55 protein-coding genes and 1 pseudogene (1 of these 56 running past the window's edge) are annotated in these 57,671 nt (G+C 37.0%); 2 read left to right on the plus strand and 54 right to left on the minus strand.

Translation table 11 applies throughout. The features are described from left to right. Positions 1 to 200 precede the first annotated feature (200 nt). The 12 genes from BM350_RS20545 to BM350_RS20600 form a co-directional block, all read right to left on the minus strand. Positions 201 to 887 carry a YknW family membrane protein gene (locus BM350_RS20545; protein WP_090917897.1) on the minus strand — a complete coding sequence of 229 codons (687 nt, stop codon included), beginning with the start codon at positions 885 to 887 and terminating at the stop codon, positions 201 to 203. A gap of 215 nt (positions 888 to 1,102) precedes the next feature. Continuing rightward, complete coding sequence (locus BM350_RS20550; protein WP_090917895.1) at positions 1,103 to 2,302, minus strand: ABC transporter permease; 1,200 nt, start codon at positions 2,300 to 2,302, stop codon at positions 1,103 to 1,105. Beyond that, entirely contained in the window at positions 2,299 to 2,979 is a 681-nt protein-coding gene (locus BM350_RS20555) for an ABC transporter ATP-binding protein (RefSeq protein WP_090917893.1), read from the minus strand. Before BM350_RS20555 ends, BM350_RS20550 begins: the two co-directional genes overlap by 4 nt. Next, on the minus strand, positions 2,976 to 4,163 hold the full coding sequence (locus BM350_RS20560; protein ID WP_090917891.1) for an efflux RND transporter periplasmic adaptor subunit: 1,188 nt from the start codon (positions 4,161 to 4,163) through the stop codon (positions 2,976 to 2,978). Before BM350_RS20560 ends, BM350_RS20555 begins: the two co-directional genes overlap by 4 nt. A 464-nt stretch (positions 4,164 to 4,627) precedes the next feature. Beyond that, positions 4,628 to 5,020, minus strand: a complete 393-nt coding sequence (locus BM350_RS20565) for a hypothetical protein (RefSeq protein WP_090917888.1) — start codon at positions 5,018 to 5,020, stop codon at positions 4,628 to 4,630. A gap of 201 nt (positions 5,021 to 5,221) precedes the next feature. Continuing rightward, positions 5,222 to 6,562: an MFS transporter gene (locus BM350_RS20570; RefSeq protein ID WP_090917886.1), complete on the minus strand. Its 1,341-nt coding sequence runs from the start codon at positions 6,560 to 6,562 to the stop codon at positions 5,222 to 5,224. Between the two features lie 19 nt (positions 6,563 to 6,581). Then, positions 6,582 to 7,616 carry an ABC transporter substrate-binding protein gene (locus tag BM350_RS20575; RefSeq protein ID WP_090917884.1) on the minus strand — a complete coding sequence of 345 codons (1,035 nt, stop codon included), beginning with the start codon at positions 7,614 to 7,616 and terminating at the stop codon, positions 6,582 to 6,584. Further along, positions 7,613 to 8,395 carry a DUF3919 family protein gene (locus BM350_RS20580; RefSeq protein WP_090917882.1) on the minus strand — a complete coding sequence of 261 codons (783 nt, stop codon included), beginning with the start codon at positions 8,393 to 8,395 and terminating at the stop codon, positions 7,613 to 7,615. The genes BM350_RS20575 and BM350_RS20580 overlap by 4 nt, the downstream gene beginning before the upstream one ends. Before the next feature lie 66 nt (positions 8,396 to 8,461). Further along, the gene (locus tag BM350_RS20585; protein WP_090917880.1) at positions 8,462 to 9,892 is read right to left on the minus strand and encodes a sensor histidine kinase; all 1,431 of its coding nucleotides are present in this window, start codon (positions 9,890 to 9,892) and stop codon (positions 8,462 to 8,464) included. Between the two features lie 10 nt (positions 9,893 to 9,902). Then, the gene (locus BM350_RS20590; protein ID WP_090917877.1) at positions 9,903 to 10,574 is read right to left on the minus strand and encodes a response regulator transcription factor; all 672 of its coding nucleotides are present in this window, start codon (positions 10,572 to 10,574) and stop codon (positions 9,903 to 9,905) included. 393 nt (positions 10,575 to 10,967) lie between these two features. Continuing rightward, positions 10,968 to 11,762 (minus strand): SGNH/GDSL hydrolase family protein, encoded by a 795-nt coding sequence (locus BM350_RS20595; protein ID WP_090917876.1) that lies wholly within the window; start codon positions 11,760 to 11,762, stop codon positions 10,968 to 10,970. Positions 11,763 to 11,860: 98 nt separating this feature from the next. Continuing rightward, positions 11,861 to 12,778: a polyisoprenyl-teichoic acid--peptidoglycan teichoic acid transferase TagU gene (locus BM350_RS20600; protein ID WP_090917874.1), complete on the minus strand. Its 918-nt coding sequence runs from the start codon at positions 12,776 to 12,778 to the stop codon at positions 11,861 to 11,863. Positions 12,779 to 13,094: 316 nt separating this feature from the next. Here BM350_RS20600 and BM350_RS20605 point away from each other — a divergent pair, with 316 nt between their 5' ends. Continuing rightward, a complete protein-coding gene (locus BM350_RS20605; protein ID WP_090917872.1) occupies positions 13,095 to 14,078 on the plus strand; it encodes an LCP family protein in 984 nt (327 codons plus the stop codon). Between the two features lie 100 nt (positions 14,079 to 14,178). Here the strand turns inward: BM350_RS20605 and BM350_RS20610 are convergent, their stop codons facing one another. The 40 genes and pseudogenes from BM350_RS20610 to BM350_RS20805 all read right to left on the minus strand — a co-directional run bounded on the left by BM350_RS20610 (position 14,179) and on the right by BM350_RS20805 (position 55,771). Then, complete coding sequence (locus BM350_RS20610) at positions 14,179 to 15,552, minus strand: sugar phosphate nucleotidyltransferase (protein ID WP_090917870.1); 1,374 nt, start codon at positions 15,550 to 15,552, stop codon at positions 14,179 to 14,181. A gap of 54 nt (positions 15,553 to 15,606) precedes the next feature. Continuing rightward, positions 15,607 to 16,731 (minus strand): glycosyltransferase family 4 protein, encoded by a 1,125-nt coding sequence (locus BM350_RS20615; RefSeq protein WP_090917868.1) that lies wholly within the window; start codon positions 16,729 to 16,731, stop codon positions 15,607 to 15,609. Continuing rightward, positions 16,728 to 17,825, minus strand: coding sequence for a glycosyltransferase (locus BM350_RS20620; RefSeq protein ID WP_090917866.1), 1,098 nt, complete (start codon positions 17,823 to 17,825; stop codon positions 16,728 to 16,730). The genes BM350_RS20615 and BM350_RS20620 overlap by 4 nt, the downstream gene beginning before the upstream one ends. A 10-nt stretch (positions 17,826 to 17,835) precedes the next feature. Then, on the minus strand, positions 17,836 to 18,987 hold the full coding sequence (locus tag BM350_RS20625) for a GumK N-terminal domain-containing glycosyltransferase (protein WP_090917864.1): 1,152 nt from the start codon (positions 18,985 to 18,987) through the stop codon (positions 17,836 to 17,838). Then, positions 18,959 to 20,239: a polymerase gene (locus tag BM350_RS20630; RefSeq protein WP_090917863.1), complete on the minus strand. Its 1,281-nt coding sequence runs from the start codon at positions 20,237 to 20,239 to the stop codon at positions 18,959 to 18,961. The genes BM350_RS20625 and BM350_RS20630 overlap by 29 nt, the downstream gene beginning before the upstream one ends. Positions 20,240 to 20,564: 325 nt before the next feature. Next, positions 20,565 to 22,784, minus strand: a complete 2,220-nt coding sequence (locus BM350_RS20635) for an alginate lyase family protein (protein WP_090917862.1) — start codon at positions 22,782 to 22,784, stop codon at positions 20,565 to 20,567. A gap of 66 nt (positions 22,785 to 22,850) precedes the next feature. Further along, on the minus strand, positions 22,851 to 24,125 hold the full coding sequence (locus tag BM350_RS20640; protein ID WP_090917860.1) for a lipopolysaccharide biosynthesis protein: 1,275 nt from the start codon (positions 24,123 to 24,125) through the stop codon (positions 22,851 to 22,853). A 1-nt stretch (position 24,126) separates the two neighbouring features. Then, positions 24,127 to 25,113 (minus strand): glycosyltransferase family 4 protein, encoded by a 987-nt coding sequence (locus BM350_RS20645; RefSeq protein ID WP_090917858.1) that lies wholly within the window; start codon positions 25,111 to 25,113, stop codon positions 24,127 to 24,129. Then, on the minus strand, positions 25,110 to 26,351 hold the full coding sequence (gene wecC, locus BM350_RS20650) for a UDP-N-acetyl-D-mannosamine dehydrogenase (RefSeq protein ID WP_090917856.1): 1,242 nt from the start codon (positions 26,349 to 26,351) through the stop codon (positions 25,110 to 25,112). Before wecC ends, BM350_RS20645 begins: the two co-directional genes overlap by 4 nt. Positions 26,352 to 26,388: 37 nt before the next feature. Further along, the gene (locus tag BM350_RS20655) at positions 26,389 to 27,069 is read right to left on the minus strand and encodes a sugar transferase (RefSeq protein WP_090917853.1); all 681 of its coding nucleotides are present in this window, start codon (positions 27,067 to 27,069) and stop codon (positions 26,389 to 26,391) included. Positions 27,070 to 27,084: 15 nt separating this feature from the next. Then, complete coding sequence (galU, locus tag BM350_RS20660; RefSeq protein WP_090917851.1) at positions 27,085 to 27,966, minus strand: UTP--glucose-1-phosphate uridylyltransferase GalU; 882 nt, start codon at positions 27,964 to 27,966, stop codon at positions 27,085 to 27,087. 251 nt (positions 27,967 to 28,217) lie between these two features. Continuing rightward, positions 28,218 to 28,985: a tyrosine-protein phosphatase gene (locus BM350_RS20665; protein ID WP_090917849.1), complete on the minus strand. Its 768-nt coding sequence runs from the start codon at positions 28,983 to 28,985 to the stop codon at positions 28,218 to 28,220. A 64-nt stretch (positions 28,986 to 29,049) separates the two neighbouring features. Then, complete coding sequence (locus tag BM350_RS20670; protein ID WP_090917848.1) at positions 29,050 to 29,754, minus strand: CpsD/CapB family tyrosine-protein kinase; 705 nt, start codon at positions 29,752 to 29,754, stop codon at positions 29,050 to 29,052. Beyond that, complete coding sequence (locus BM350_RS20675) at positions 29,744 to 30,487, minus strand: YveK family protein (RefSeq protein ID WP_090917847.1); 744 nt, start codon at positions 30,485 to 30,487, stop codon at positions 29,744 to 29,746. Before BM350_RS20675 ends, BM350_RS20670 begins: the two co-directional genes overlap by 11 nt. Before the next feature lie 401 nt (positions 30,488 to 30,888). Next, complete coding sequence (locus BM350_RS20680) at positions 30,889 to 31,437, minus strand: GNAT family N-acetyltransferase (RefSeq protein WP_090917846.1); 549 nt, start codon at positions 31,435 to 31,437, stop codon at positions 30,889 to 30,891. A gap of 112 nt (positions 31,438 to 31,549) precedes the next feature. After that, complete coding sequence (locus BM350_RS20685) at positions 31,550 to 32,224, minus strand: CpsD/CapB family tyrosine-protein kinase (protein WP_090917844.1); 675 nt, start codon at positions 32,222 to 32,224, stop codon at positions 31,550 to 31,552. Between the two features lie 359 nt (positions 32,225 to 32,583). After that, complete coding sequence (gene fabZ, locus BM350_RS20690; RefSeq protein WP_035430592.1) at positions 32,584 to 33,018, minus strand: 3-hydroxyacyl-ACP dehydratase FabZ; 435 nt, start codon at positions 33,016 to 33,018, stop codon at positions 32,584 to 32,586. 485 nt (positions 33,019 to 33,503) lie between these two features. Then, positions 33,504 to 34,505 carry a rod shape-determining protein gene (locus BM350_RS20695; RefSeq protein WP_090917842.1) on the minus strand — a complete coding sequence of 334 codons (1,002 nt, stop codon included), beginning with the start codon at positions 34,503 to 34,505 and terminating at the stop codon, positions 33,504 to 33,506. Positions 34,506 to 34,663: 158 nt separating this feature from the next. After that, a complete protein-coding gene (gene spoIIID / locus BM350_RS20700) occupies positions 34,664 to 34,936 on the minus strand; it encodes a sporulation transcriptional regulator SpoIIID (protein ID WP_020061467.1) in 273 nt (90 codons plus the stop codon). Between the two features lie 320 nt (positions 34,937 to 35,256). Continuing rightward, positions 35,257 to 35,391 (minus strand): ABC transporter ATP-binding protein, encoded by a 135-nt coding sequence (locus tag BM350_RS20705; RefSeq protein WP_090917838.1) that lies wholly within the window; start codon positions 35,389 to 35,391, stop codon positions 35,257 to 35,259. A 142-nt stretch (positions 35,392 to 35,533) separates the two neighbouring features. Beyond that, positions 35,534 to 36,547 carry a stage II sporulation protein SpoIIQ gene (locus tag BM350_RS20710; RefSeq protein ID WP_090917836.1) on the minus strand — a complete coding sequence of 338 codons (1,014 nt, stop codon included), beginning with the start codon at positions 36,545 to 36,547 and terminating at the stop codon, positions 35,534 to 35,536. A gap of 162 nt (positions 36,548 to 36,709) precedes the next feature. Continuing rightward, complete coding sequence (locus BM350_RS20715) at positions 36,710 to 37,417, minus strand: ABC transporter permease (protein ID WP_090917834.1); 708 nt, start codon at positions 37,415 to 37,417, stop codon at positions 36,710 to 36,712. After that, complete coding sequence (locus BM350_RS20720) at positions 37,417 to 38,259, minus strand: ABC transporter ATP-binding protein (RefSeq protein WP_090917832.1); 843 nt, start codon at positions 38,257 to 38,259, stop codon at positions 37,417 to 37,419. Before BM350_RS20720 ends, BM350_RS20715 begins: the two co-directional genes overlap by 1 nt. A 222-nt stretch (positions 38,260 to 38,481) precedes the next feature. Continuing rightward, entirely contained in the window at positions 38,482 to 39,489 is a 1,008-nt protein-coding gene (locus tag BM350_RS20725) for a LytTR family transcriptional regulator DNA-binding domain-containing protein (protein WP_090917830.1), read from the minus strand. A 189-nt stretch (positions 39,490 to 39,678) separates the two neighbouring features. Further along, positions 39,679 to 41,288, minus strand: a pseudogene (locus BM350_RS20730) (long-chain fatty acid--CoA ligase). 397 nt (positions 41,289 to 41,685) lie between these two features. Then, positions 41,686 to 42,708, minus strand: coding sequence for a stage II sporulation protein D (gene spoIID / locus BM350_RS20735; protein WP_090917828.1), 1,023 nt, complete (start codon positions 42,706 to 42,708; stop codon positions 41,686 to 41,688). A 200-nt stretch (positions 42,709 to 42,908) separates the two neighbouring features. Continuing rightward, positions 42,909 to 44,213 (minus strand): UDP-N-acetylglucosamine 1-carboxyvinyltransferase, encoded by a 1,305-nt coding sequence (gene murA, locus BM350_RS20740; RefSeq protein ID WP_090917827.1) that lies wholly within the window; start codon positions 44,211 to 44,213, stop codon positions 42,909 to 42,911. A 34-nt stretch (positions 44,214 to 44,247) separates the two neighbouring features. Then, positions 44,248 to 44,946: a YwmB family TATA-box binding protein gene (locus tag BM350_RS20745; protein ID WP_244548056.1), complete on the minus strand. Its 699-nt coding sequence runs from the start codon at positions 44,944 to 44,946 to the stop codon at positions 44,248 to 44,250. A gap of 70 nt (positions 44,947 to 45,016) precedes the next feature. Continuing rightward, entirely contained in the window at positions 45,017 to 45,253 is a 237-nt protein-coding gene (locus BM350_RS20750) for a DUF1146 family protein (RefSeq protein WP_090917823.1), read from the minus strand. Between the two features lie 134 nt (positions 45,254 to 45,387). Further along, positions 45,388 to 46,908 (minus strand): NADH-quinone oxidoreductase subunit NuoN, encoded by a 1,521-nt coding sequence (gene nuoN, locus BM350_RS20755; protein WP_280141405.1) that lies wholly within the window; start codon positions 46,906 to 46,908, stop codon positions 45,388 to 45,390. Positions 46,909 to 46,917: 9 nt separating this feature from the next. Further along, a complete protein-coding gene (locus BM350_RS20760) occupies positions 46,918 to 48,420 on the minus strand; it encodes an NADH-quinone oxidoreductase subunit M (RefSeq protein ID WP_090917819.1) in 1,503 nt (500 codons plus the stop codon). Then, entirely contained in the window at positions 48,417 to 50,282 is a 1,866-nt protein-coding gene (nuoL, locus tag BM350_RS20765; protein ID WP_090917817.1) for an NADH-quinone oxidoreductase subunit L, read from the minus strand. The genes BM350_RS20760 and nuoL overlap by 4 nt, the downstream gene beginning before the upstream one ends. A gap of 29 nt (positions 50,283 to 50,311) precedes the next feature. Continuing rightward, positions 50,312 to 50,626, minus strand: a complete 315-nt coding sequence (gene nuoK, locus BM350_RS20770; protein WP_090917815.1) for an NADH-quinone oxidoreductase subunit NuoK — start codon at positions 50,624 to 50,626, stop codon at positions 50,312 to 50,314. Further along, a complete protein-coding gene (locus tag BM350_RS20775; protein WP_090917813.1) occupies positions 50,619 to 51,143 on the minus strand; it encodes an NADH-quinone oxidoreductase subunit J in 525 nt (174 codons plus the stop codon). Before BM350_RS20775 ends, nuoK begins: the two co-directional genes overlap by 8 nt. Further along, complete coding sequence (gene nuoI / locus BM350_RS20780) at positions 51,140 to 51,559, minus strand: NADH-quinone oxidoreductase subunit NuoI (RefSeq protein ID WP_090917811.1); 420 nt, start codon at positions 51,557 to 51,559, stop codon at positions 51,140 to 51,142. The genes BM350_RS20775 and nuoI overlap by 4 nt, the downstream gene beginning before the upstream one ends. 21 nt (positions 51,560 to 51,580) lie before the next feature. Beyond that, positions 51,581 to 52,582, minus strand: a complete 1,002-nt coding sequence (gene nuoH, locus BM350_RS20785) for an NADH-quinone oxidoreductase subunit NuoH (protein ID WP_090917807.1) — start codon at positions 52,580 to 52,582, stop codon at positions 51,581 to 51,583. Continuing rightward, positions 52,582 to 53,682 (minus strand): NADH-quinone oxidoreductase subunit NuoD, encoded by a 1,101-nt coding sequence (gene nuoD / locus BM350_RS20790; protein WP_090917804.1) that lies wholly within the window; start codon positions 53,680 to 53,682, stop codon positions 52,582 to 52,584. Before nuoD ends, nuoH begins: the two co-directional genes overlap by 1 nt. 3 nt (positions 53,683 to 53,685) lie before the next feature. Next, entirely contained in the window at positions 53,686 to 54,897 is a 1,212-nt protein-coding gene (locus BM350_RS20795) for an NADH-quinone oxidoreductase subunit C (RefSeq protein WP_090948302.1), read from the minus strand. After that, entirely contained in the window at positions 54,894 to 55,412 is a 519-nt protein-coding gene (gene nuoB, locus BM350_RS20800) for an NADH-quinone oxidoreductase subunit NuoB (protein WP_020061447.1), read from the minus strand. Before nuoB ends, BM350_RS20795 begins: the two co-directional genes overlap by 4 nt. Continuing rightward, positions 55,403 to 55,771, minus strand: coding sequence for an NADH-quinone oxidoreductase subunit A (locus BM350_RS20805; RefSeq protein ID WP_090917901.1), 369 nt, complete (start codon positions 55,769 to 55,771; stop codon positions 55,403 to 55,405). Before BM350_RS20805 ends, nuoB begins: the two co-directional genes overlap by 10 nt. Positions 55,772 to 56,093: 322 nt before the next feature. Here BM350_RS20805 and BM350_RS20810 point away from each other — a divergent pair, with 322 nt between their 5' ends. After that, a complete protein-coding gene (locus BM350_RS20810; protein WP_090917903.1) occupies positions 56,094 to 56,537 on the plus strand; it encodes a MarR family winged helix-turn-helix transcriptional regulator in 444 nt (147 codons plus the stop codon). A 46-nt stretch (positions 56,538 to 56,583) separates the two neighbouring features. On the opposite strand, the gene BM350_RS20815 is transcribed toward BM350_RS20810, so the two are convergent. Further along, positions 56,584 to 56,985, minus strand: coding sequence for a F0F1 ATP synthase subunit epsilon (locus BM350_RS20815; RefSeq protein WP_090917905.1), 402 nt, complete (start codon positions 56,983 to 56,985; stop codon positions 56,584 to 56,586). A 20-nt stretch (positions 56,986 to 57,005) separates the two neighbouring features. Next, positions 57,006 to 57,671, minus strand: partial view of a F0F1 ATP synthase subunit beta gene (gene atpD, locus BM350_RS20820; RefSeq protein ID WP_090917907.1) — the 3' portion only. Its footprint extends 729 nt past the window's final position; the window shows 666 of its 1,395 coding nt (coding positions 730–1,395); the start codon falls outside the window, past its right edge; the stop codon is at positions 57,006 to 57,008.

The raw sequence follows: 57,671 nt of genomic DNA on the forward strand, positions 1-57,671 counted from the left end.
ATAAAGTGAAACTTTAATCAGTGGGGGTTTTCTTCATCCCCCACTGATTATTAGTTGAACCAATCGGGCTTTTACGGGCAGTTTATCTCCCACCTAACTTCTTTGCTTTCGCCGAATTTTGAGGTGGGAGTATTACTGCCCGTTAATGCGGGATAAAAAAACGGCTCTACATGAGCCGTTTCGATAAACATAATCTTATATTACATTTTTGGGACTAAGCCACCAAGAAAGCCACCAATTGCGCCAAATGCCAATGATATGATAAAGAAAACTACAACAAGAATTGTCGCTTGTTTCTTGCTTAATCCTGCTGTAATGTGCAGCCCTAATCCCGTTACAAATAATCCCCAAATCGCAAAAACTTCAAATGCCTTTGCAATGCCATGTACAACACCGCCAGTAGAAGCAAATAGCATTCCTAATCCTGTATACATTTCTTGACCATTTCCGCCAAAAATCCATGCTAATACCATATTAATAATGCCACCAAGAACTGTAATAATACTAGAATAAACAATAATCGCTAATAACTTTTTATAAGACGTATCATTGCCCATAAACATCATAAGTACTTTATACAGAGCTGCACTAATAAAGAATGTGAACATAAAAATAATTGCTGCAAATACAAACCCACTACCTAATGTAAATGCCATAGGTACTTCTACGCCAAGCTCTTTATTTTTCGCGACAATTGCAGGGTCCATAGAATATAAATATGTACCAATAGCTCCCATAATACCGCCTAATACAACCATTAAGAAAAACGCGCCCCACACCGGTGCATTACTTCTCATTTTCTCAAACTGCAAGCTAGGTGAGGTAATCATTCCAAATAATGAGGGCTTCTCTCCGCTTACCTTCTGCGTGTTTACGTTCGCTTCCATATGTAAAACCTCCTTTATTTTATACCCGTTCTAACGGGTGGTGAATCCCCACTTTTTCAAACAGGGATTCACCACCCACAAGAACTGGGTGTTATCCCGCTATTCGTGGACAGTAAAGGCTGGATAAGAGCAGGGAAGAAAACTGCCCATAAAAGCCCGATTGGGTGGGCTTTCTCTCAGCGGGGAATAAAGCCCCCACTGAGAGAAGTTTCACTTTATTCATAGCGCAATGCTTCGATTGGATCTAATTTTGCTGCTTTGTTCGCTGGAATTAGTCCGAAAATAATGCCGAGCGTCATCGAGAATAGGACGCCGCCAAGCACAACTTCCCATGAAACGAGCGGTGGCCATTTCGCAAAGGTAGAAACGATATATGCGCCTCCGTATCCAAGGCCAATTCCAATCAAGCCACCAAGAAGTGTTAACATCACGGCCTCTATTAAGAATTGAAGCAAGATTTTCCCGCGCGTTGCACCGAGCGCTTTACGAACACCAATTTCACGCGTACGTTCCGTAACAGATACAAGCATAATATTCATAACGCCGATGCCGCCAACGACAAGAGAAATACCCGCAATACCACCGATAATCATCGTCATAATACTCGTTACCTTTGAAATGCTTGCTTGCATTTTCTCAAGGTCGAGAACTTCATACTTCCCCGGAACATCATTTGGTTTTCGATCGTTTAAAACGCCAACAGCTTTTTTCCCTGCCGCTTCCATTTGATCAACATTTTTCACTTGCACCGAAATATTTTGAATTTCACTTTTCCCATATAGTGTTGGCCAAAGAGAAATTGGAATTAACATTTCCGATATCCCCATGCCCATAAATTCATTATCAGATTTATATACCCCGATAATTTGCAATGGCTGGCCTTTTAACTCGATAATTTTTCCAACAGGATTTTCTTTCGGATAAAAAGTATCCTTTGCTTTCGTACTAATTATCGCAACGTTATTACCACGCTCAACATCTGATTCATTTAAAGAGCGGCCTTCAACCAATTTGATTTTATTCACCGCAAAATATTCACTGTCAAGTCCAATAATATTAGTCATGTCCTTTTTATCATTAATATCGAGTGGTTCCATACCCGCATTTGTCGTAACAACATGATTAATTTCTGGCAATTGTTTCAGTGCGAAAATATCTTCATCTGTTAATGCAGGACGTTCTCCTAGTCCCTGCGCAAATGGATCATCGATATCCGTATGAAACTGAATTGGAATAACATTATTACCCATACCTGCAAATTGGGACTTCAGCATTGCTTCTCCGCCTTGTCCAATCGCAACGACAGTAATAATAGAGCCAACACCGATAATAATTCCAAGCATTGTCAGTGCGGAGCGCAACTTATGAGCTAGAATAGAAGAAAGAGCAATTTTAATACTATCTAGTAAACTCATACAGCACACCTTCTATCTTCTGTAATTTTCCCATCTCTGAGCACAATGCGACGAGATGAATACGCTGCTACTTCCTCCTCATGCGTAACCATTACAATCGTTGTACCTTCTTTGTTCAGCTGGGTGAAAATATTCATAACTTGTTCACCTGATTTCGTATCAAGTGCACCTGTTGGTTCATCAGCCATAATAAAAGTTGGATTATTTGCAATCGCACGTGCAATTGCGACGCGCTGCTTTTGTCCACCTGATAATTCATTTGGTAAGTGATGTACGCGATCCGCGAGTCCTACCTTCCCTAATGCCTCTAATGCCCGCTCGCGGCGCTCTGCTTTCTTTATACCGCCGTAAACAAGCGGAAGCTCTACATTCTCCACCGCCGAAAGACGAGGCAGTAAGTTAAAATGCTGGAACACAAAACCGATGTATTCATTTCGAATGAGTGCCAATTTGGACTCATCTGCCGTTAAAATATTCACATCATTCAGCATATATTCACCTTCTGTTGGCCGATCGAGACAACCAATAATATTCATAAGCGTTGATTTCCCCGATCCAGACGGTCCCATAATCGAAACAAACTCACCGTTATCAATCTTTAAACTAATACCGTGTAAAATGGGTACAGCTAAACTCCCTTGATAATACGTTTTATGAATATTGCTTAAGGTAATCATTTTTTCTTCACTTCCATTCCGTCAAACACTTTATCGGAAGGATTTTCAACCACCTTTTTTCCTACTGTTACGCCTTCAAGTACTTCAACCCAATCTCCATCGCTTGAGCCTTTCTTCACAATTTGCTTGCGAAGCTTTCCTTTATCCTCTACATACACAAATGATTCACCTTTTTCCTCTACAATGCTTTTATGAGGAACAGCAACCATTTTCCTATTCTCTAAGTTTACTTGAATAGATACATGATATCCTGGCGATAATCCATCTTGGGAATCTAGTGATGCTTTATATGTATAATAAGACATATTTTGTCCTGCTTCTCCGCCTGCTGGAGCTTGTATATTTGCCTCCGCACTTGTCGGATATTCACTTACCTCTGTAACTTTCCCAGTCCACTTCTTCTTCGGCGCTGCCTTTGCCGTCACTGTAATCGCTTGATCTTTTTGGATTTGTGATTTTTGTAGTTCAGTTAATGTACCTTGAATTTGGAATGGATCTTTAGAGGCGATTTGTAAAAATGCTTTCCCTTGCCCACCCATTACTGGCGTAGAACCTTGCGAAGCATCTTTATCAAACTTTTGCACAACACCGGAAAAATTACTGTAAACCGTAAGCTCACCTTGTTTTTTCTTTAATTCTTCTATATGAAGATTCACTTTTTCTTTTTCAAGGTCAGCTGTTTTTTGTTGCATTTCCAATTCATTTAATTGGGATTCTAACGGATCGATCATCTCTTTCGTCGCTCCGCTATCCTTCGCTTTTTTAATATCTTGTTTCAATGAATCTATTTTTTTCTTCCCTTGATCATAGCGCATAGAAGTCATTTTTTGTTCTATTTCTGCTTGCTTTACTTGCAAATTAATTTCTTCATTATCATAAGAGAACAACTTGTCCCCTTTGTTCACTTCTTGTCCTTCTTTTACAGCAATATCTTTTACTTTTCCTTTAGTCGCATCCGCATAGAAACTCTCAATATTCCCTGGTTTCACTTGACCGGAAACAAGTTTTGTATTATTGAGCTGACGTTCTGTTACTTCCCTAAACTTCACATCTTCTGTGCTCCCTTTTTTCTTACTCTGCATCATAAAAATATTTGCAGCAGCAACGATAATAATAAGAGCAATAACTCCAATGATAATCCATTTTTTCTTTTTATTCGGAGTACGAACCGTATTTGGTAACATTGTCTCTCTCCTTTTACTTAAATCGTTAATATAATTAAATTATACAAACTTTTCCAAAATATCTCAACAAACATTCGACATTTACTACATTCATATTACATAGTTTGTATATTATAAATTGTATCAAACAATGGCATGTTTTGAAATTTAATACTTTCTAATATGCATATATGCATATTTTTCTTAAACAAACGTTTGATTAAGAAAAATGATTTATCCACTTTTAGAACCCCCGTTATTCAAAATAAAAAAAGGGCCTTAAACTACGCCCTTTTCTAATTATATGAACAAATCCATTTTGACTTTTCAACATATAAATTGCTGCTATGCAAAGCAAAACATAACCTGCACTGTTTTAACCTTTGCACGTGACAGAAACAGGCCCTGACCGCTTCTACGCATGGTCAGATGCTCTTGCCCGCCTAAAATACTGATGTCGTTTTTTCAGTTTATATTTCATTCTCTTATTGCCACATAATCGCTTGTTTCGGTGCAATCACTATCTCATCTGGTATATTTTCATTCACAAACTCGAACGCCCTGAGCTCGCCAGGTGTCATTGGTCGTTGATGCTCACTTCCAAAATCCTCACCGTACATTTGCAAAATCCAACCCGTTTCACTATTACATTCTACTCGAAATCGTTCCTTCGATTCTTCATCAGGAAAAGCAGATCCTGAAACATCTATAAATGTTTCGATACATAACGGTGACCATTCTTCTTTCTCTTCATCCAACAAGTGAACTACAACCCCCATTTCTGTACTGCGCAGTCTAAATTCATACATATCCTCACCTGTTACAACAATTGCCGTACAACGATAAATTCTTTCCACTTCAGTAGTAAACATTTGCATATCAACATCTCACCTTCCATATTATTAATTACCTAATTTTAACAATTGAAAGTTAAGATATTGTGAATGAATTGTAATTTTTCTATATTTCACAGAACAAAAACGACTTACATATGACCGAAAAAAGTAGTATTTCCTTTAAACAAACGTTTAATTAAAAAAGAGAATCTATCCATTGATAGATTCTCCTCTCCTAAATCATTAAGCAATTTGCTTCTTAGACTCTTTTCTCTCATGACCAAATTGAACGATGAATAAGAATACAGTAGATAAAATACCGCCTGCTAATAATAGAATGAAACAACCGTCCCAACCAGAGCGATCAACGATAATACCAATCGCTGCGTTTGCAACAAGGCTTCCTCCTAAATAACCGAACAGGCCACACATACCAACTGTTGTACCTACTGCGAATTTTGGTACTAATTCCATTGCACTTAAACCAATTAAAAATTGTGGTACGTAAATTAAGCAACCAATAATCGAAACTGCAGCACTCACAACAAGTATATTCGATGCTTGCCAGTATACTACCGTTCCGATAACAACACCAACCATACTAAACACACATAGTGGCATACGTTTTCCTTTGAATAACTTATCACTTAAAAAACCTACGATTAATGAACTTGGAATTGCCATAAATTCAAAAAATGAATATGCTGCATGCGCTTCTGTTTTTGTAAATCCTTTAACCGTTGTTAAATAAATCGGTACCCAGTTAATAACACCGAAACGAATTAAATATACAAATGCATTCGCAATACATAAATACCAAATAAATTTGTTTTTCACTACATATTTCATCAAAATTTCTTTTGGTGACATTTTGTTGGCATTGTCTGCCTTCTCCAGATCTTCATAATCATTGCGATATTCATCAATTGGTGGAAGACCGACAGATTCTGGTGTATCCTTCGCATTCACCCACATAAGAACGGAAATAACCATTGCAATGATTGCCGGGAAGATAAACACGCCGGTTTGCCAATGACTTTCACCGAAAATACCAACACCAATTCCAACAATCGGTGGTACAAGCATCGCACCAATATTATGTGAAATATTCCAAAGTCCTGTTTTTGTACCGCGCTCTTTCTTCGAGAACCACTTCGTCATTACGGTACTACAAGGCGGTGCCCCCATTCCTTGGAAAATATTATTGAACACTAATAATGTTAAAATCATTCCAAATGAAGATGCAAAACCGAAACAAATATTGATAATTGCTGATACGAATAAACCAATCGCAATAAAACGCTGCGCATACGCTTTATCTGATAAATTTCCCATAAAGAACTTACTTAGTCCATACACAATCGCCGTAACGGAACCTAATAAACCATATTCCGTTGTAGTAAAACCATATTCTTTTATTAAATACGTACTAGATAACGTAAAGTTACTGCGAACTAAATAATACGCTGCATACCCAACCGAAATTCCCAGTAACACACGAAGACGTAGTAGTTTGTATACTTTGTCAATCATATTCGCTGGCAAACGCTCGATTGCTGGTGCAGGCTTAAGCCAATTAAACATATTATCTCTTCTCCTTTTTTCACTTTTGAGAGAGACGTTGTCTATTCCATAACTCGATGATTCCACTATCTGATACTGATTGATTCGTTCTTCCAACTGGCTGACCTTGCACTTCTTGCTGACGCTTTGCAAGCATCGTCGGTACGCCAAACGAAACCTTTTCTAAAATATGCCCCGCTTCTTCCGATAAACAATAATCAATAAATAAATCCGCTATAATGCCACTCGGTGCATGTTGTATTTTAGAAATCGCATTAACAGATAACCCTGTTTGCTTCGGTACCTTACTTACAATTGGAAAGCCTTGCTTTTGCAGCATACGCTGGTCTCCGATGAAATTAATGCCGATAATCGATTCGCCGCTCGCAACATATTCCGCAGGCATATAACCATTAACCGTTACTTTTGCAACTTGTTTGGCAAGCCCTACCGCAAATTTGTTTGCTTCTTCTTCTCCAAACGTATCTATTAATGATTGAAATAACGTATACGCTGTTCCTGATACATTCGGATCAGGTATGACGATCTTCCCGGCATAAGCAGGATGTAATAAATCTATCCATTCTGTGGGATACGAAAGTCCAAGCGGTTCCATTTCCTGTTCCCATCGCTCCTTATTAATAGCAATTGCCAGCTGTTCTACTTCATAGCCATACCAATAACCATCCTGATCCTTTACGGCTTTTGAAATGTTATTAGCATGCTGACTTGTTACAGGAATCGAAATGTCCTTTCGCTTCATCATTTGATGAGCATCTAATGTGCCCCCAATAATAACATCTGCTTTTGGGTTATCAGCTTCCGCTTCTACTCTTCTTAACATTTCCTCTGTAGAAAGACGAATAAATTCATACGTACATCCGCGCGCCCTGCAAAAAGACGATAACAATGCCTCGCCTACTTCTTCACGCGCTGCAACATAAGCAACGAGATGACGGTCCTTTAAAATTGGAAGACCGCTCTTATCATATTTAATAGTGGTAGTATCTCGAGAGCAACTAGACATCGCTCCTCCAATTACTAGCAAAAAGAAGAAAAAGGCTATCTTTTTCATGAATGATTCTCCTTTACAAATAACGATGCTAGGGAGCCTTTCATATACATCACATTTCCATTATTATCGCCGAGATATTGGACAACAAAATAATCTCTATATACAGAGATTGTAAGAATATCCTCACGGTTATTCTTTATTTGTTTACCATTTTGATAGGCGGTTATATAAGCGATGGGTTTTTTCTGTGCATACAGCAAATTTTGAATTTCTGCATAATCCGTAATTTGTTTCGCTTGCCGGATTCGCGTAAGTATTGGATCCAAATCGGCCGCACGCACATCATCACCTTGCCGCACAACCACTTCCTTTGCATTCGCAAAGTAATCACTAATTCTCTCAGGCGTATAATACAAACTTAACAAATACGTTTGAAACGCAGAAATCATTGGATCTGTACCAATCTTTCCGTACACATCTGCCTCATACTGAAACAAATTCCCTACTGCAAACGTACGCTTATATCCGTTCAAATACGTTATTTCTCCAGTAAATACTTTCTCTAAGGCATCTGCATGATTCTTTTCCATTCGAATCCGATCAAAAAATGAGATAATCGCATGCAACCGAACTTCATCTGTTACAACTACTTCTCCCCACTTTTCATGCTTTACTCTTACTTCAGTAGGAACAGATTCATTTGCTCCTTTTAAAACTGCTTGCTTGTCATCTACGATTGTGACGCGGCCATATAACCGCTCTTCTATAAAATAAAACAAAAGAACAAAAAGCATCATACAACAGACAAACAAGAAAACTTGAAATGATAGCCTTTTCATTTCTGCCTACCTCCAAGATAAAAAAACGTTGTTTCGAAAATACTGCATAAATGTTTCATAAATGTATCATTTAATCGCTTTCAAATTTTTTATATCTTCCATATACCTTGGCAACAGAAATGTCATATATATCATCGTTCCCATATTCTCACTGCTTTCGATACGCATACTCCCTCCTTGCTTATTCATAATCTCCTTACAAATCAACAAACCGTATCCATTCCCATAACTAGAAGGTAACACCTTCTCCTTAGAAGAACGATTCCATTCTGCAAGTACCTCTTCATCCATTCCAATTCCATCATCATAAATTAACACCTTTACTTCATGTCCATTCACAACGGCACTAACTCTCATCTGCGAGGCATCACTATATTTAATCGTATTATCAAATACATTTAAGAAAATCTGCTTTGTCTTATCAAAATCAGCAACGACGTATGTAGAATATAATTCATTCACAACCTCGATCTCATACTGCCGCAAGCGCAGCTTTACAATTGAAATAGCCTCTTTTGCAAGCTCCTTTATATCCACAATCGTTGGCGATACTTCAAACGTACTCGTTCCATACTTAGAAGATTGCAATAACTCCTCCACTAAAGACAATAAACGTTGACTTTCTACCGAAACATAATGAAAGCTTTCCTTTATCTCTTGTTCTTGCTGTAACTTCGGAATTAAATCTACATAACCAAGAATGGCAGTAAGCGGTGTTTTTAACTCATGCGTAATACGGTCCAAGAAATCTTTTTGCTTCTCCTTCTCTTCCCGTAATTGCGACATATGTAGCTCAATTGCATCAGCCATCACATTAAAAGAAGCTGATAACTGAGCAATCTCCACATACTCTGTTAGCTCAATTTTATTTTTATAATCACCATTTGCGAGACGTTTTGCCATTTGCCTCAATTGATCAATTGGCTTATGCAGCGACTTCGCCAAACGAATCGCAAAGAAAATTCCGCCTGCCACTAAACAAATAGATGTCACTACAAATGTCCAGCTTACATTCATTAATACTTCCTTCTCATCACGTAGTTCATCCACAAACCGGATTGCCCCAATAACTTCATTCCCATAATAAACTGGACTTGAAAACAATAACAACGGAGCTGGATCACTATTTTCAACAACATAAGCCTTCTTTCCCTGCAGTGAATGCTCAATATCGACATTCCGATAAAGCAGTGCCCCTTTTTGCGTATCTGCCACAACTTCTCCGTTCTTCCCAATCATCTGGACACGGACATCCATCCGCTTTGCTAAATAAGAAGCAATTAACAATGAATTTGGCCCTAGTGTCTCCACTTCCGCCTCCTTCTCTAAATAATTCATTGTGTATATTTGTGCTTCTACACTTAATTTCTCTAACGAATCTGCAGCATTACGATACATATTCTTTTCAAGTACAATATAAATTACCATGTAAAGAAGGAACAAAATGGGGATCAATAATCCCACTATACCAAATACCATATTTCGTTTTAATGACATCAAATCACCTTTAACAATCTAACTTATAGCCAACGCCATAAATCGTTTTAATACTCTCTCCGCTACTTCCAAGCTTCTTCCGTAGACGCTGCACCATAATATCAACCGCTCTCGTATTTCCAATATATTCAAAACCCCATACTTTCTCTAACAGCTCATCTCTCATAAATACACGCTGAGGATTTGTCGCAAACAGCTGACATAAATTAAACTCTCGGTACGTTAAATGAATTTCTTGTCCATTCACATGTAGCTTGCGTTCCTTTGGACAAATCACAAACTCACCAACTTGAATAACATCATGATGATAAATCGTTTCCTTCTTCTGTACACGCCGTGCCATATTTTTCACACGCAACAGCAGCTCTGCATAATGAAAAGGCTTCGTCACATAATCATCAGCACCGAGCTGCAAACCAAGCAACTTATCATTCATCTGACTCTTCGCCGTTAACATTAACACGGGAATATCACGATCCCTCTCCCGAAACAGCCGAAGAAGTTCATAACCATCTATATCAGGAAGCATCACATCTAAAATCAACACATCAGGCTTCTCTTCCCACTTTTGCAGCGCCTCATTTCCATTTGCAGCTGTAAGTACTTCATAGCCTTCCATCTCTAACTGCATCCGAATTAAATTACAAATGCTAGCTTCATCATCAACTACAAGTATTTTCATGGAGTTCCTCCTTTCGAAGCTATATAAAAAACGATATAAAACCTTTTTCTTTTTAGAGTGGACGAGAGCATCTGACTGCGCGTAGAAGCGGTCAGGGCCTTTTCCTGCCACATGCATAGTTTAAAACAAAGAGAGAAAGCGAGTGCAGGCTCCTTTCTTTCTCCCTTGCTGCAATCTATATCCCGAAAAATTAAAATGAAATGGATTCATATATACAAATTGAAAAACCCTTTTCTTTCCACATACAGGGTTTAAAGTATTTCAGATACTAGCAACTTATTTGTGATTTATATAGTATAGCAAACATCAGAAATGAAAATAGAGGAAATTATCGACTATATATTGACGACAATTCCCTCTATTACATTCAATAATCATTCTGCTAAACTATCATTATTTTGCAACAAAATAATTCGTCACATGCTGCGCCCAAAGCTCATAACCCTTTGCACTTGGGAAGCCAAACTCATCTTGTAAATATGGCAAGATATTCTTCGTCGTTGGATCCGGCCATACTTCCCAATGATTAATATATGTATAACCGTTTTGCTCTGCAAACTGCTTCAATGCAGTAATAGCTTTCGGATAATTCTTTGCATTATACACTGGATTTGGCGGTTGGATCATAATCGTAGCATCCTTCGCACTACTTTGAAGTGCTTGTACAAACTTTTGCGTATTCGCTACAGAATTGCTGTTACCCATTTTACTATTATCTGTCACAAACGGCGGTTCAAATAAAATCACGTCCGGCTTTGCTTCTGCAATTTCTTTATCACGCTTCTTCGCAATTAAATCTTCTGTACTCTCATCCTTAAACTCTTTTACAGTAACGTTCCAAAGCGATTCACCATACGCCTCTTTTAAATTAGCAGTCACCTTCGCTGGCCAAGCACCAGCCCCCGAAGCTTGGTCCCCAACAATAACAAGATTCACAGCTTTCTTATCAGCTGCTGCTTTCTTTAACTTTTCCTTTACCGCATTAGGTAAATTCTTTGCATATGCTTCATTAAAAGAGCCTTTTGTTTCCGTTTTTTTCTTATCTGTCTGTGCACTTTGCTTTTGTGTACTTACTGCCGTTTGCTGCGTTGCATTGGCAACTTTCTTATTCCAATACAACTTACCACTCACAACAGAAGTAACAAACAACACAAAAATAAAAAGCACAAGAAATGCTTTTTTATTCATTCGTTCACCCCATCTGTTCATCTAATACAACATATATATTAGTATAAAAGCATACAAAAATAAACCAACTGCTGTAAGGGTAGTTGGTTTATGGAAAATTATTTCTTAGGCAACTCAAGATGTTCTCTTAACTTATTTGATAAATCTTTACGAGTTTGATCTGTTACAAAGTAGTACCAAATACCATCCTCAGCTTTGTGACCATCACCAGGAATTTGAATTTCTTCACTGTTTTTCATACAATCTTTATAATTCTTTTGAATATCAAACATTTGATCTTGCGTTAAGCTTGTCTTTACATTCTTTTGAATCGCTTGTAATACATCACCGTAGTTTGCAAGTGAAGAAACATTTGCTCCTTTTTTAATTACAGCTTGAATTACTTGACGTTGACGCATTTGACGTCCGAAATCGCCGCGAGGATCTTCATAGCGCATACGAGTATATAAAAGAGCCTTATCACCATTTAAATGTAAATCTCCCTTTGCATAATGAACCCCGTCAATTGTAAAGTCCATATCATTGTAAACATCTACACCACCAACAGCATCTACAATATCCTTGAATCCAGCCATATTCACTTCAATATAATGGTCAACAGGAACATCAAGAAAGTTTTCCACTGTTTTCACAGCCATATCAATTCCGCCAAATGCATACGCATGATTAATTTTATCTTTCTTACCTTTGCCAATGATTTCTGTATAAGAATCACGTGGAATACTTACAATTTTCATCGAATTTGTCTTTGAATTTAACGTAAATAACATTAAAGAATCCGAACGGCCAACTTCACCTTTTTGTTGGTCACTACCCATTAATAAAATCGAAATAGGCTTTTGATCTACAACATCTACTTTTTGTTCTCGCTTATCTGACTTATCACGGTCTAATGGTTTATGAACCGCATCTAATGTATTTGATACATTAGAATAAATATGATACGCATAAGCCCCTCCAGCAACTACGAGAAGACCTATAATGCCCAGAATCCAGAATAAAATTTTCTTTTTCATCTTTTATTCCTTCTTTCCTTTTAATTAATAGGGTATTAACAACATTTATCGCAAAACAAAGAACTTTACAGTTATTTTTCGAAATTATACGTAATAGAACTTTTTAGTAATATTCCTTATTGTCTGCCTAACAGATTTTATTATTCCACAAGAGTTTCCTTTCTTGCTGAATCTTCGATATTTATATTTATTACAAATTCAAAATACAAGAAAACGAGGTAGAAAAACGCACTCATTATATAGTAGAATTATTTCATGTGTATTCAACAAGTTTATTTATATATATCTAGATAACTAGAACACAGTGGAGGCTCCTATGAAAAAAAGAAAGAAAATATGGAAAATTATTGGTTTCAGCTTGCTAGCAATACTCATTATTGCTGTAGGGGGAGGCGCTTATGCCTATAAGCAACTGCAGCCTGAGAATCATTTCAAAAAGGTTCCTGTGGTAAATGCCAACCCTAATAAAAAGACAGATTCAAGTCAGGACACAAAAGTACAAAACGGTGTCTTTAATATTTTATTAATCGGTTCAGATGAGCGAAAGGGACAAAACGTCGGTCATTCCGATTCCATGATGATTGTTCATGTAGATTTGAATAAAAAAGAATATCACGCGATGAGTATTCCTCGTGATACACGCGTACATCTTGATGGCTACGGCTATACAAAATTGACAAGCGTACAATACATCAAGCAAGCGACAGATGGACAACAAAAGGGTATAGAAGCCGCAATACAAGCTATTACTGAATTAACTGGTGTAAATATTAACTACTACGTAGAAACAAACTATCAAGGATTGCAAGGAATGGTAGATGCAATTGGTGGCATTGAAATGAATGTACCGTTTGATGTAAAACTTACACATCCTTGGTACCCAGAAAATAAAAATAAAGTGATAAATGCCGGCACACATTCAGTGGATGGCAAAATGGTAACAGAAATTGTACATGAGCGCTATTCTCTTAAAAACGGGGAGTATGATCGTCAAAGATTACAGGAAGAAGCATTAGTAGGAATCGCAAAGAAAACACTGCAGCCTTCAAACGTAACGAAACTGCCAGCATTTGTTAAACAGATTCCAAACTTCTTAATCGCATCCAATATGACGACAGCAGATATGCTAAGTTTGGGAATGGCTGCAAAAGACTTTGATCCTACAAAACAATTAAAATATCATCAAATTAGCGGACAGTGGAAGTCCATGTATGATGATATTTTAAAGAATAATAACGATCAATTAATAATGGATAAGGAACAATTGAAGCAAGTTGTTTCACAGTACTTTATGAACTAAGCAATAAAAAAGAATACAAAAAAGGGCGTGGAGAAGGCTTTCTCCACAGCCTGAAAAACAGTGCTATAAGAATAGCACTGTTTTTCATATCCCTCTGTACTTACTTTATTGTATAACAAGATTTTTCAATCTCTTCCCATTGCATATAAACTCGAACAATATCTTCTTCAATCAGTTCACTGCCTGATTGTACTTCAATAAATTCTAAATCTGTTACTGCTTTAATGGCATGCTTTTCACCAGGTTTAATTTCTAATACATCACCTGGGCGAACAACTTTAAATTTATCATTTAACACAAACACACCTTCACCTTTTACAACTGTCCATACTTCACTACGATTATTATGATATTGATAGCTTAAATTTTTTCCAGCTGTAATGCCAATGCGTTTTGTTAACACTTCATTTCCATTTTCATATTTTGTATAATCCAATACACGGTACCAGCCCCAACGGCGTTCTTCATACATTGGACGTTGATCCCAATCTCCCACTAACTCTTTCACTCGTGGACTTGCTTCCTTATCAGAAACTAAAATACCATCTGGACTTGCTGCTATAATAATATTGGAAAGCCCTAATACAGAGACAGGAATATCTAATTCATTAATAATATGATTGTTCTCACATTCTTCACTCATATTTCCTTTTCCAATCATACTTGTTCCCATTTCTTCAGTAAGTGTATTCCAGGTCCCAAGATCTTTCCAAGATCCATTATAAGGAAGGGCAATAATATCTTTTGTTTTCTCAACTACTTCATAATCAAAACTTATTTTAGGCAAATCACTATATTGTTTTAATAATTGATCATATTGAACTGGAAATCCTTTTTGATCTAATAACGAAATAATTTTGTCTAATTTAAATGCAAAAACACCACAATTCCAAAGTGCTTCCAATTCAATAAGTTTAATCGCCTCTTCTTGTTTTGGTTTTTCTTTAAAATGACTCACTTGAATATAATTCGAATGACTTTCCTTTACATTAGGAACGATATAGCCATACTTTTCAGAAGGATATGTAGGAGTAACTCCCATTAAAGCCAAATCAGCTTCTGAAGATTGTAATGTTTTCTCTAAATCCAATAGTCTCTCGAAGAAATTATCCTCTACATATGGATCTACAGGCAACACCCCGATAATTTCATTTGTGTCCACATTTTGTTTTGAGTATAAGTAAGAAGCTGCTAAAGCAATAGCAGGAAACGTATCTCGACGTTCTGGTTCAATAATAATCGGTACATTTTGTCCTAATTGACTATTAATCATATCTACTTGAGATTTACTTGTTGCAATAACAGTATTTTTCTCCAATCTAAGTGCTGTTAATTGCCCCCAAACTCTCTGAACCATAGATTGTAGCTCATTATTATCTGCCTTAAGAACTTTTAAAAATTGTTTTGAACGTGAATCATTAGATAACGGCCATAAACGTTTCCCTGATCCACCTGATAATAATATTAATTTCATATAATACTTCTACCTCTTTTCATAAAAATTAAAAGAGTGAAGGATATGCTTCCTTCACTTAGAAAATCTTTCCTTATATCGTTCTTCTACCATATTTTTTAGCTCTTCTTTAAATCTCTCTGGAGAAAATCTAATAGAATTTTCTCTACAATTAGAAGAACTAAACTGATCATAGTTTCGTTCAAATTCATCTACTGCTTTTACAATACTTTCTACAGTTTGTTCTTTAAAGAACAATCCCGTTGGTTTTTCATGACTTAAATCTAATACAGTTTCCATTGCTCCACCCTTACCATAAGCAATAACAGGTGTTCCGCATGCTTGAGCCTCTACCGGTGTAATACCAAAATCTTCTTCCGCAGCAAATACAAAACCTTTTGCACGTTGCATATAATCTTTTAATACCTCAAAAGATTGATATCCTAAAAGTTCAACATTTCCTTTTGCCTTAGACTTTACCTTTTCAAAATCAGGTCCATCACCAATTACCACTAACTTTTTATCTGGCATAGATGCAAAAGCTTCTACAATTAAATCAATTTTTTTATAAGGAACCATACGGGATGCAGTTACATAAAACTCTTCCTTTTGTTCATGTAGTGTAAATGCAGTAATATCAACAGGCGGATAAATAACCGTTGACTCTCTTCGGTATACTTTCCATATTCTGCGTCCAATAAATTTAGAGTTACCTACAAAATGATCAACACCATTGGCAGTACGGTAATCCCAATTTCTTATTTTATGAAGGATAGTCTTTGTAATGAATCCCTTAATTCCTTTTTCTAAATTTGCTTCTTTTAAATATTGATGTTGTAAATCCCATGCATAACGAATAGGTGAATGAACATAAGAGATATGCAACTGATCTGGTCCGGTTAAAACCCCTTTTGCTACAGCATGGGAACTAGAAAGAATAACATCATATTTAGATAAATCTAACTGTTCAATTGCCAAAGGCATTAAAGGTAGATAGTTTCTATATTTCTTCTTCGAGAAAGGTAACTTTTGAATAAAAGTGGTTTTCACTTCTTTGTTCTTTATAAATTCTCTATTATCTCCTAAGTGATCTACAACACTAAATAAATCCGCTTCTGGAAAAACTTCTAACATTTGCTCTACAACTTTTTCAGCTCCTGCATATGTCACAAACCAATCATGTACTATTGCTATTTTCATTTAGATACACCACTAATCTTAAAATATATTTGTTTTGTACACTTTACCATTTGTTGCACGCTATATTTATTAACAACCTTTTCCCTAGATCCATTTGACATGTTTATCCACTTTTCTTTCTCGTGCAGCTCAATAATCCCATCAACCGCTCCATTTACATCTTCTAAATCGTATAAATATCCTTCTTTACCGTGATCCACAATATCTCTATTACCAACTACATTAGATAAGACAGCTGGCAATCCTAATGACATAGCTTCCAACACAGCTAATGGCATCCCTTCCCATTTAGCAGATGACAAATAAATATTATGATTTTTCATTTCTTTTATTACATACTGAGTTGGACCGAAAAATAAAATGTTATTATTTATATTTTTTTTATTTACATACTCTTGCAGTTCCTTCATTTGAGAACCTTGTCCTATAAAAGTTAGCGTTGCATTCTCAAAACCGGTCTTTTTAATTAACTCTTCCATTATTTCTATAGAATGCTTAGAATTTTTCTGATTATCAAATCTTGTAACAGATACAACCTTTAAAGTTTTATTTTCATTAATCACTCTATCTTCGGGAATTTCTACACCGTTCACAATAACATTCAGTTTATTACTTTGTACCAACTTTACCGTATTTACCTTATCTTGTTCCCCGTCTGATACGCAAATAAACTCATTCGTAAAGCGAGATAGAATTCGTTCAATTAATATATAAACTTTATTGATTACATTTTTATAATCCAAGTGTATACCATGAAAAGTATGCACTATTTTTACTCTCTTAAGAGAAAGAACCTTTAATAAGCGACTGTAAATGCCAGCGCCTTTACCGTGCGAATGAATAATATCGATATTATTGTCCTTTATAAATTTCAATATTTCTAAATGGGATTTTAAAACGAACTTTCTATGAGGAATTTTTATTAACTTCTCCTCACCTAATAATTGTTTATATTTATCCCAATATGGTTCTTCTTGTGGACAAGCGACATAGAATTCTATATCATTATCCATATTCTTCATTAAGCGATATACATGTTCAGGTCCCCCGCCATAATCTGCTCTAACTGTTATTAATAACACCTTTTTTTTCACAATTAATCACCTATTCTAAGACTTCTTTTAGCAGATTATCCACTCTACTAGTCCAGCTATTTTTTTTAGCAAAACTAATATATTTCTCTTTATCAGTATCTTTTACCGTTTCCCTGACTGCTTCTACAAATCCCTCTAGGTTTTCAGCTAATTTAGCTGGACTATTTATATATTCCAATTCTCTCCACTTTGTACTAACAACTGGAATTCCACAAACCATATATTCATACAACTTTAAAGGATTCACATAGTCCAATAAGTGTGCATAGTCTTTAACATTAAATGGTATAATCCCTACATTAGCATGTTGAAGATAAGCTGGCAGTTGATCATAGCTTCTTCTACCTAAAATATGAACATTTTCATGATCATCAATATGTTCTTTCGCTAATTGATCAGGTCCAATAACTACAAACGCAATATCTGGCATCATTTTCGCCATTTCATTAAATAAATGAAAATCAAACCATTCTTCTATAGCACCTACATAAACAACAATTGGTTTATCAATTAATTTATATTCAATCGGTTGTTCCTGCTTTTTTAAGAAATGATCTAGATTAACACCATTTGGAAAATATAATGTATCTTTAGGCCCTAAGCTATTTACATGCTCTTCTAATGTATGGGCCGTATATAAAACACGATCTACACTTTGAGATAACTTAGCTTCCGCATTCCCTAATGCGTTCGTATGATTAGAAAAACCAGAGTTTTTATCTGCCATTCTAAAAACCGATTTTTTACAATCAATAAAGTCTAACAAGTAATTTTGAAGACCATTATCGAAATAAAGTAAATCCACTTTTCTAAACCCTTTGGACTCTATTAATTTATTAATATTGGGGTAAGTAAGCTTATTCCAGTTATTATATATAAACTCACTGCTTAAGATTGGTTTATTATTAGGTGTTAATAATGCTCCCGGCACATACGACCAAACTTGTCCATCTCCATGCATCTCTCCACCCTTTTTATACACTTCATATCGATCATAAAACTCCTTAGTAGGTGAAAATACTCTATGAACCGGTGAAATAGGGGCCGAAACATACGCAATCTCCCAGCCCTTTTTCACTAATTCTTTAGCGATGTGATGTGTTCCTACTTGGAATGGAGAATTCCAATAGTTACTAGTTGCAAACAATGCTTTCTTTTTCATTTAAATTTCTCCTTGGTAACTCTATATTATTAACTTTATTCTCGTTCGTTTGAATATTTAAACTAAGTAGAATCCCACCAAAGAATATTAACCAATATCCTAATGAGAAATCAAAAGGTCTTTGGTATATGGACATAAAATAAAATAATGCAAAAACCATCGCTGTTTTGTTTTTTTCTTTAAGGCATATATAAAGAAAGAATAGCAAGTGTAATATTAATAGAAAATACCCATTAATAATTGTGAAAGTTTTCCACGACAAAGCATCTGATTTATAATTCAAAGCTTTATCAAAATACTTTTTCTCACCCATCCCAAAAAGCTGTTCTCTTATACCACTATTTTTAAAATCATTATATACATAAGTAAAACCGTCATTGGTTCGATTATTCCCAGCTAAACCATTATCGGTAATTTCAAATCGATAGAGAATCCTATTATATAAATACGAATCTTTAGGAGTAAGAGAGAAAATAAGAATATATGCAATAATAAATAAAAAGAAATATTTTTTACTTCTTAGTAGAAGATATAAGCCAATTAACATATAAAAGGCCATAGATAAAGATAAAATTCCCGCTATAAGAATTATCTTTTCGTACAATCTATTTAATTTAAATCTTTTTGAAATCAAAATTAAAGCACTCACGGTTCCTACTACACCAGGTTCATTGAACATGGCACACATTCTATCAATACTTCCTCCATACGAAAAGAAATACTGCTCAGAAATGTTATGATACACTGCGTAATTCGCACTCCATAAATACTGACGATAATATGATTTACTCGTAGAATAAGCAACTAAATTATCCCAATTCAAATCAATACCTATCAGCAATAACAGAGCAACAATTATTGCAGGAATATACGAAATAGCTATTATTTTAATGAAATTATCATATATCTTTAACTTCATTTCATTGGTTAATAGTACAAAAGGAACTAGTACAGCACATAAAAATAAAAGACTATATAAAATTTTGTATACTTCTTCATATCTAAAGCTATATAGTAATACTAAAAAAATTACACCAAATGCCAATTTTATATTTTTTTTAGAAATAATATTACATTTAATGGAAATTAAGGAAAAACAGGAAATATAAACAACACCTACTACTTCTTTTAATTTATTTCCCCATACAAAAAAAGGCTCTAGTGTTAAAAAAGCTAAAAAAGCTGCTATGAGTATAAATATTTTGATGACCAAGCTGTTCGTAATAGCGTTATGATTTTGCAAATTAATCATCCTAACTACAATTAAAATATTTAAATTGATACTGTATTAAAAAAATCCCCCTATAATTAGGACGTTATTTTCAATAAAATATTGACCTATGGGTGCGATGAATAATGTTTCATTTATAAAAATTCCATAAATTAAAATATGCTATGAGTAACACTTCAAAAAAACAATTTGTAATAACAAATAAAAAACATTTTAGACACACAAAAATTAACAAGCATATAAAAATCATCCAAAAGAAGAATATCCTTTCTATTCAACAGCCTGTTAATTCTATAAATGTTCTACTTTTCTATCCATATCATTTCATTTCATCTCAAAACATATATTAAATTAAACTCATTATTCTTCCATAACCATTTGAATAATAATTAAAATGAGCAATTCTTTGGTTAGATCCATAATCAGAGATAACTATTCTATCACTCATAATATCTATTACCCTATATACTTTCGTACCAAAACCATTATGGCATCCCACAAATCTTATTGAACTTAACTCTAAACACTCACTTTTTGTATTTTCTTTTAACATAAACAACCCAGGTAATCCTTGATAATATTCATTTTGCTCTTTGTTATCAATTTGAATAGTAAAGTGAGCATTCGTAGATCTAAATACATTTCGTTTCTCTGGAATTGCTGTATATAGATATGTTCCAGGATCTTTTATAATTTCTTCCCCATTAATTACTAATTCAAGGCTAAGCTGATCATTATGATCATGACTACCCTTTCCGTTACTTCCAAGAGGCCCACATTTAATAGCTAAATACAAATTTTTTGAAGAGTAAATGTATACTCCAAAATTAGGGTAAGAAACTACTTTTAAATTTTCTACTAAATTTGAATTTGATAGATATACATATTCAACAAATTGTGATTGTTTTCTTAATGACTGTATTCTTTTCTCATCTTCTTTATTTAATGATTTTATCAATGCATTATTAATCATTACTTGTTGATTACTTTTATCCTTTTTATTAAAATTCCCTTTTAGTAGGCTTTTAATAATCTTATTCTCTATAGAAGGAACCTCTACATACCGATCAAAATCGTCTCTCTCAAAAAAAGCATTAATTCCAGCTACTAAATAACGGTGATCTAAGAAATTTTCATCCCAATAATTTTCATCGTCACGTGCACTATAATTTTGTAAATTTAAATATACTTCTTTTGCTTTTTTTACAGACAATAACTGATATATCGGTTGTATTTTGAAGAATCTCCCACTATCATTATCACCAAATTGTATAATTTCCTTATTTGGTTTCGTTATAGCCACAGTAAATTCTGCGATTTTTTCTAATCTATCTATATACCAATCAGGGAAAATTTTTCTATCTGTTATTTTCCAAAAATAACTTGCATTAAGGTTAAAACCTTTTTTCTTACAAATTACATTATGCTGCTCCACATTATAATTCTTTAGTATCTTCTTTTTATGTTCTGGTAATGCATATCCTAAGGTGGTAACATATAGTGCTAATTCTCCTGATAGTCGATGATATGCAGTGGAATGTTCAAAATTTGCACCTTCATCATAGAATTGTGCATGCATTTCTTGAATACTTTCTTGGAATGCGAAACATAACCATTCCTTCGTTTCCTCTGTAATAGGAAGATATGCGGCAATAAAAAATAGACCTACAATATTAGAATAGTAGTGGTTATTACGCACTTCACCATTACGTTCTAAGTGATTATAAATAAAATTCCCATGATCATATATAGAAAGACTAAATACTCTTTCGAACTCTTCGGTAAACGTTACCCCTTGCGCTCTGAATAAATCATATACTAACAACCAATTAGCGGCTCTAATTGCAACATCCATTGCACAAACCCAGTTCACTCCAAACTTAGGTGGATTCATGGATATAAAATCTAACACTTCATCTTGAAACTCAGCCACATATATTTCTGGCTCTTTGAAATCTTCTTTTCCTTGATTCGCTAACATATATGCCCATACATATTGAACTAAATGTTGCATACGCGATAATTCCCACGGAACTTTAATGTCTGCACCTAAGTCCTGACCGTAACGAATTTGAGAATAGTGTAATTTTGAATCCCAGCAGTAACCCGATTTGAAGTCTAAACGCCAGTCAATTGGACTATAGTTGCTAGTTATCATATTTCTTATTTTTTTACTATATAGCTTATTTTCCTTATTAATGAGACATGAAATATCCTCATTGATATCTACTATAGGTGCTTTATATTTGAATTCTTCTATGCCATTACAAATCATATTATATTTTATATTTATCCAACCAGATCCTAACAAATCAAAAGAATGGTTCAAATACAATGTTGATAACTCTTTAATTTGTAAAATTTCCATTTGGGAAAAATCATGTACTATAGATTCTGATAATATACGCTCTATCTCGTATTTATTTAATGTTTGCGAGTATGTAGAAGTTCCACTATCTTTTAAAGCTTCCGTTCTTTTTAATACTTTTTGCTTTATTTTTCTGGTAATTTTACCTACTATTTCTTTAGGAGTTAATTCCTTAACTTTTTTCACATAATAAGACATAAAAAGACTCTTCTCCTATTTGGATAATATATTTCTGTAACAATTCAAAGAAAGATTTTTGTGTCATTATTGTTTTTTAAATTTATTAAACACACGAAATACGATTGCATATTGTAAACATAACATTATAAAACCGTTAAATATTTGCGCCCATGCAATTCCTATAACACCAAAATTTTGCGAAGTCACATAATTAACTATTAAAGCAATAGGTGCCGAAACAGCAGTTACATAAAAATTTTCTTTCATTCTACCTAATGCCAGTAGCGTGACACCCATAATCGCATACGATGAATACAATACATATTTAATCATTAATATACCAGTGTATGTGATTGTGCTTTTATATGCATCTCCATAAAAGAGAGGAACAAATACTAAGGAAACCATATATACTGCTAATCCTGCAAATATACTTAAAAATATTGCCTTTTTCTGAACATTAAAGGCCATTTTCTTTAAATCTTTATAGTTATTACTTTTTTCTGTTAAGTAAGGTGTGTATATACTTTGCAGCGTGGCTGTAATTTGAGTAGCACCTAACAGAAATATCGTAGCAATCGAGTAATACCCCATCTCAACACGATCGGTTACAAAGTTATCCATAATAATAATATCCGCATAGTTCCCTATATTGTTTACGAAATTAGCCAAGAAACTAAAAAAAGCAATTCCCCAAAATTGCTTAGGTATATCTATGCTCATGTCATTTAATCTCTTAGCAGGCTTTGCTTCTTTAAATAAAGGATATAATCCGATAGCTAACCCTAAAACAGTGGCGATAATAAAACCTTTTACACCAAATAACCAAGTACCAACGATTATAAATAACGCACTCTGTATTTTTATAATCGCTTGCATGCTTGCCATCTTATTAACCCTTTTTAAAGCTAGTAAATAATTCATTAATATATTCGTTAAAGCTAATATAGGTACACATAAAGTATATATGCTCCAATGAATCGAATATTGTTTAGAAATAAAAATTAAGAATACATTAAATAGTAAAATAGATAGAGTAGAAAACAACAAGCTATTTCGCACGGAATAAGCAAGAATTTTATCTTTCTGGCTATCGTCTCGCTTTTCTGCACCAAATTTTAATATGGCCGTATCTAAACCAAAAGTTCCGAGTATGACCGCTAGTGTTAAATACGTTTGTAAACTTCTGATTTGTGCCATACTTTCGGGAGTGATAAATTTAGCAACTAATATAATACTTCCAAATCCTAAAAACTGAACCAAGAATTTAGTAAGTAATAAACTAAAAAAACCCTTCTTTCCTAGTTGAACCAAACTATTACGGACTTTATTGCCAAGGGCTATTAAACGATCATTCATTTTATACTTTCTCCTTCAATGCCTCATTCATCTTACTTATACAATCATCTACTTTAGCTGCAAAATCATCTAAATCTCTATTTTTAAATAATACCGTTCCTTCTGGTCTCTTACATACATCACTTGCAACTGCTGGGCAGCCTAAGTATATAGCCTCTTCTATGCTAATCCCATATCCATCACTATATGTTGGACGTATCATTAAGTCTGCATGTTTAAAAAGTGGCCATAATTCTTTTTGTCCAGTAATAAAGTGAATATTATTTTCAAGTCCACTTAACTTTATTGTTTCTTTCATTTCGTTAAAGTAATTCTCATCACCAATTTTTGCAATTGCAAAAACCAATCCAATATCTTCATACGTTTCTTTCAACTTAGCAACCATCTTAATACTTATATCTAAACCATATAAGTCAAATCCATCATGAAATGTAATTACAGAAGCATTCCCCACCATAAGAGGTCTTGCTTTTGTTATAAACTCTTTCGTTTCATATGAATAAGTATTCATAATTCTTTCTTCATCTTCCATTGGAGGAGGTACGAAAGGAGATTGTATCGTTATCTTCTTTGGTAATGGCAAATTGTTTTTCACATAGCCATCCTTCAAATGCTCCCCTACCATAATACATTCATCTATTTTTTTTACGAATAGGCTAGCAATCCATCTTTGAATCTTCCCAAGATTGTCTAATCTTCTTATTGAATGATGATGTAAAATAATTTGAGCTTTAAAAGGCCTAAATATCAACATTAGCATTAAAGGGAATTTAAAACCGTCTAAATGAAATGTATGATGAGAAGGCGATAAAAAGCTTGTAATAAATAAAAATTTTAATTTCTCATAAAAAGACAATCTTGAAAAATCTATTACTTCAACCTGAATCCCCATTGATTCTAACCTTTTTTTAGAACGGTAAATATAGACACTTACTCCCCCTAAAGGAGGGGGATAAGGCCCTATCAAAAAATATTTCTTTTGATTCATCTCCAAATTCCTCTTGTATCAATAACAACTTTTTCATTTAATGTTAAACGATCAATATCCTTAAATGAGTCATGGTCTACCAGTAATACAATAATATCCGCTTTAGATATAGTAGCTGCTGTAGAATCTAGTTCAATGCCTAACTCGCTTAGTTTATCAGGTAATTTTTGGATGTTCGGTTCAGAAACTATAATTTCCCCCAATTGTTGCTTAGCTAAATACTCTACTATTTCAACTGCCGGACTCTCACGCAAATCATCAATATTAGCCTTAAATGCTAAACCTAAACAAGCAATAACAGGATTTTTAAATTTATCTGCTTTTTCACGTATTTTATCTACTACGTAACCTGGTTTATAATCATTCACTATTCTCGCTGTATGAATAAGTTTTGCTTGCTCTGGTGCTGCATCTACAATAAACCAAGGATCAACTGCGATACAATGTCCCCCTACTCCTGGTCCTGGTTGTAGAATATTTACACGTGGATGTCGATTTGCTAAATTAATTAGTTCCCAAACATTAATATTTAGCTCATCACAAATCATAGATAACTCATTAGCAAACGCGATATTTACATCTCTGAATGAGTTTTCTGTTAGTTTTGCCATTTCCGCTGTTCTAGCATTTGTTTCAAGTATTTTACCTTTTACAAACTTCTTATAGAAGTTTACCGTTTTCTTTGTAGACTCAGAATTAATACCACCGATAATACGATCGTTTTCTACTAACTCCCTTAAAATATGTCCTGGAAGTACTCTTTCAGGACAGTGTGATACGTAGAAAACACCTTTATTTGAATTTAATTCTTCAGTTATAGTTAAGTCTTCACGTTCTTCTAAAATCCATTTTGTAACTTTTTCTGTCGTTCCCACTGGACTTGTAGACTCTAAAATTACTAGGTCTCCTTGTTTTACATATGGTGCTATTGTTTTTGTCGCTTGCTCGACATATGTTAAATCTGGTTTATGATTATCTTTAAAAGGTGTCGGAACAGCTAGTATAAATACATCAGCTACTTCTGGTTCTATTCCAGCCTTTAGATTCCCACTTTGTACAGCGGCTTTTACCATAATATCTAAATCTGGTTCATAAATATGTACTTTTCCGCTATTAATCATTTCTACAGCATCTGTATTAACATCTATTCCATATACTTGAAACCCTTTGGTTGCTAATAAACTAGCTGTTGGTAATCCAATGTAACCCAATCCTACTACACAAACTTTTTCGTTCATATCTGACATCCTTTCCGTGTTAAACCAATAAAACTAATTAATAAGCCCCTTTTCTTAATACCACATTTACTACTGTTAAAAATAGAATCTTTATATCAAAAAATAGAGAAGCATTATATACATAATGTAATTCTAAATCTACTCGTTCTGGATATCCTACATTACTCCTACCACTTACCTGCCAATAACCCGTTAACCCAGGACTTACAGATAAGAAATCTGCTGTCTTGGATCCGTATTCTTTAAGTTCTTCTTGCACTACTGGTCTTGGGCCAACTAAACTCATTTCCCCCTTAAGCACATTAATGAATTGTGGCAATTCATCGAGACTTGTTTTTCTTAAGAAGCGACCGAGATTGGTAATACGTGGATCTTCTTCTGGCTCAAGTTTATAATTGTTGTCTATATATTTTTTATATAATACCTCATTCTGTCTTAATTTTTGTTCAGCATTTACAACCATCGAACGAAATTTATAAATATGAAATACCTTCCCGTTTTTTCCTATGCGAACTTGTTTAAAGAATACTGGTCCTTTATTATCTCCTCGCATGTATAGGATTGGAATAAGAATAAATACAGGGGAAAAAATAAGCAAACCTATAACTCCACCGACAATATCTATTATTCTTTTTAAGAATAAATACACAATACTAGGTTTGCTTACTACAGTAGCACTTTGTTGTACAGACTCACTTAGCGCACCTTGATTTTCCAAGTTTATCTACCTCCCTTATACATGCACATTCTCTTTCTGCACCAATTCATTCAAATACTTCATCAATTCTTCTTTTAGTTCATCATGCTGAAGTGCCATTTCAATTGTCGTTTTAATAAAGCCAAATTTCTCTCCAACATCATAGCGGGTTCCTTCAAAGTCGTAAGCAAACACTCTTTGAATTTCATTTAAGCGTTCAATGGCATCTGTTAATTGAATTTCTCCGCCCGCACCTGTTTGCTGGTCTTCTAAGAACATAAAGATTTCTGGTGTTAAAATGTAACGACCCATAATCGCTAAGTTAGATGGCGCTGTTCCTTGTGCTGGCTTTTCTACAAATTGACGTACTTGGTAGCGGCGACCCTTTGGCATAATTGGATCGATAATACCGTAGCGATGTGTTTCGTTGTCTGGTACTGTTTGAACACCAATGACAGAAGCACTTGTTGCTTCATACTCATTTATTAACTGACGTAAGCATGGTGTTTCCGCTTGCACAATGTCGTCGCCAAGTAATACTGCAAATGGTTCGTTTCCGATAAATTTACGAGCACACCATACTGCGTGTCCTAATCCTTTCGGTTCTTTTTGACGCATGTAATGAATATTAATCTTTGAAGATTCCTGTACTTTTCCTAAAATTTCATATTTACCTTTTGCTAATAAGTTTTCTTCCAGTTCAAAGGAATGATCGAAATGATCTTCAATTGCACGTTTTCCTTTTCCTGTTACAATAATGATGTCTTCAATGCCAGATTCAATTGCTTCTTCAACGATATATTGAATTGTCGGTTTATCGACAATTGGTAACATTTCTTTCGGCATTGCTTTCGTTGCTGGTAAGAATCTTGTTCCCATTCCAGCTGCTGGAATAATTGCTTTTTTTACTTGTTTCAAAATTAGTCCCCCTAATCACAATCTTTTTATATCCGCTTATAGTAATATCAAAACAATAAAAACCCTAGCTACAGTGTCCTTATACACAACTCCATAGCTAGAGTTTTTATAAATCATATTGGGCATCTAACCCATCCTCACGCCATGCTCCCGACGACAAGCGTCTAAGGTAGGTTGAAATAAAATTTCTACCCACAGCACAACCGAGTGCCTCCGTTGATAATGGTTAGGAGACATCACCATTGTTTACTTTAAAAAATACCAAATAATTTTTTACGACGAATTTGTTGTGGATCTTCCTTATAGATACTTTTACCACTTATTAACAAATGAGGATTTTCTTTGAAATCGATAAGCGTATTTGTGCCAAATTCATTTTCAATTACATCATATCCGGCTTGTAAATAAAATGCTCTTGTCGTTGTGTTATGCGCATCCGATGCTATCATATGTGTTAAGTTATGTTCAACGAGCTGCAGTGAGAATTTTTTAATTTTTTTACCGAAGTTTCCAAGTAAACTCCCTGCTGTTACTTGTGTTAACGCTCCTTTATTTACGAGGTTATATAACTTATCTGGCTGTTCGATTAACTCGGCATTACGTTCGGGGTGAACAATAATGGGAATCATACCCTTTACTCGTAATTCGTATAACATTTGTTCAGCATAACGTGGTACGTGATTGGATGGAAATTCAATTAATATATATTTATTCGTTTCATTTAATGTGAGAATTTTACCAGCTTCATAATCTGCTAATAAATCCCCGTATAAACGAACTTCTTGACCTGGTAACACAGTTAGAGGAATATCATGTTCTTGGAGCGCTTCATTTAATTGTTTTACTTGGTAAAGAATCTCTGCGCGCTCATTAATATATTTGCCGTTTTGATGATGCGGAGTTGCAACAATTGTATGGATGCCTTCTGCCGCTGCTTTTTGTGCCATCGCTAGACTATCCGTTAACGTCCCGGCCCCGTCATCGATACTAGGCAAAATATGACAATGTAAATCGATCATTGTCCTCACCCTTTCTTCTTATATTTTTCAAGATGAAAGAGAAGTGCGCCGCGCGCACGTCCCTTTAGTTTGCACCGTAGTAATAATATAAGCTCTGTTCACGTTCACGATCGTTCAGAACAACACCTAGCAATTTACCTTTTGCAGATTCTAATAATGTTTTTGCTTTTAAGGCTGCTTCTTTTTCTGTTTGTTCACTACGTACAACAAGTACAGATGCATCACATTGGCTTGCCATAATTTGTGCGTCCGTTACCGGTAAGATTGGCGGCAAGTCGAAGATTACTAGATCATATAAGCTGAAAGTTTGACTAAGCAGTTCTTTCATCGCATTTGATCCAAGTAGTTCTGCAGGATTTGGCGGAATCGGACCAGATGGAAGAAAATCTAATTTATCTACTGCTGTTTTTTGAATGCATTTTTCTAATTGTTCACCAGCTGTTAATACATTTGTTAAACCAAAAATGTTTTCAATTTGAAACATTTGGTGCGTTGCTGGTTTTCGTAAGTCTGCGTCGACAAGTAATACGCGCTTTCCTTGCTGGGCAAATACAACGGCAATATTTGATGTTGTCGTCGTTTTCCCTTCACTTGGATTCGCAGACGTCACCATTAAAGAATGAATTTTCATATCTACTGAGGCAAATTCAATATTTGTACGAATGTTGCGATATTGCTCAGAGATTGGTGATTTTGGCTGATGGTATGCAATTAATTGACGACGTTGACGATGATTTTTCTTTTTCTTAAATAAACTTTTAAGAACCAATTGTTTGCCCCCTCACTTTCTTCGTTGACGCTGCATGTGATTTCTTCCCTACTTCTTCCTCATCCATACGTGCAACAATACCGAGAACTGGTAATCCTAGTAATTTCTCTACGTCTTCTTCTTTCTTTACAGTGTTGTCTAAATATTCTAGTAAGAATGTTAGTCCAACAGATGCCATTAATCCTACGACAAGCGCAATTGCAATATTTATCATCGGACGCGGCTTGATCGGAGATTGATTTTCTGCCACTTCTGCTTTCGATAAAACAGTTACGTTATCTACCCTCATAATTTTAGCAACTTCAACTTTAAATATTTCCGCTGTTGTGTTTGCGATATCACGTGCTACTTTTGGATCTTTATCTTGTGTTGTTACTGTTACTACTTGTGAATCTTTCTCATTAGCAACTTCAATCTTTTCATTTAATTCTTGCGTTGTTATATGTAAACCTAGCTTTTCTTTCACTTGATCTAAAATAACAGGGCTTTTAATAATAACCTTATATGTATTGGTCAATTGAACATTCGTCTGAACTTCATTAAATTGAATCGCTGCTCCTTCTTGTTTCTTTTGGTTAACAAGAATTTGCGTTGAAGATTGATAGATTGGTGTCATAAAGAAAAAGCTCACAATCGCACTAATGATTGCTGCTCCAAATGTAATAGAAAGGATCATCGCGAAGCGCTTTCGTAAAACTTGAAATAACTCTTTTAAACTAATCGTTTCTTCCATAAGCTCCCCCAGCTCTCATAAATTTACATAACAAAGAGTATAACATAAAAAAAACATAAGATTTTTATAAAAACATAAGATTTTTATAAAAACCTTTATGTCATTGTCTACTCATGGTACTTGTATCCATTTTGCAATTTTAAACAAACCTAATTTAATATTACAAAATCCGATTAAATCTGACAATATCCTCTCGTGAATTTGTCAATAAACGTCCAATAAAATATCGTATATTTTATATATCTAAAATATTTATATATACAAAAAACCTAGGAGTCAATGGATTTCACCTAGGTTTCTTATTTTTTAATTGGCTCTTAAAAATTACAATGTTAATTTTTAAGAGATACAAAGGGAATTCCAGTTCTGAATGGCTTTCCTTTGTCATCACATTGTCAATTTTATTTGCAAGTTATAGCGTTGTATTCTGTCTTTAAAAGTCCATAAACATCAACGTCTTCATATGTATCTAATAAAAGTCTATTCTGCCTCAAAGTTCCTTCTTTGCGTAAGCCAGACTTCTCTAACACCCTTATTGATGATTTGTTTCTGGAGATAGCAGATGCCCAAATTCTGTTTAAACCCAGTTCGATAAAACCAAAATTAATCATTCTGGTTACAGCTTCGGTTGCAAAACCTTTTCTCCAATAGTCCTGACCAATCCAATAGCCAAGCTCTCCTCTATTGTTAACCTTATCAATTCTTAAAGTAATCGTACCTACAATTTCTCCTGATTCTTTAGAAATGATTCCTAAAGGATATTCGACTCCTTGCCTTATAAGTTCTGGTTGAATATCAATCCAATCTTGTGCGAACTTCAATTCATATGGGTGTGGAAGCCCAAGAATATCTGCTAACTCCTTGTCATTAGCCAATTCTTTGATCCTACATGCATCATTCTTGGTAAAGGGTTCTATACATAGACGCTCAGATTTTAATTTTATAGCCATATTTGCTCCCCCTTGTACTAAAATCGATTAGTTTCCCTTGTTTTCAATTTTATATCAAAACCGCAGAAAGGCTTCAAAAATCAACAATATCCTTTAACAGAGCCTTTTATTACTAATATCCATATGTATGTTCGGATTGAGGTTTCGCATTAAGCACAACGCCGAGCAATGTTGTATTTGCATGGTGTAATACATTTTTCGCTCTTAGCGCTTGCTCTTTTTCAGTTTTTTCGCTGCGTAGTACAAGTATTGTACCTTCACATTGATTTGCAATAATTTGAGCATCTGTAACGGCAAGAACAGGTGGTGTATCGAACAGAATGAGGTCATAATATTCCTTTGCTTCTTGTAATAATTCACCCATCATCGTTGATCCTAATAATTCTGCTGGATTTGGCGGGATAGGTCCGCATGCTAACAAATGTACATTTTCTATATCTGTTTTTGCAATGCACTCCTGTAACGTTCGTTGTTTCGATAATACACTCGTTAATCCAAAAACAGTATCAACTCGAAATAGTTGATGAAGAACGGGTTTTCGCAAGTCCGCGTCTATAAGTAATATTTTTTCTCCTTGCTGTGCAAAAGCGATAGCAAGGTTGGCAGCCGTCGTTGTTTTTCCTTCTCCTTGATTTGCCGATGTAACGACAAGAGAACGAATCTTTTGATCAATAGAAGCAAATTGTATATTTGTTCGGATATTACGATATTGTTCAGCAAGAACAGATTGCGGCTTTTCATATGCAATAAGTTTCCGCTTCGATTGCAGACGTTTACGAAAAAACATATACGACATCCTCCTCATATAAAGTGAAACCTTCATCAGCACATACTAGAAGTTCTTTCTATTCTCAAGGTGACAATAGCGAAATATACATTTCCCTAGCATAAGAAATCGCAAGCTGCTCAACAATTTCTTCCTAAGAAAACACCGCACACCAAATCATACAATATTTTACTTATATTAACAATAATATTTTTGAATATAGTTTAAATTTAAAAAATTAAAATAAAGTGAAACTTTCATCAGTGGGGGTTTTCTTCATCCCCCACTTATCTTCTTTACTTCCCTCTCAATCTTGAGGTAGGGGTCTTACTGCCCATGAATAGCGGGATAAATAAAAAACCGTCATCGTTATGACGGTTTTACTCTTTCTTATCTCCAAGCGCAAATGTAATTTCCGCTTCACATGCTACTTCACCATTTACAGTTGCAACTGCTTTTCCTTTGCCAATCGGACCGCGTACACGTGTCATTTCTACTTCTAAGCGAAGCTGATCACCTGGGCGTACTTGTCTTTTAAAGCGGCAGTTATCAATGCCAGCAAAGAAGGCAAGACGGCCGCGATTTTCTTCTTTCTTTAAAACAGCAATTGCGCCAACTTGTGCTAATGCTTCTACAATGAGTACACCAGGCATTACTGCGTAGTCAGGGAAATGACCGTTAAAGTATTCTTCATTTGCAGATACGTTTTTAATACCGACCGCACGTTTTCCTTCTTCTACTTCAAGAACTTGATCAACAAGTAGAAATGGATAGCGATGCGGGATAATTTCTTTAATTTGCTCTATGTTTAACATCACATCTCGCTCCTTTTTTAGTTACTAGTCTTAGTACTAGGTTATATATATTATCCCATTTTGTTTATTATTTGTCATTACAAAAAAACGAAGCAGACTTTTCTGCTTCGTATCATTTCAAAAAAATGCATACACTCTTTCTTCTCACAACTTTTGGTATAACAAGCATAATTACAGTTCACACGGAGATAGAAAAAGCATATGCCCAAGTTAGGAGAAGTCAATATACCAAAGGCATATTCACCTCATTTGTCGTATTTGAATTCATTATAGTATAATTATTTACAATCTAAAAACGACAGAATTCTACATTTTTTTCAATTTAGGTCGCCTTTTCTCTTTTTTTCTTTATCTTTCTTTATTTTTCATAAAAGTAATATATTTTTAAAAACAGATAAATAAATATATAAATTTCAAAAAAACGTTAGGATGTATACCTAACGTTTTTCATTCTTTCAATTGGTTCCACTGATTAAATTACGTTCTTATCGCAAAGCGTGGCGTGGTAATTTGTCGATATTCTCAAGCATGATACCTGTTCCAACCGCTACGCAGTGCATTGGATTTTCCGCAATTAATACAGGTACTTTTAACTCTTCTGCAAGAAGCATGTCAATACCGTGTAATAATGCACCGCCGCCTGTTAAAATAACGCCGCGGTCAATAATATCAGCAGATAATTCAGGTGGTGTACGTTCTAATACACCTTTTGCAGCTTGTACAATAACAGCTGCGTTTTCTTTCAATGCTTCTGTGATTTCTTCAGAGCATACTGTAATTGTGCGAGGCAAGCCTGTTACCATGTCACGACCGCGAATTTCAAGTTCTTCACTACGTGCACCTGGGAACACTGTACCTACTTTAATCTTAATATCTTCTGATGTACGTTCCCCAATTAATAGCTTATACTTACGTTTAATATAGCTTAAGATTTCCATATCAAACTTATCGCCCGCCATTTTAATGGAAGAGGAGGTAACGATATCGCCCATAGAAAGTACTGCAATATCCGTTGTACCTCCGCCAATATCTACAACCATGTTTCCACTTGGTTGGAAGATTTCCATACCAGCACCAACAGCAGCTACTTTTGGTTCTTCTTCTAAGTATACTTTCTTACCACCAGATCTCTCAGCAGCTTCACGAATTGCTTTTTGTTCTACAGATGTAATGTTTGTTGGACAGCAAATTAAAATGCGCGGTTTTGATAAAAAGCCTTTTACGTCAAGTTTGTTGATGAAATGTTTTAACATCGCTTCTGTAATTTCGAAGTCAGCAATTACACCATCTTTAAGCGGACGAATCGCTACAATGTTTCCAGGTGTACGCCCTACCATACGTCTTGCTTCTTCACCTACCGCTAATACTTTTCCTGTATTGCGGTCAATTGCCACAACAGACGGTTCATTTAATACAATTCCTTTACCCTTTACATGAATTAATACATTGGCCGTGCCAAGGTCAATTCCGATATCTCTTGCAAACATCCCTATGTTTTCCTCCTCAATATCTAGATCAGGTTAACCCCGTATTCTTTTGCACCTAATTCCTAATTTTATCATATTCTTTTCTGAAACGTAATATTGAAGAATTGAATTATATTAAAAAAGTTCTCTTTTCTTAGGAATGTTTGCTAAGTGTCAGATTATTGACGCACGATTTTTTCTGTATCCTCTTTTTGATACTTTTGCTTCGTTGCTTCGCCGCCTCGAAGGTGACGAATTGACTTATGGTAATCAAGAATTTCCTTCACTTCATTTGCGAGCTCTGGATTAATTTCTGGTAAGCGTTCTGTTAAATCTTTATGCACAGTACTTTTTGACACACCAAACTCCTTCGCAATAACACGAACTGTTTTTCTTGTCTCCACGATATACTTACCAATCTTGATTGTTCTCTCTTTGATGTAATCGTGCACACCACTCGCCTCCCTAAATTGGATGTGAGAAGGGTGAAATGAGACTCGCTGCATGTGACTAGGCTGTAAGTTCGAGTGCTGTTTGTAAGCGCTACACTTTCTGGGATTTATAATGAAATGATCCACGATTTCTCACCTCAAACACTCTCTTTGCTTTGGTTTATACCATTGTATTGCCCGCACTGTATTTATATGCTACAAGTTCTCCATTTTTGCGGACTACAGTGACAAAAATTACATTTTTTTTTGAGAAATCGGTGAAAAATGAAAGTTTTCCTTTTTGTACACAGGCAACAAAAAATGACGCCTTCTAAAAAGCGTCATTCCTCTTGATCAAATTCTTCTTCCAAAAGGCTTTGATGGGGGACTTCTCTCTTACTTGCAATTAAATAATATAAGGAAAATAAAACAAATAATAAAATAAGTGCAATTGACACAACAAATAATAACGACAACACAATCCCCTCCTTTTAGTAATATATATTCGAGAATTCTGTCCAATTTCCTTGCCGTTACAAGGTTTTTTAGAGATACATTTTATTTTTATATAAAAATAAAACCATCAACTCTCGCATAAAGAGTTGATGGTTTTGTATATTACTCTGCTTGCTCAGGAGAAGATGTATTTTCGTTCTCTGTTGAGCTATTTGTTGATTTTTCTTCTTTTTTCTTGTCATCAGCTGAGCCGCTTGTTGATTTTTCTTCTTTTTGCTTATCTTCAGCTGAACCGTTTGTTGATTTCTCTTCTTTTTGTTTATCTTCAGCTGAACCGCTTGTTGATTTCTCTTCTTTTTGTTTATCTTCAGCTGAGCCGCTTGTTGATTTTTCTTCTTTTTGCTTATCTTCGGCTGAGCCGTTTGTTGATTTCTCTTCTTTTTGCTTATCTTCAGCTGAGCCGCTTGTTGATTTCTCTTCTTTTTTCTTTTCTTGTTTTTCAACTTTAATATCCGCAACAGATTTGTCAAAGTAACGCTCTGGGTTTACAGCAACATTATCTTTACGAACTTCGAAATGAACATGATAACCTGCATCTTTATTCACTTCACTTAATCCTGCTTTCCCTAACACTTCACCTTGATTAATTTTCGCGCCTTTTTCCACTTTTACATTTCCTAAGCTTTGGTAAAACGTTGTAATACCATTGCCGTTGTCAACTGCTACAACATAGCCAAGAAGTGGATCTTTTTCCGCTTTTGTAACTGTTCCGCTTAATGCTGCTGTTACATCAAATTCTTTACCATTTTTCGCTGCGATATCGATTCCTGTATTCGCAGAGTATGTGTTGTTATAAAAAACAAGTGCTTGTTCTTGCTCCGCAGCTGCTGCCTTATCTTCGTAAAACTTCTTCTTTACAACAACTTCTGTACCATTTGCAGTTGGCATCTTCACGACTTCTGAAGATTTGATTACTGGCATTGTTGGATTTTCACCTTGACTTTGCTGCGTTGCTTCATTTTTCTCAGGCATCTTTTTCGTATTCGTTGCCTGATACCATAATGCAACTGTTAAAATGACTGCTGCACACACAATGTATAGTGTCGGGAATACCCAACGCTTTTGAAATAAATGTACTACTTTTCGAGAAGACTTCTTGTTTTCCCTCTCTCTCATTCTATCATCACCTCAGCAATCATTTTGAACAAGATTCACGCATCCTATACAACCTACAACCAATTACTTTTCGACAAAGTTTGTAAAATTATGCATAAAAAACGAAAAATTTCCGAGGAAATGATGAAAAAAGAAAAAACTGAGCGTTTTCAGCTCAGTTTTTTAGTCTAGTTGTTTCTTTTTATAGACAAAGAGAAACAGAATAAACGTAATCAAAATCCAAACGGAGATATTTATTACATTTTCACTCAATGCAGAAAAGCCTTTTCCCTCTAATGCACCTGTAATTGCATTAAAAATATGATTTGTCGGGATATGATAGAGAATTTTTTTTACAATTTCATTCTTCACAAAGAGATGCAATAAAGGCCCTGCAAAAAAAATCATCATAATTGGTGTGCCAAGCACAGAAACTTGCACTAGGTTTTTAGCTAAAAGACCAATCATTGTCCCTATTATAATAAATAGCAGTACTCCCAATAAAATAATGATCATTAATAAAAAGACATTTCCCTTTAACGTATCTAACAAAAATAAACTTATTATACTTAAAAAGAACGATAAAACCATAATTGGCAAAGACTTCCCTAAAATGACTTCTATAGGAGAAGCTGGTGATAGCATCATAACACGAAGAGTATGTTTTTCTTTTTCTTCTGCAATCAGAGTCGCTTGTGTAATTGTTGTCACCATACTCAATACCATAATAACTACAATTCCCGCTAGAAGCTCTTTCTCGCCCCTCATTTGTTGATAAAATAACGCTAAACCAAGTGGTAAAATTGCCATTAATAATACTTGTGCATTCGTTTTTAAATCTTGCATCTCTTTCCGTAAAATCGCCGAAAACCTCTTCATAGAAAATGTCATCATAATCCCCTCCCAGTTACTTCAATGAAAATATCCCCGAGCGTCGGTTCATAAGAATGAATCGATAGTAATTCACCTTTTTTCATCCATTCTGAAATACGTTTTGCTCCTAATTCATCTTTTTGCACTGTTTCTTTTTTCTTATCTTTTAACACAACTTCAATTTTATCTTTCGCGTATTGTAAACGGAGGTTTTCTGGCGTATCAAGCGCGACAATTTCCCCGCCGCATAAGAATGCGATGCGCTCGCAAAGTGTTTCTGCTTCATCCATATTGTGTGTTGTTAAGAAGATTGTTGTCCCTTCTTTATTTAAATCTCTTAAGATGTTATGAATGTTTTGAACATTTGCTGGGTCAAGCGCGGAAGTTGGTTCATCTAAGAAAAGGATATCCGGCTTATGAAGAATCGCCCTTGCTAGTGTCACACGCTGCTTCATTCCTTTTGACAGCTTTTTCACTTGTGTTTTTTTATCATCTAATAAGTTCACTTGTGCTAACACTTCATCGATTCGCTCTTTTGGACAATTGTACAAGTCACAAAATAATAGTAAGTTATCATAAATGCTAAGTCTTTCATATAAGCCGCTGTTATCTGTTAAAATGCCAATTCGTTTATAATCAATGCTTCCTGGTCCTGTAAGATCTTGCCCTAACACTTTTACCGTTCCTACACTATGAAGTAACTGAGCGGTTAAGATTTTTACAGTTGTTGTTTTTCCAGACCCACTTGGCCCAAGAAACCCGAAGATTTCTCCTTGTTTCACTTCAATATTTACATTGCGAAGCGCTGTTTTACTATCGAAGGTTTTCATCACGTCTTTCATTTCAATTGCCAACGTCATTACGTCATCCCCTTTGCTTTTCATTTATAGATGAAACTCGCTTCAGCGAATTTCGTTTGTTCGTTTCGTTTTTCTTGACTCAATCATATGAAAAACAAAGGGGCCTTGCAGTAAAATACCGGTAAAAGGAGTATTTTTACCGGTGAATGGAGCATAGTTTTAGCTCATTGAAACACCATAAGAGGCGAGTGAAATAATTATTGGGGTTAACGCAGCATACGTTTACAATCCAATTACATCTTTCAATTCATCCATTCTTCCTTTTGACAGCGGAATCGATGTTTTTCGTTCATCATCAAGAATTAAACTGTAGCTGTTTCGCGTCCATGTAATCACTTCTCGTACACGTTGTAAGTTCACGAGGTAAGAGCGGTGACACCTGAAGAATCCGAATCCTTTTAGACGCTCTTCTAATTCACTTAACGTAAGCGCGCAAATATAATCTCCATCACGCACATGAATATGTGTAATCCCATTTTGTGTTTCAATAAATTGAATTTCCATTGGATCCAATAAAATAATTTTATCGTTTACTTTTGCTGGGATACGTTCTAATTTCATTTGCGGAATCATTTCGATTACCTTTTCGTCTTCCACTTCCCCCTGTTCCTCTTGCTCGATTTCCACTTTTTTCACACCATCTTGATGTAACACATACACGTCCTCCGTTAAAGATAAAGCATCCGAAAGAAAGGCAGAAGTAATAAAAATCGCTTTTCCTGTCTCTTTTAATTTTGTAATGACATTTCGAATAATGATTGTACTTTCAATATCTAAGTTTTGTTCCGGTTCTTCCAAAATAACAAGGTCTGGATTATGTATCATACTCCTTCCAATATGAAGGCGGCGTTTCTCAGAAAAGGTTAATTCCTTTATCTTTACCTCTTTTTTATCTAGAAGACCCACAAGCTGGACAACTTCATCTACCGATAATCCATTACCATATAATCCTCGCAAAAAAGTAAAGTAATCTTTTACCGTTAAGCGTTCGTACGCCTCATCATCTAAAAAACAAAAGCCGATTCGAGAAAAAGAATGTTTCCCAAGCGGCTGTCCATCAAATAACACAGTCCCCGTCGATGCTTCTTCTTCTCCCATAATAATGCGGTGCAACGTTTTACCAATATGATTATTGCATTGCAGTACAACACACTGTCCATTCTCGATTTCTAACTGAATAGATGGCAAAACATTCGTCTTTGCCAATTGGTTCAGTTCTAATAACGCCATCCTCTCACCCCTATGTTGGTTTTTTGTTCCATTATATCAGACGTTATATGGAAATCCGTGATAAAATTCCCAATATTATAAGATTACGATTCATACGTAATGCGAGGGGAACAGATTTGCAAAACCACATCATCTATTCCTTTCACAGAAATAGGCTACCTCACATCGAGGTAGCCTGCTTTTACCTTTTTACTTCACCATATAACTCTTCAGCTGATCGCGAAGCGCTCGCTTCAAGAACTTCCCGACAGATGTTTTCGGGATTTCTTCTACAAATAAAATGTCGTCTGGCATCCACCATTTTGGAAATTGACTTTCTAATAAATCGTAGAGCTCTTCTTGATTGACCATTTCTCCTTCTTTTAAAACGACACATGCAACAGGACGCTCTTGCCATTTTTCATGTGGAACAGCAACAACAGATGCTTCTAATACTTTTTCGTGTGTCATTAAAGCGTTTTCTAAATCGACGGAAGAAATCCATTCGCCGCCGCTTTTAATCAAATCTTTTGTGCGATCAGCAATTTTAATAAAGCCTTCCGGGTCCACTGTTACGATATCGCCTGTGTGCAGCCAGCCATCTTTCATCGCTTCTTCAGTGCGTTCATCATTATAATAGCTGCCGGCAATCCATGGTCCGCGAAGGCAAAGCTCTCCCATTTCTTCACCGTCCCACTTAATCTCACCGTTTTGACCAATTACCTTCATTTCAAGGCCTGGGAATAAATAACCTTGGCGAGAACGAAGCTCATAATATTCTTCTTTCGGTAAATCACGTTGATACGATTTCGGACAGTTAATGACAACAGCCGGACTTGTTTCCGTCATTCCGTAGATTTGTCTGAACGCAATTTCATATTTTTCTTCATATGTGCGAATCATACCTTTTGGTGCTGCCGATCCGCCTGACCATATCGTACGAATGCTGCTAATATCATACGGATACTTTTCAAGCTCTTGCAGTAAACCAATCCAAATGGTCGGGACGCCAGCAGTAATCGTTACTTTCTCACGTTCAATTAACTCTGCTAAAATTTCCGAAGTAAAGTGCGGTCCTGGTAAGACAAGCTTTGTACCGAACCATGTACTTGCAAATGGAAGTCCCCACGCATTTACATGGAACATCGGAACAACAGGCATACACGTATCTGCTTCTGATATGCCCCCTCCGTCTACAAGTCCAAGCGTATACTATGGAGTGCAATACTACGATGCGTGTACACGACGCCTTTCGGTTTTCCTGTCGTCGCGGAAGTATAGCACATGCCAGCAGGTGCTTTCTCGTCTAAATCTGTTACAAATTGAAATGTTTCATCGCCTTCTTCGAGGAGTTTATCATAGTGATATGCTGGTGATAGTGTTGTATGAGGTAGTGCATCGTCATCCGTCATAATAATAAATGCTTTCACATGAGGAATTTCGTTTCGAATACTTTCTAATATAGAAACCATATCTTCATCTACGAAAATAATTTTATCGTCGGCGTGGTTAATAATGTAGGAAATGTGTTCTGCAGAAAGGCGTAAATTAATTGTATGTAATACAGCTCCGATTCCTGGAATCGCAAAATATGCTTCTAAATGGCGGTGATGATTCCAGGCAATTGTTCCTACTTTATCTCCTGTCTCAATTCCCATTTTCCTTAATACACCTGCAAGCTTTCTTGTCCGCTTTGCAATTTCTCCGTACGTTAATGTTTGAATGCGCGATGCCGTACGCGAGACAACTTCCTTTTTTGGAAAGTACTTCTCTGCCCGTTCCATCATTGCCGGAATGAGAAGCGGTACATCCATCATCATCTTACATGCCCCCTGTTATCATTGTATATATTTAAAGATACAACTGTATTATAACATGACAAACATGTGCAAAAATCAACAATCTTTCTTACCTTTTCTACAAAGTCTGACACAGAATTACAACAATTCTATTTATCCCGCATTAACGGGCAGTAATACTCCCGCCTCAAAATTCAGCGAAAGCAAAGAAGTTAGGCGGGAGATAAACTGCCCGTAAAAGCCCGATTGGTGAGGGCTGATAATCAGTGGGGGATGAAGAAAACCCCCACTGATTAAAGTTTCACTTTATTTAAGGCAATGTATTCGTATCAGGGCTACCGTTCGACACACTGTAAAGATTGTTCGATAAAACGAAACATCCATATATGAAAAAGCATAGCGCCGCCGCACTATGCTTTCACTTCTTCGCCGTCAATTTCCCCTCATACTGATTCAGCGGTGAAATTGCCACACCTTTATAATAATGCGCAACAATATCTGTATATACCTTCCCTTCCTTCGCCATTCCGTTTGCACCGTACTGGCTCATTCCAACGCCGTGACCATATCCTTTCGTTGTGATAACAATTTGATTCCCTTGCTGCTTCCACGTAAAATCAGAGGAACGTAAGCCTAATTTGTCCCTCACATCTTTTCCTGTTAATGTCTTTCCTTGAAAGTCAACTTCCTTAACGCGCTTTCCTTCTGTGCGTTCTTTAATGTTGCCAATATTTCCATTTGCTAACACTTTTACGCCAAGGCGCTTTTGAAAGTCAGCAACAGTAAAAGTTTGTTCACTCGTAAATTTTGGTGCTTGTTGATCCCAAGGACTATTTACACTTTTTAAATACGGATAGTCACTGCCCCAATAATCGGCGGCATTTTCTGTATAGCCATTGCTTGTCGAGAAAAATGACGCTGTAATCGGGCTGCCTTCATACGTTAAAACTTGTCCGGCTGTTTTTGATACCGCTTCTTCAATACGCTTCATTTTGCCTTCGTACTCTTTGCCCCACTGTTCTTTTAGCTCCGCTTTACTTTTGTACACTTGATTGTCTACCGTATCTGTTACGTCCGCTTTATTTTGAAGCCTTTGTTCACTTAACATACGCTTCACAACGAATGTACGTGCCGTTAATGCCTGTGCCTTTAATGCTTCCATTTCAAAGTTTGCCGGCATTTCTGCAGCAACAACGCCAGCAACATAGTCTTCAATTGAAACAGTTTCGGTCTTTTTTTGCTGACTGCGATACACAGATACTTGCACATCAGTTTTTGTAGGAGAGGGAGCTGGCATGTCTTGTGTGGACTTAGGAGCAGAAGGTGAATGATTCTTGCCTTCTTTAACTTTTCCAAACGGAAAAACAAGCGCGCTTGGTACAATAATCACTAACGCTACTAACAGCACTATGATGACGATAATGGGCTTTGTCGTTTTCATTATCTTCCTCCACTATGAAATTAGACTCATTTCATTCTTATGGAGTAAGACAAGCATTTAGAACACGTTCTTTTTCACCTGATTCTTATTTAAATTTTTAGAATTTTTAATGAAACAGGCATAAATATTATGTTTCTTGACTATAACAATAAGAGTACATAAAAAATAGCTTCCATGCCTTTGCATAGAAGCTATCCTTATTAAGCGTGAAGATCAGATACTTGTTGTTCTACTACTTCTTCCACTTGTTCAGTTACACGTTCAATATCTGCACCTAGTGCAGCTAACTTGCCATGGAAGTTTACATATCCGCGGTCAAGATGTTTTAATTCTGTTACGCGCGTATGACCTTCAGATACTAAACCGGCTAAGATTAACGCTGCTGCAGCACGTAAATCTGTTGCTGCTACTTCAGCGCCTTGCAGGTTACCTGGCCCATTCATAATTACAGAACGGCCTTCGATTTTAATATCTGCATTCATACGGCGGAATTCTTCCACATGCATGAAACGGTTTTCGAATACTGTTTCTGTAATCATGCTTGTGCCGTTTGCTTTCAATAATAATGCCATCATTTGTGATTGCATATCTGTTGGGAATCCTGGGTGTGGCATCGTTTTAATATCAGCCGCTTTTAACTTCTCAGGGCCGATAACGCGTACACCTTCGTTTTCCTCAATAATTGTAACACCCATTTCTTCCATTTTTGCTGTAATAGAACGTAAATGTTCTGGTACAGCATTTTCAATTAACACGTTTCCGCCTGTAATTGCTGCTGCAACCATAAATGTTCCTGCTTCAACACGATCAGGAATAATCGAATGGTTTGCACCATATAATTTATCGACACCTTCAATACGAATTGTGCCAGTTCCAGCACCGCGTACTTTTGCTCCCATTGCATTTAAGAAGTTCGCTAAGTCTACGATTTCTGGTTCTTTTGCTGCGTTTTCAAGAACTGTTGTCCCTTCTGCTAATACAGCGGCAGACATAATGTTTTCTGTTGCCCCTACACTTGGGAAATCTAAGTAAATTTTCGCACCAGTTAACTTACCGTCTACATATGCTTCAACAAATCCATTACCAACCTTTACTTTTGCTCCCATTGCTTCAAAGCCTTTTAAATGTTGGTCAATTGGACGTGAACCGATTGCACATCCGCCAGGAAGTGCAATACGTGCACGACCATTACGTGCTAAAAGCGGCCCCATTACAAGAACGGACGCGCGCATTTTACGTACATATTCAAACGGTGCTTCGATGTTTAATTCTTTTGATGCATCAATTGTTACTTCATTGTTTGCAAAAGATACTTCTGCATTCAAATGACGTAATACCTCATTAATTGTGTATACATCTGATAATTCTGGTACTTCAGATAGTACATTCTTTCCATCACTCGCTAATAGGGCTGCAGCGATTATAGGTAATACAGCGTTTTTTGCGCCCTCTACGCGCACTGTGCCGTTTAACCGCTTTCCGCCACGGACGATGATCTTTTCCAAGTTATTCCCCTCCGTGTCCTTTTTTCACATCTATTCAATACTCAGAAGTTATGATCGGTGTGCCAACCACAATTGTATTCTTGTTGTTTGTAGAACGTATTGCTATTTGCACATTGATTTTCTCTTTATTTGTTGAAAGAGCGTCATTCCATTTTTTATTATATGCGGAGACTGACACAAATGCTCTTTCTTCTACTTTTTCAATCATTTTTACTGAAAGATCTTTCAAAACTTCATTTACTTTATCTTGCAAAACACCTTCAATCTTATCATTGAGCGCCCCTTGAATACAAGTATAAATTTTTGGTTTTTTATCAAAAATTTGATTCATTTTATTAATATATTTAGGATTCCATTTTGCTCCGCTCACTTCATATATAATGAAAGTGTTTTCTTTAGTATTTTCCATTGTCCACGTAACTACCAGTCTTTCTTCATAAGAAGAAGATTTTTTTTGTGCAGTTGCTTTGTAGCCATCTTTAGATTGCTCAATTTCCCATTCTTCTACATTTGCACGTTCCTTCAGTTGCTTTAGTAACTCTTCAAACGTATGTATATTTGAAATTGTCTTCGTTTCCCTTGCTAACCAAGACCAACGCTGAACATCAGCACCGTTCTTCTCTAAAACAGCTATCATGCTCTCCATTTTTTCCTGGTCGCTCACAGGTTTCATCTCTCTATATCCAGCTAAAAATACAACCACACTCACGATAATCAACATCATGGCTTGCATTTTTTTCACGTTCATCCCCTCCTAGTCCCCATTGTTGACGGAGAAGGATGGTTCTATACGTTGTACTTTTTTACTTTACAAGGTACGTTAAACTCTTTGAATAGCCTAAATAATCAAGGAGAAAATTACTTACAGATGCACCGATGGCAATCGTTACAAAAATAAGAAGCACCTTCATTTGCAGTACTTTTCCCGGCTTCATTAAGCGTTCTAGGTGAAGACCTTGCAGTGCCCACCACGTAATGGTAATAAACAGTAAATGCGACACAATTGCAATGAGTGCTTGTTGCCCTAAAATTTGTGCCATAACAAATCGACCCCTTTTATCCTGCTCTAACGGGCAACTCCCCGTATGAACCAGACTGCTTACTACTTATGTAGTAAAAGAAAATTCACCAAAATAAAAAGTGCAGAGTTTATGCTCTACACTTTCAATTTGTACTATTGTACCATATTCCCAAGAAAGAAGAAATCTTTCATAAGCGGAAAATAATTATAAAAGAAATTGTAACCGCCGGCTGGTAATATCCCGAGCACAACTGTTGCAATTGCGCAAAGGCTTACAACGATTTTCAAGTTAACCGGAAGAACGATACGCTCGTCACTTTCTGCCCGGCGAAAAAACATTTGCTGCAAGATGCGAAAATAGTAGATGAATGAGATAACCGTTGTTCCCATCATTATCGATGCTAGCACGTAATGAGCTGGCTGGGCGATAAAGGCCCCTAAAAAGATGTTAATTTTCCCGATAAATCCAGCTGTCCCAGGAATACCAGCAAGTGACAAAATAAAAATTGTCATCATGATTGCAGCAAACGGTGATCGTTTATATAAACCAGCAAAAGCAGATATATTTTCTTGCCCCGTTCGTAAAATTATTCCGTGGATAATTGCAAATGCTCCGATATTCATCAGTACATAAGCAAACATATAAAACCACATACTATCCAGAAGAAATGGCGACATCGCAACAAGCGGTACGAGTAAATAACCAGCATGTGCCACTCCTGAATACGCAAGCATTCGTTTTATACTATGCTGCTTTAAAGCAACGCTATTCCCAACAATCATCGTTACACTTGCAAGAACGGCAATATAGATGCTCATATTGCTAAATAGTGATGCCGCCCCATTTTGCACAGGAATAGCTGCGAAAATGACTAAAAAAATGCGAACAATCATTACAAATCCAGCAATTTTCGATACGGTTCCTAACAATGCCGTAACAGGCGTTACTGCTCCTTCATACACATCAGGTGCCCACATATGAAATGGGACAGTCGCAATTTTAAAAGACAAACCGATAAAAAGCAGGATAAACGCAAGTGACAACAACAGTTGTATATCGCCGCTCACACCTTGCATAAATAAACGCTGCATATCCAAAATATTTGTTGAACCTGTCAGTCCGTACAGATAACTCATTCCAAACAACGTAATTGCCGTAGAAATACCACCGTTTATTACATACTTCATTGCCGCTTCATTCGAAGCTTTATTCTTCTTACGAATACCGACTAAAATGTACGAAGACAATGACAATAATTCAAGACCGATAAACAGTGTAATAAGATCACTGCTAGATGCCATAAACATCGCACCAAGAAGTGCTGTTAAAAATAAGTAATAATACTCTCCCAGGTCTTCAATCGGCTGCTTATCATCATCTTCTACCGCAAGAAGTAATACAAGAATGCCGCCGAGCAATAAGAGCGTTTTAAATGCTTTTGAAAATCCGTCTAATACAAAAGATCCATCTAAAATCTCTCCAGCCGGTGCACCGTACAATGTAACAAGCGCCACAAGTGCGAGTATGACCACACCAATTGCCCCGTACGATAAATTCCGGCGCTCAAACGTTTGTTTTGCAAACAAATCAAGAAGTGATAGAAGAATAGCCCCGCCAAGCAGGATGAATTCCGGCGTCATTAGATGCCATGATAAGTCTAGTAATGTTTTCATATCCATCTTCTACCTACCTCCTAACGATTGTAATGTGTCACGAAGCGGTTCACCTAGTACATCTGGCAGAATACCAATGATTAGAATACATGCCAGCAAGATCACCACCGGAATATATTCCCACCCGTGTATATCGTCCTTCGCTTCGCATTCACTTTTTCCAAATATAACTTGCATAGCTGCCCGGAGTACATACACTGCTGTTAAAATAATCCCGATTGCTCCGATTGCCGCTAATACCCGGTTCTCCTGAAACAAGCCAAGAAATGCGAGAAATTCACTCACAAAGCCGGACATTCCAGGAAGTCCGAGCGAAGCCATACTTCCCGCTAACAAGAATCCGCTAAGCACCGGCACTTGCTTCGCTAAGCCGCCAAGTTTTGTAATATCAGAAGTATGAAAGCGCTGCTCGATTATACCAAGCAGGAAAAACAACAGCGCCGCAATTAAACCGTGGGAAACGACTTGGAACAATGCCCCCTTCATTCCCGCCGTGTTCAGCGCAGCTAAACCGATTAATACGATTCCCATATGCGAAATACTTGAATATGCGAGCACCTTTCGGAAATCGGTTTGAACAAGTGCTAAGAGTGCCCCGTACAGCAAGTTGATAACTCCTAAAACTCCTAAGAACACCGCGAATTTTTCAAACTGCTCCGGGAAAAGTCCCATTCCAAAACGGACAATTCCGTATGCTCCAATCTTTAAAAGAACACCTGCATGCAGCATGACTACCGCTGGGTGCGCCTCCACGTGGACATTCACCATCCAGCGGTGCAGCGGAAAGACTGGAAGTTTAATCATGAATGCAATCATAATGGCTAGAAATAAACCGAACTGCAAGGAGTTAGACAGTTCACCAACCGTTGTCATTTCTTTTCCTGCTAAAACGGTTTGTAGCTCTGCAATATTTGTTGTACCTGCTCTTGCAAATAAAATGGAAAAAGCAATAAGTAAAATCGCTGACCCGATGCCGTTATAAATTAAATAGCTATACGCCGCTTTTTCACTGCTAAATTTGCCCCATTTCCCAACAAGTAAAAACATAGCTGGCAGTGTAATTTCAAAGAACACGAAGAACAGCAGCAAGTTTTCCGCAGCGAAGACGCCAAGCATGCCGACTTCAAGCATAAGCAGCAACATGTAGAAACCCTTTACGTGCTTTGTAACGGAAAAGGCCGTAATAGCAGCCAATGTCACCAATAATGCTGTAAGAAACATCATAACGAGCGAGAAGCCATCAATGCCGAGTTCGTAATAAATTGTGAACAGTTCTTTCTCTATACTTGGAAAGTTTCCAAATTGAATCCACTTTACCTTTTCTGCAAACATCGTTAAACTTTTTCCCGATGCATATGTACTTACGATAAAGAGCGCGGCCCCAAGCGGAAGTAATGTTCCAAGCAAACCAACAAGCTTCGCTGCTCTTTCCTCTTTCTTCGGTACAAATGCCAGCAGGATGATACAAAGCAGCGGGGAGAAAATAAAGAAAGATAATAAAAAGGAACTCATTTTCCATACCCCCCTGTCAATAACAGAATCATTACGAGTGCAGCTAAGCAAACCGCTGTCACTGTGCCGTACATTTGCACTTGCCCGTTTTGTAATTTCGAGCCAATCGTACTTACACCTTTTACGATGCCACTAATAAACTGCATGGTTCCTTCCACAATATACGTTTCAAAGAAATATAGAACATATGCAATTCCTTTAACGAGCGGAAGCACCGTTTTGCTATACAATTCATCAATATAATATTTCTCCTGGAGCAAGCTATACATGGCAGTATTCTTCCCGCCAAGCCAATCATGTGAAATGGTACGTTTTCCATATATCAAATATGCTAAACCAATCCCAGCCACTGAAACGAGCGTTGCCACGATCATAATCCAGGCCGGGCCATGAACCTCTCTCACTTGAAACGCTGCGTCTTTTGTAAGCCAATCCCCAAGAAAAGTTCCGAACCAAGGTGTATTCACATAACCAGCCACAATCGCTAGGACGCCAAGAACCATCATTGGCACTGTCATTATCTTTGGAGACTCATGCACATGTTTCTGCTCCCCGCGCGCCTCTCCCGTGAAGACAAGGAAGTACAAGCGGAACATATAGAAAGCAGTGAAGAAAGCTGCGATTACCGCAAGGACGAATAAACCGTAATTGCCGCGTTCCCACGTCACTGCTAAGATTTCATCCTTACTAAAAAACCCAGAAAATAACGGAACGCCGCTAATCGCAAACGTACCAATTAAAAACAATGAGCCGGTCACTTTCATCTTCTTAAACAGACCGCCCATTTCCTCGATGTTTTGCGTATGCACCGCATGAATGACGCTGCCGGCAGCTAAGAATAATAATGCCTTGAAGAAAGCGTGCGTCGTTAAATGAAAAACCCCCGCCACGTACCCAGCAGAACCGAGCGCAAGCATCATATAACCAAGCTGACTCACCGTGGAGTAGGCTAATACACGCTTAATGTCCGTTTGCACGATACCAATAGATGCTGCAAAGATTGCCGTAATACCGCCAACAACTGCAACAGTTTGCATCGCTGCTTCGCTCGCTGCGAAAAGCGGGAACATAGTAGCAACTAAATATACCCCAGCAGCAACCATCGTCGCTGCGTGGATTAGCGCCGATACTGGTGTTGGGCCTTCCATCGCATCTGGAAGCCACGTATGCAGCGGAAACTGACCTGATTTCCCAATTGCACCGACAAAGATTAAAATCGCCGTTAATGTAATCATCGTCCCCGAAATTTCTCCAGTTTGTACGGCCTGAAAGATTACCTCATAATCAAAGCTACCAACTTGCCAGAATAATAGAATCATTCCAATAAACAAGCCGACGTCCCCGATACGCGTCATAATAAACGCCTTTTTTGCAGCTGCCTTTGCCTCTTCTTTAAAGAAATAAAACCCAATTAATAAAAAGGAGCCGAGTCCTACTAACTCCCAGAATATATAAAGCTGTAATAAGTTAGTAGAGATGACAAGTCCAAGCATCGCAAATGTAAACAGCCCTAAGTATGCATAAAAAATATGGAGTCTTTCATCGCCATGCATATACCCTTTTGAATACATATGAACGAGCAAACTCACAAGTGTGACAATAAAGAGCATTAATGCATTTAATGCATTTACTTCAAAGCCAAAAGAAATATTCACATCCCCAATTTGGAGCCAAGTCCATTGCTGCTTTACCGTTTCTGATGATAGCCGTTCTATTAATACAAGTACCGCACCCACAAATGAAAGCAAGGTGAGCAAGATGCCGAGCCAGCTGCTTCCTTCTTTTAACTTCTTGCCAAACATCACGAGTAAAACGAAAGACACAAGCGGGAAAAGCGGTATTAGCCATGCATAATCCATCATGAATTCCTCCCCCCTTTTCGGTCATCATCTTAATGCTTTAACGAATCCATTTCATCTGTATTGACCGTTTCGCGGTTTCTATATAGAGCAATTAAAATTGCCAAACCCACCGCTGCTTCTGCTGCAGCGACGGACATTGTGAACAATGAAAAAATTTGTCCCTTTAAATTTGGAAACATCCCTAATTTACTAAAGGCAACTAAATTTAAGTTCGCCGCATTTAACATAAGTTCAATACAAATTAATACAATTACTGTATTACGCTTCGTTAACGCTCCAAATAAGCCGATGCAAAACAGTATAATCGCAAGCGTCAAGTATGCAGAAGCTGGAATACTATTCATGCGAATCCTCCTTTTTCTCGTCCTTCTTCGCAAGTACAATTGCACCAACAAGAGCAACAAGTAATACAACAGATGTTAACTCAAACGGAATTATATATTTCGAATACAACAATTCACCGATCTGACGTGTATTTTGTTCATGAAGTACGATACCATCTTGAACACGTCCATTCTCAAAGTCCACATTATTCACCGCAAAATACATCACCGCACCAAAGATTACAACAGCAAGAAAAACAATCAATTTACGAAAGCCGAAACGTGCTTCTTCTTCATCATTATGTTTCGTTAACATAATGCCAAAAATCATAATGATCGTAATCGCACCGGAATAAATCAAAATTTGGGCAACCCCAACAAATTCTGCTGATAACATAAAATAAAGCCCAGCAATACTAAGAAAGGTAAACACTAGAGCGAGCATCATATGCATCACTTTCGTTAAGTTCAGCATAAGTACACCGCCCATAATCGCAAGCAGGGCTAATGCTAAAAACGCTACTAACTCGCCGCTCATGCTTTATTCTCCTTTCTCACATGTTGATTATTTTCATCAAGCCACTGTAAGTTTTTAAATAAATCATCACGCGAATATTCGGCTAGCTCAAAGTTATTTGTCATCACAATCGCTTCTGTCGGGCAAACTTCCGTACAAAGATCGCAAAGAATACAAATTTCAAAGTTAATATCATACGTATCAATGATTTTCCCTTTCTTCTCTGGATCTGGATGTTTTTTCCCTGTTAGTTGAATGCAGTCTGTTGGACAAATATTTGCGCATTGATTGCACACGATACATTTTTCTGGATAAAACTTTTGAATACCGCGAAAGCGATCTGGGAGTGGTAGTGGCTGATTTGGATAGTCGTACGTTACTTTCTTCTTACTTAAATTGCTAAGTGTATACTTTAAACCTTTAAATAAACCCTTCATTGTACTCCTGCCCCCTTTAGATTAGAAGAACAATTCTTTTATCAATGCCGCTAAGAAAATATTCGCAAGTGCTACCGGCAGTAATACTTTCCAGCCAAACTCCATTAATTGATCGCCTCGTATACGCGGGAACGTCACGCGGAACCAAATTAATAGAAAGACAACTGCACTAAATTTGAGCGCAAACCAAACAGCTCCTGGAATAAACGCTAGGAACGGAATCGGCTGCCAACCTCCTAAAAATAGTACTGTCATAAGCGATGCCATTCCGAAGAAATACACATACTCAGAAAGCATAAAGAACGCCCAGCGAAATCCCGAATACTCCGTATGATATCCAGAGACGAGCTCCGATTCGGCTTCCGGTAAATCAAACGGCGTTCGGTTCAATTCCGCAACAGCTGCGATTAAAAAGACGATAAAACCAATTGGCTGCACGAAAATGTACCAAACCCCTTCTTGCGCCTCTACAATATCATTTAAATTTAAGCTGCCTGTTAGAAGGATGACCCCAATTACGCTCATCACAAGTGGAATTTCATAGGAGATCATTTGTGCTGCGGCGCGCATTCCGCCGAGTAACGAATATTTATTATTAGATGCCCAGCCCCCGGTTACAACACCAATTGTTGTAATCCCTGAGACTGCAATGTAATACAGCAAGCCGACGCCGATATCGGCAAACTGCAACTTATCTGTAAACGGAATGACCGCTAGTACCATGAATGCCGGAGCAAACGCAATGACCGGTGCTAATATGAAGAGCGGTTTATCGGCTGCTTTTGGAATCGTATCTTCCTTTAGCAAAAGTTTTAATACGTCCGCTACTGTTTGCAGCAGTCCAAACCGACCGCCCACTTGGTTCGGTCCGATACGTCCCTGCATAAATCCCATTACTTTTCGTTCTGCTAAAATTCCATATGTAACAAAGCCAAGAACGACAAACAACAACAACGTTGCCAATCCGAAAAAGATAAGAAAATTCGTCCAGCTTGCGGGTGACTCTAAGAGGTTTTGTATCATCACCCATCAACCTCCCCAAGTACAATATCAATGCCGCCTAAAATTGTAATTAAGTTTGCGATATTCTCGCCTTTCAAGAGCTTCGGTAAAATTTGCAGATTATAAAAAGATGGGCGGCGGAACTTTAAGCGATACGGCTCTTTCTTTCCATCACTCGCAATGTAACAGCCAATCTCGCCGCGCGGTGACTCAATTCGCACGAATGCTTCACCTTTTGGTGGTTTAATAATCTTTGGCACCTTTGCTAAGATTGCTCCTTCTTTCGGAAACTGCTCTACCGCTTGTTCAATAATTTTCAGCGACTCTTCAATTTCCTCCATTCGGCAAACATAACGATCCCAAGCATCCCCCACCTTACCGACAGGAATATCAAAATCAAAACGTTCATAAATAGAGTACGGCTCATCTTTCCGAAGATCCCATTTCTCACCCGTGCAGCGCAAGTTTGCTCCGCTTAACGAATATTGCAGGGCGTCTTCTGCCGAGTAAATCCCGACTCCCTTTACGCGGTTTAAGAAAATTTCATTGCCGCTCACAAGGTCGTGATACCCCTCTAACTGCTCTCTCATATAAGGTACAAACTCGCGCACCTTTTCAATCCAGCCGTCCGGTGCATCCCATTTCACCCCGCCAACGCGCATATAATTAAACGTTAAACGCGCTCCGCATAATTCATTCAGTAGGTTAATAATCATCTCCCGTTCGCGAAATGCATATAGAAATGGACTGACCGCTCCAATATCAAGCAAATTGGTTCCCCACCAAACGAGGTGACTCGCCACGCGCCCAAGTTCCATTGCAAGTATGCGCAAATATTCAGCGCGCTCCGGGATTTCCAACCCCATCATCGTCTCCACTGCGTGGCAGATGACATAATTATTTGTCATGGCCGCTAAATAATCCATTCGGTCTGTGTATGGAATAATTTGCGTATACTGCAAACTTTCCGCAATTTTCTCCGTGCCGCGGTGCAAATAGCCAATGACAGGTGTAGCTTCTTTAATGATTTCCCCATCAATTTTAATAACGAGCCGAAATACACCGTGCGTACTCGGATGCTGCGGACCTACATTTAAAAGCATTTCTTCTGTACGAATCATGTTTTACACCCCCGCATCAAAAGGCTCATAATCTTTTCGCAGCGGATAGCCGATCCAATCGTCTGGCATCAAAATACGCTTTAAATTTGGATGCCCTTCAAACACAACGCCAAGCAAATCAAACGCCTCGCGCTCCGGCCAATCTGCCCCGCTCCACAAAGGTACAATGGAAGACACTCTTGGCTCGTCCCGGTCAAGTTTTACTTTCACCGCTACAGATTGCTTCTTGCCGTATGAAAATAAATGCACATACACTTCCATATGCGCCCCAAAATCTGTTGCATGCAACTCTGACATATAATTGAACGCACATTCAGGATCTTTCTGTAACAACTCCATTACTCCATAGTAATGCTCTACTTTCACAACGAGCGTCGGAACATCTTTAGACAACCTATTAATATAGAAATCTTCTAGCACACCTTCGCCAAGTTTTGCTGTAACTGCCTGAACATACGCATCTAAATACGGCTGATTTTGCGAAGGCTGTTCTACTTTCACTTCTTCCTCTTTCTTTCCTCCAGCAGCCCGGGCCTTTGCTGCCGCTGCAGCTTTTGCTTTTGCGACCGCAATTGCTTTTTCTTTCTCAGCATCTATGCTTCCACCTTCAGATGCTTTTTGCTTCGCTAACGCCGCTACCTTCGCTTTTGCTGCTGCCGCTGCTTTGGCCTTCGCTGCTGCGACCGCTTTCTCTTTCTCCACATCTTCCGGCTCGGCTGCTTTCTCCTTTTCTTTCTGCTTCGCTAACGCCGCCACCTTTGCTTTGGCCGCTGCTGCTGCCTTTGCCTTCGCTACTGCGATCGCTTTCTCTTTCTCCACATCTTCCGGCTCGGCTGCTTTCTCCTTTTCTTTCTGCTTCGCTAACGCCGCCACCTTTGCTTTGGCCGCTGCTGCTGCCTTTGCCTTCGCTACTGCGATCGCTTTCTCTTTCTCCACATCTTCCGGCCCGGCTGCTTTCTCCTTTTCTTTCTGCTTCGCTAACGCTGCCGCCTTTGCTTTGGCCGCTGCTGCTGCCTTTGCCTTCGCTTCCTCTGCTGCGAGTCGCTTTGCTTCCACTATATCTACTTCATCCTCATTTGATAGCGCTTTCTCTTTTTCTTCTATATGATGAACCTCATTTTCCTGACGTGCTGCGAGTCGCTTTTTTGCCTCTTCCTTTGCACGTTTTGCTAATTCTTTTTTCATATCATCTATATTTTGATCTCGATTACTCATTTATTCGTCACCTGCTTTCCTGTCTTTGCTTCGTAACGAATTTTTTCTTTTAATTTATTAATACCGTAAATTAAAGCTGCTGGATTCGGCGGACAACCAGGAATGTACACATCCACCGGTACGATTTGATCTACCCCTTTTACAACAGCATACGAATTTACATACGGTCCGCCCGCGGTTGCACAAGACCCCATTGCAATGACCCACTTCGGTTCTGGCATTTGATCATATAAACGACGAACAATTGGGGCCATTTTCTTCGTTACCGTTCCAGATACAATCATGACATCCGATTGACGCGGGGATGTACGGAAAAACGAACCAAATCGATCTAAGTCATAATGCGAAGAACCGACTCCCATCATCTCAATTGCACAGCATGCCAATCCAAATGTCATCGGCCACAATGAATTACTGCGTGCCCAACCTTTTACTTGCTCAAGCGTCGTAAAAAATATATTTCTTTCTAACTCAGCACGTTCCTGTGGATGAATATCTTCAAAATTTATAGCCATTGTAACACCTTCTTTTTCCAAGCATATGCAAGACCAATGAGTAGCATAATAACAAAAATGAGCATTTCCACTAATGCAAATAACCCTAGTTTGTCATACGCTACCGCCCACGGATATAAAAACACAGTTTCCACATCAAAAATTACAAAAAGCAATGCAAAAATATAATAGCGGGCATGGAAGCGGACGTTTGCATCATGAAACGGCTCAATTCCACTTTCATATGTTGTTTTCTTCGCTGCACTTGGTTTATGTGGACGTAGCAATTTCCCCAAGGTGAGTGCTACAACCGGCAACAATATACCTAATAGCAAAAAAATGATGACAATCATATAACTATTTTCATATACATTTACCATTGTGAAACCCTCTCCCCCTCATAAAAACAAGTTCACTCAGTACAAATTATGATTCATTTGCACCATTTATTATTTTTTAATTTTTCTAAATAATGCAATTATAGATATTATATCAAATTTCAAATTCTTATGTCGATACATTGGAGAAAAGGAACAAAAACTTACAAAGGAAACTAGACATAATATTGATATTTTATCAATTTAGTTATAAATCAAATTTATCTAAAACCTTAAAACGGCGGTATGTAACCGACTATAGACCTTGACATCCTATCAGTTTAGTCATAAATTCAATGTAAATAAGAAAAAATTAGGTGACATGATGAAAGAAAACATAAACAATTCTTCATTATCTAAACAAGAGGAACGTCTCGGTTTAATGTTATGGTTCCGTCTATCACGAATATACAACCAGAGTATTCGCCAATCGAATCAACATTTAAAAAAATGGAATCTGTCAGTAGCCCAGTTTGACGTCTTAGTTCAAGTCGGTTCTCATGAAAAATTATCTCAACAAGAATTAGCAAATAAGCTTTTTGTTACGAAAGGAAATATTACACAACTGTTAAGCAAAATGGAAAGGTTAGGATTGATTAAACGAGAGCAGGAATGGAAAACAAAATACCTTTCCTTGACTGAGGAAGGAAAAAAGTTATTTCATGACGTGGTTCCGAATCAAGAACACTTTCAGGCATCACAATTTTCCAATTTGAATCATGAGGAAAAAAAACAGTTTTTAGATTTACTTAGGAAAATTCAAGCATGAACATTATAAAAAGCCGCAAAGGTTCATCCCTTTACGGCTTTTTTCTTTACTTCATATTTGAAACATCCAAACGGTTAATCGCACGTTTAAGTGCCATTTCTGCACGTTTGAAGTCAACATGTGCTTGTTTATCTTGCATACGTTGCTCAGCGCGGCGCTTCGCTTCGTTTGCGCGATGAACGTCGATATGATTTGCTGTTTCAGCAGATGGTGCTAATACTGTTACTTTCTCAGGGCGAACTTCAATAAAGCCACCGCTAACTGCTACGTAATCTGTATGTCCACCATTTTTTAAGCGAATTGCACTAATTTTAAGTGGTGCAACAGTCGGAATGTGACCTGCTAAGATCCCCATTTCCCCGCTCTCTGCTCTTACGCTTACCATTTCAACTTCGTTTTCGTAAACCGGTCCATCAGGAGTTACAATACTGACTGGAAATGTCTTCATAATTCGTCCCTCCTAAGGCCTTATGCCATCATTTTCTTCGCGTTTTCAACAACTTCTTCAATACCACCAACAAGACGGAATGCGTCTTCTGGAAGGTCATCATGTTTTCCTTCTAGAATTTCTTTAAATCCACGAACTGTTTCTTTTACAGGTACGTAAGATCCTTTTTGACCTGTAAACTGTTCTGCTACGTGGAAGTTCTGTGATAAGAAGAACTGAACGCGACGAGCGCGATGTACAACTAATTTATCTTCTTCAGATAACTCATCCATACCTAAGATGGCGATAATATCTTGAAGCTCTTTGTAACGTTGCAGTGTTTGCTGAATTTGACGAGCAACTGCATAATGCTCTTCTCCTACGATTTCTGGAGATAGTGCACGAGATGTAGATGCCAATGGATCTACCGCTGGGTAAATACCCATTTGTGTTAAACGACGCTCTAAGTTTGTTGTTGCATCTAAGTGAGCGAACGTTGTTGCTGGTGCTGGGTCAGTGTAGTCATCGGCTGGTACATATACCGCTTGGATAGACGTGATAGACCCTTTATTTGTTGATGTAATACGCTCTTGTAATTGACCCATTTCTGTTGCAAGTGTTGGTTGGTAACCTACCGCAGATGGCATACGACCAAGTAGGGCAGATACTTCAGAACCAGCTTGCGTGAAACGGAAGATATTATCGAT

Source organism: Bacillus sp. 103mf, assembly GCF_900116295.1.
Classification (GTDB): Bacteria; Bacillota; Bacilli; order Bacillales; family Bacillaceae_G; genus Bacillus_A; species Bacillus_A bruguierae.

Bases quoted from the DNA above. Each gene is read 5' to 3' on its own strand.
- BM350_RS20545 (WP_090917897.1), bottom strand. From the start codon at position 887: ATGGAAGCGAACGTAAACACGCAGAAGGTAAGCGGAGAGAAGCCCTCA.
- BM350_RS20550 (WP_090917895.1), bottom strand. From the start codon at position 2,302: ATGAGTTTACTAGATAGTATTAAAATTGCTCTTTCTTCTATTCTAGCT.
- BM350_RS20555 (WP_090917893.1), bottom strand. From the start codon at position 2,979: ATGATTACCTTAAGCAATATTCATAAAACGTATTATCAAGGGAGTTTA.
- BM350_RS20560 (WP_090917891.1), bottom strand. From the start codon at position 4,163: ATGTTACCAAATACGGTTCGTACTCCGAATAAAAAGAAAAAATGGATT.
- BM350_RS20565 (WP_090917888.1), bottom strand. From the start codon at position 5,020: ATGCAAATGTTTACTACTGAAGTGGAAAGAATTTATCGTTGTACGGCA.
- BM350_RS20570 (WP_090917886.1), bottom strand. From the start codon at position 6,562: ATGTTTAATTGGCTTAAGCCTGCACCAGCAATCGAGCGTTTGCCAGCG.
- BM350_RS20575 (WP_090917884.1), bottom strand. From the start codon at position 7,616: ATGAAAAAGATAGCCTTTTTCTTCTTTTTGCTAGTAATTGGAGGAGCG.
- BM350_RS20580 (WP_090917882.1), bottom strand. From the start codon at position 8,395: ATGAAAAGGCTATCATTTCAAGTTTTCTTGTTTGTCTGTTGTATGATG.
- BM350_RS20585 (WP_090917880.1), bottom strand. From the start codon at position 9,892: ATGTCATTAAAACGAAATATGGTATTTGGTATAGTGGGATTATTGATC.
- BM350_RS20590 (WP_090917877.1), bottom strand. From the start codon at position 10,574: ATGAAAATACTTGTAGTTGATGATGAAGCTAGCATTTGTAATTTAATT.
- BM350_RS20595 (WP_090917876.1), bottom strand. From the start codon at position 11,762: ATGAATAAAAAAGCATTTCTTGTGCTTTTTATTTTTGTGTTGTTTGTT.
- BM350_RS20600 (WP_090917874.1), bottom strand. From the start codon at position 12,778: ATGAAAAAGAAAATTTTATTCTGGATTCTGGGCATTATAGGTCTTCTC.
- BM350_RS20605 (WP_090917872.1), top strand. From the start codon at position 13,095: ATGAAAAAAAGAAAGAAAATATGGAAAATTATTGGTTTCAGCTTGCTA.
- BM350_RS20610 (WP_090917870.1), bottom strand. From the start codon at position 15,552: ATGAAATTAATATTATTATCAGGTGGATCAGGGAAACGTTTATGGCCG.
- BM350_RS20615 (WP_090917868.1), bottom strand. From the start codon at position 16,731: ATGAAAATAGCAATAGTACATGATTGGTTTGTGACATATGCAGGAGCT.
- BM350_RS20625 (WP_090917864.1), bottom strand. From the start codon at position 18,987: ATGAAAAAGAAAGCATTGTTTGCAACTAGTAACTATTGGAATTCTCCA.
- BM350_RS20630 (WP_090917863.1), bottom strand. From the start codon at position 20,239: ATGATTAATTTGCAAAATCATAACGCTATTACGAACAGCTTGGTCATC.
- BM350_RS20635 (WP_090917862.1), bottom strand. From the start codon at position 22,784: ATGTCTTATTATGTGAAAAAAGTTAAGGAATTAACTCCTAAAGAAATA.
- BM350_RS20640 (WP_090917860.1), bottom strand. From the start codon at position 24,125: ATGAATGATCGTTTAATAGCCCTTGGCAATAAAGTCCGTAATAGTTTG.
- BM350_RS20645 (WP_090917858.1), bottom strand. From the start codon at position 25,113: ATGAATCAAAAGAAATATTTTTTGATAGGGCCTTATCCCCCTCCTTTA.
- wecC (WP_090917856.1), bottom strand. From the start codon at position 26,351: ATGAACGAAAAAGTTTGTGTAGTAGGATTGGGTTACATTGGATTACCA.
- BM350_RS20665 (WP_090917849.1), bottom strand. From the start codon at position 28,985: ATGATCGATTTACATTGTCATATTTTGCCTAGTATCGATGACGGGGCC.
- BM350_RS20675 (WP_090917847.1), bottom strand. From the start codon at position 30,487: ATGGAAGAAACGATTAGTTTAAAAGAGTTATTTCAAGTTTTACGAAAG.
- BM350_RS20680 (WP_090917846.1), bottom strand. From the start codon at position 31,437: ATGGCTATAAAATTAAAATCTGAGCGTCTATGTATAGAACCCTTTACC.
- BM350_RS20685 (WP_090917844.1), bottom strand. From the start codon at position 32,224: ATGTTTTTTCGTAAACGTCTGCAATCGAAGCGGAAACTTATTGCATAT.
- fabZ (WP_035430592.1), bottom strand. From the start codon at position 33,018: ATGTTAAACATAGAGCAAATTAAAGAAATTATCCCGCATCGCTATCCA.
- BM350_RS20695 (WP_090917842.1), bottom strand. From the start codon at position 34,505: ATGTTTGCAAGAGATATCGGAATTGACCTTGGCACGGCCAATGTATTA.
- BM350_RS20710 (WP_090917836.1), bottom strand. From the start codon at position 36,547: ATGAGAGAGAGGGAAAACAAGAAGTCTTCTCGAAAAGTAGTACATTTA.
- BM350_RS20715 (WP_090917834.1), bottom strand. From the start codon at position 37,417: ATGACATTTTCTATGAAGAGGTTTTCGGCGATTTTACGGAAAGAGATG.
- BM350_RS20720 (WP_090917832.1), bottom strand. From the start codon at position 38,259: ATGACGTTGGCAATTGAAATGAAAGACGTGATGAAAACCTTCGATAGT.
- BM350_RS20725 (WP_090917830.1), bottom strand. From the start codon at position 39,489: ATGGCGTTATTAGAACTGAACCAATTGGCAAAGACGAATGTTTTGCCA.
- spoIID (WP_090917828.1), bottom strand. From the start codon at position 42,708: ATGAAAACGACAAAGCCCATTATCGTCATCATAGTGCTGTTAGTAGCG.
- BM350_RS20745 (WP_244548056.1), bottom strand. From the start codon at position 44,946: ATGCAAGCCATGATGTTGATTATCGTGAGTGTGGTTGTATTTTTAGCT.
- BM350_RS20750 (WP_090917823.1), bottom strand. From the start codon at position 45,253: ATGGCACAAATTTTAGGGCAACAAGCACTCATTGCAATTGTGTCGCAT.
- nuoN (WP_280141405.1), bottom strand. From the start codon at position 46,908: ATGAAAACATTACTAGACTTATCATGGCATCTAATGACGCCGGAATTC.
- BM350_RS20760 (WP_090917819.1), bottom strand. From the start codon at position 48,420: ATGAGTTCCTTTTTATTATCTTTCTTTATTTTCTCCCCGCTGCTTTGT.
- nuoL (WP_090917817.1), bottom strand. From the start codon at position 50,282: ATGATGGATTATGCATGGCTAATACCGCTTTTCCCGCTTGTGTCTTTC.
- nuoK (WP_090917815.1), bottom strand. From the start codon at position 50,626: ATGAATAGTATTCCAGCTTCTGCATACTTGACGCTTGCGATTATACTG.
- BM350_RS20775 (WP_090917813.1), bottom strand. From the start codon at position 51,143: ATGAGCGGCGAGTTAGTAGCGTTTTTAGCATTAGCCCTGCTTGCGATT.
- nuoI (WP_090917811.1), bottom strand. From the start codon at position 51,559: ATGAAGGGTTTATTTAAAGGTTTAAAGTATACACTTAGCAATTTAAGT.
- nuoH (WP_090917807.1), bottom strand. From the start codon at position 52,582: ATGATACAAAACCTCTTAGAGTCACCCGCAAGCTGGACGAATTTTCTT.
- nuoD (WP_090917804.1), bottom strand. From the start codon at position 53,682: ATGATTCGTACAGAAGAAATGCTTTTAAATGTAGGTCCGCAGCATCCG.
- BM350_RS20795 (WP_090948302.1), bottom strand. From the start codon at position 54,897: ATGAGTAATCGAGATCAAAATATAGATGATATGAAAAAAGAATTAGCA.
- nuoB (WP_020061447.1), bottom strand. From the start codon at position 55,412: ATGGCTATAAATTTTGAAGATATTCATCCACAGGAACGTGCTGAGTTA.
- BM350_RS20805 (WP_090917901.1), bottom strand. From the start codon at position 55,771: ATGGTAAATGTATATGAAAATAGTTATATGATTGTCATCATTTTTTTG.
- BM350_RS20810 (WP_090917903.1), top strand. From the start codon at position 56,094: ATGAAAGAAAACATAAACAATTCTTCATTATCTAAACAAGAGGAACGT.
- BM350_RS20815 (WP_090917905.1), bottom strand. From the start codon at position 56,985: ATGAAGACATTTCCAGTCAGTATTGTAACTCCTGATGGACCGGTTTAC.